General features: G+C 73.0%; 59 protein-coding genes (2 of these 59 running past the window's edge). 38 read left to right on the top strand and 21 right to left on the bottom strand.

Going from position 1 to position 56236, the window contains the following annotated elements; all coding sequences use genetic code 11:
• Positions 1-476, bottom strand: partial view of an FAD-dependent oxidoreductase gene (locus H5965_RS34450; protein WP_310974952.1) — the 5' portion only. The gene continues 403 nt to the left of window position 1, outside the view; 476 of the gene's 879 nt are visible here — the first part of the coding sequence; the start codon lies at positions 474-476; its stop codon lies beyond the left edge, outside the window.
• Positions 477-538: 62 nt separating this feature from the next.
• On the opposite strand from H5965_RS34450, the gene H5965_RS34445 reads away from it, so the two are divergent.
• Positions 539-1096, top strand: coding sequence for a phosphatase PAP2 family protein (locus tag H5965_RS34445; RefSeq protein ID WP_310974951.1), 558 nt, complete (start codon positions 539-541; stop codon positions 1094-1096).
• Here H5965_RS34445 and zapE read toward each other — a convergent pair.
• A complete protein-coding gene (gene zapE, locus H5965_RS34440) occupies positions 1050-2078 on the bottom strand; it encodes a cell division protein ZapE (protein WP_310974950.1) in 1029 nt (342 codons plus the stop codon). The genes H5965_RS34445 and zapE overlap by 47 nt on opposite strands.
• Positions 2079-2167: 89 nt before the next feature.
• On the opposite strand from zapE, the gene H5965_RS34435 reads away from it, so the two are divergent.
• The 11 genes from H5965_RS34435 to H5965_RS34385 all read left to right on the top strand — a co-directional run bounded on the left by H5965_RS34435 (position 2168) and on the right by H5965_RS34385 (position 9271).
• Positions 2168-2908 carry a pyrimidine reductase family protein gene (locus tag H5965_RS34435; RefSeq protein WP_310974949.1) on the top strand — a complete coding sequence of 247 codons (741 nt, stop codon included), beginning with the start codon at positions 2168-2170 and terminating at the stop codon, positions 2906-2908.
• Entirely contained in the window at positions 2905-3459 is a 555-nt protein-coding gene (locus H5965_RS34430) for a sigma-70 family RNA polymerase sigma factor (RefSeq protein ID WP_310974948.1), read from the top strand. The genes H5965_RS34435 and H5965_RS34430 overlap by 4 nt, the downstream gene beginning before the upstream one ends.
• Positions 3459-3872 carry a hypothetical protein gene (locus tag H5965_RS34425; protein ID WP_310974947.1) on the top strand — a complete coding sequence of 138 codons (414 nt, stop codon included), beginning with the start codon at positions 3459-3461 and terminating at the stop codon, positions 3870-3872. Before H5965_RS34430 ends, H5965_RS34425 begins: the two co-directional genes overlap by 1 nt.
• Before the next feature lie 114 nt (positions 3873-3986).
• Entirely contained in the window at positions 3987-4424 is a 438-nt protein-coding gene (locus H5965_RS34420) for an Asp23/Gls24 family envelope stress response protein (RefSeq protein ID WP_310974946.1), read from the top strand.
• Entirely contained in the window at positions 4421-4684 is a 264-nt protein-coding gene (locus H5965_RS34415) for a hypothetical protein (RefSeq protein ID WP_310974945.1), read from the top strand. The genes H5965_RS34420 and H5965_RS34415 overlap by 4 nt, the downstream gene beginning before the upstream one ends.
• Before the next feature lie 26 nt (positions 4685-4710).
• On the top strand, positions 4711-4887 hold the full coding sequence (locus tag H5965_RS34410) for a hypothetical protein (RefSeq protein ID WP_013224542.1): 177 nt from the start codon (positions 4711-4713) through the stop codon (positions 4885-4887).
• On the top strand, positions 4884-5234 hold the full coding sequence (locus tag H5965_RS34405; protein ID WP_310974944.1) for an Asp23/Gls24 family envelope stress response protein: 351 nt from the start codon (positions 4884-4886) through the stop codon (positions 5232-5234). Before H5965_RS34410 ends, H5965_RS34405 begins: the two co-directional genes overlap by 4 nt.
• Positions 5235-5236: 2 nt before the next feature.
• A complete protein-coding gene (locus tag H5965_RS34400; protein ID WP_310974943.1) occupies positions 5237-5773 on the top strand; it encodes a DUF6286 domain-containing protein in 537 nt (178 codons plus the stop codon).
• A complete protein-coding gene (locus H5965_RS34395) occupies positions 5770-6369 on the top strand; it encodes an alkaline shock response membrane anchor protein AmaP (protein ID WP_310974942.1) in 600 nt (199 codons plus the stop codon). The genes H5965_RS34400 and H5965_RS34395 overlap by 4 nt, the downstream gene beginning before the upstream one ends.
• 203 nt (positions 6370-6572) lie before the next feature.
• A complete protein-coding gene (locus H5965_RS34390; RefSeq protein WP_310974941.1) occupies positions 6573-7652 on the top strand; it encodes an ATP-dependent DNA ligase in 1080 nt (359 codons plus the stop codon).
• Positions 7653-7723: 71 nt separating this feature from the next.
• Complete coding sequence (locus tag H5965_RS34385; protein WP_310974940.1) at positions 7724-9271, top strand: alpha/beta hydrolase; 1548 nt, start codon at positions 7724-7726, stop codon at positions 9269-9271.
• Positions 9272-9397: 126 nt separating this feature from the next.
• Here the strand turns inward: H5965_RS34385 and H5965_RS34380 are convergent, their stop codons facing one another.
• The 4 genes from H5965_RS34380 to H5965_RS34365 all read right to left on the bottom strand — a co-directional run bounded on the left by H5965_RS34380 (position 9398) and on the right by H5965_RS34365 (position 11734).
• A complete protein-coding gene (locus H5965_RS34380; protein ID WP_310974939.1) occupies positions 9398-10537 on the bottom strand; it encodes a DUF6596 domain-containing protein in 1140 nt (379 codons plus the stop codon).
• A gap of 4 nt (positions 10538-10541) precedes the next feature.
• On the bottom strand, positions 10542-10934 hold the full coding sequence (locus tag H5965_RS34375) for a VOC family protein (protein WP_310975231.1): 393 nt from the start codon (positions 10932-10934) through the stop codon (positions 10542-10544).
• An 11-nt stretch (positions 10935-10945) separates the two neighbouring features.
• On the bottom strand, positions 10946-11356 hold the full coding sequence (locus H5965_RS34370; RefSeq protein ID WP_310974938.1) for a YciI family protein: 411 nt from the start codon (positions 11354-11356) through the stop codon (positions 10946-10948).
• A gap of 135 nt (positions 11357-11491) precedes the next feature.
• A complete protein-coding gene (locus H5965_RS34365) occupies positions 11492-11734 on the bottom strand; it encodes a DUF2630 family protein (RefSeq protein WP_310974937.1) in 243 nt (80 codons plus the stop codon).
• Between the two features lie 85 nt (positions 11735-11819).
• On the opposite strand from H5965_RS34365, the gene trxA reads away from it, so the two are divergent.
• A complete protein-coding gene (gene trxA, locus H5965_RS34360; protein WP_072480358.1) occupies positions 11820-12191 on the top strand; it encodes a thioredoxin in 372 nt (123 codons plus the stop codon).
• Positions 12192-12241: 50 nt separating this feature from the next.
• On the opposite strand, the gene H5965_RS34355 is transcribed toward trxA, so the two are convergent.
• Together H5965_RS34355 and pruA are read right to left on the bottom strand one after the other, a co-directional pair.
• Positions 12242-13171, bottom strand: coding sequence for a proline dehydrogenase family protein (locus tag H5965_RS34355; protein WP_310974936.1), 930 nt, complete (start codon positions 13169-13171; stop codon positions 12242-12244).
• A 13-nt stretch (positions 13172-13184) separates the two neighbouring features.
• Positions 13185-14813 carry an L-glutamate gamma-semialdehyde dehydrogenase gene (gene pruA, locus H5965_RS34350; RefSeq protein ID WP_310974935.1) on the bottom strand — a complete coding sequence of 543 codons (1629 nt, stop codon included), beginning with the start codon at positions 14811-14813 and terminating at the stop codon, positions 13185-13187.
• 118 nt (positions 14814-14931) lie between these two features.
• Between pruA and H5965_RS34345 the strand changes: the two genes are divergently transcribed.
• Complete coding sequence (locus H5965_RS34345) at positions 14932-16485, top strand: helix-turn-helix domain-containing protein (protein WP_310974934.1); 1554 nt, start codon at positions 14932-14934, stop codon at positions 16483-16485.
• A gap of 19 nt (positions 16486-16504) precedes the next feature.
• Entirely contained in the window at positions 16505-17161 is a 657-nt protein-coding gene (locus H5965_RS34340) for a maleylpyruvate isomerase N-terminal domain-containing protein (protein WP_310974933.1), read from the top strand.
• Positions 17162-17191: 30 nt separating this feature from the next.
• Here the strand turns inward: H5965_RS34340 and H5965_RS34335 are convergent, their stop codons facing one another.
• The 3 genes from H5965_RS34335 to H5965_RS34325 all read right to left on the bottom strand — a co-directional run bounded on the left by H5965_RS34335 (position 17192) and on the right by H5965_RS34325 (position 19022).
• Complete coding sequence (locus tag H5965_RS34335) at positions 17192-17410, bottom strand: S1 RNA-binding domain-containing protein (protein WP_310974932.1); 219 nt, start codon at positions 17408-17410, stop codon at positions 17192-17194.
• A 193-nt stretch (positions 17411-17603) separates the two neighbouring features.
• Entirely contained in the window at positions 17604-18581 is a 978-nt protein-coding gene (locus H5965_RS34330) for an LLM class flavin-dependent oxidoreductase (RefSeq protein WP_310974931.1), read from the bottom strand.
• A 48-nt stretch (positions 18582-18629) separates the two neighbouring features.
• Positions 18630-19022 carry a DUF6221 family protein gene (locus H5965_RS34325; protein ID WP_003068867.1) on the bottom strand — a complete coding sequence of 131 codons (393 nt, stop codon included), beginning with the start codon at positions 19020-19022 and terminating at the stop codon, positions 18630-18632.
• 420 nt (positions 19023-19442) lie between these two features.
• Between H5965_RS34325 and H5965_RS34320 the strand changes: the two genes are divergently transcribed.
• Positions 19443-19778, top strand: a complete 336-nt coding sequence (locus H5965_RS34320) for a hypothetical protein (RefSeq protein WP_310974930.1) — start codon at positions 19443-19445, stop codon at positions 19776-19778.
• 70 nt (positions 19779-19848) lie between these two features.
• Here the strand turns inward: H5965_RS34320 and H5965_RS34315 are convergent, their stop codons facing one another.
• Positions 19849-20865: a DNA polymerase domain-containing protein gene (locus H5965_RS34315; protein ID WP_310974929.1), complete on the bottom strand. Its 1017-nt coding sequence runs from the start codon at positions 20863-20865 to the stop codon at positions 19849-19851.
• 44 nt (positions 20866-20909) lie between these two features.
• On the opposite strand from H5965_RS34315, the gene H5965_RS34310 reads away from it, so the two are divergent.
• The 8 genes from H5965_RS34310 to H5965_RS34275 all read left to right on the top strand — a co-directional run bounded on the left by H5965_RS34310 (position 20910) and on the right by H5965_RS34275 (position 27245).
• The gene (locus H5965_RS34310) at positions 20910-21572 is read left to right on the top strand and encodes a TVP38/TMEM64 family protein (RefSeq protein ID WP_310974928.1); all 663 of its coding nucleotides are present in this window, start codon (positions 20910-20912) and stop codon (positions 21570-21572) included.
• A 118-nt stretch (positions 21573-21690) separates the two neighbouring features.
• On the top strand, positions 21691-23358 hold the full coding sequence (locus H5965_RS34305; protein ID WP_310975229.1) for a protein kinase domain-containing protein: 1668 nt from the start codon (positions 21691-21693) through the stop codon (positions 23356-23358).
• A gap of 53 nt (positions 23359-23411) precedes the next feature.
• Positions 23412-23717 (top strand): hypothetical protein, encoded by a 306-nt coding sequence (locus H5965_RS34300; RefSeq protein ID WP_205661049.1) that lies wholly within the window; start codon positions 23412-23414, stop codon positions 23715-23717.
• A gap of 19 nt (positions 23718-23736) precedes the next feature.
• Positions 23737-24159: a peptide-methionine (R)-S-oxide reductase MsrB gene (gene msrB, locus H5965_RS34295; protein ID WP_191317304.1), complete on the top strand. Its 423-nt coding sequence runs from the start codon at positions 23737-23739 to the stop codon at positions 24157-24159.
• Positions 24160-24233: 74 nt separating this feature from the next.
• The gene (locus tag H5965_RS34290; RefSeq protein WP_310974927.1) at positions 24234-25136 is read left to right on the top strand and encodes a TIGR04222 domain-containing membrane protein; all 903 of its coding nucleotides are present in this window, start codon (positions 24234-24236) and stop codon (positions 25134-25136) included.
• Between the two features lie 66 nt (positions 25137-25202).
• A complete protein-coding gene (locus H5965_RS34285; protein ID WP_310974926.1) occupies positions 25203-26117 on the top strand; it encodes a TIGR04222 domain-containing membrane protein in 915 nt (304 codons plus the stop codon).
• Complete coding sequence (locus tag H5965_RS34280) at positions 26110-26910, top strand: DUF692 domain-containing protein (RefSeq protein ID WP_310974925.1); 801 nt, start codon at positions 26110-26112, stop codon at positions 26908-26910. Before H5965_RS34285 ends, H5965_RS34280 begins: the two co-directional genes overlap by 8 nt.
• On the top strand, positions 26907-27245 hold the full coding sequence (locus H5965_RS34275; protein WP_310974924.1) for a hypothetical protein: 339 nt from the start codon (positions 26907-26909) through the stop codon (positions 27243-27245). Before H5965_RS34280 ends, H5965_RS34275 begins: the two co-directional genes overlap by 4 nt.
• Before the next feature lie 217 nt (positions 27246-27462).
• On the opposite strand, the gene H5965_RS34270 is transcribed toward H5965_RS34275, so the two are convergent.
• Genes H5965_RS34270 through hemE form a run of 4 tightly spaced genes read right to left on the bottom strand, consistent with a single transcriptional unit; the run spans position 27463 to position 32016 of the window.
• Positions 27463-28800: a CoA transferase gene (locus tag H5965_RS34270; protein WP_310974923.1), complete on the bottom strand. Its 1338-nt coding sequence runs from the start codon at positions 28798-28800 to the stop codon at positions 27463-27465.
• A complete protein-coding gene (gene hemQ / locus H5965_RS34265; protein ID WP_191315743.1) occupies positions 28800-29492 on the bottom strand; it encodes a hydrogen peroxide-dependent heme synthase in 693 nt (230 codons plus the stop codon). The genes H5965_RS34270 and hemQ overlap by 1 nt, the downstream gene beginning before the upstream one ends.
• Before the next feature lie 56 nt (positions 29493-29548).
• Complete coding sequence (gene hemG, locus H5965_RS34260; protein ID WP_310974922.1) at positions 29549-30949, bottom strand: protoporphyrinogen oxidase; 1401 nt, start codon at positions 30947-30949, stop codon at positions 29549-29551.
• Complete coding sequence (gene hemE / locus H5965_RS34255; RefSeq protein ID WP_310974921.1) at positions 30946-32016, bottom strand: uroporphyrinogen decarboxylase; 1071 nt, start codon at positions 32014-32016, stop codon at positions 30946-30948. Before hemE ends, hemG begins: the two co-directional genes overlap by 4 nt.
• Before the next feature lie 88 nt (positions 32017-32104).
• Between hemE and H5965_RS34250 the strand changes: the two genes are divergently transcribed.
• The 3 genes from H5965_RS34250 to H5965_RS34240 all read left to right on the top strand — a co-directional run bounded on the left by H5965_RS34250 (position 32105) and on the right by H5965_RS34240 (position 35450).
• The gene (locus H5965_RS34250) at positions 32105-32668 is read left to right on the top strand and encodes a DUF3000 domain-containing protein (protein WP_310974920.1); all 564 of its coding nucleotides are present in this window, start codon (positions 32105-32107) and stop codon (positions 32666-32668) included.
• A 743-nt stretch (positions 32669-33411) separates the two neighbouring features.
• Complete coding sequence (locus tag H5965_RS34245) at positions 33412-34128, top strand: response regulator transcription factor (protein WP_033261886.1); 717 nt, start codon at positions 33412-33414, stop codon at positions 34126-34128.
• Positions 34129-34226: 98 nt separating this feature from the next.
• A complete protein-coding gene (locus tag H5965_RS34240) occupies positions 34227-35450 on the top strand; it encodes a ribonuclease D (RefSeq protein ID WP_310975227.1) in 1224 nt (407 codons plus the stop codon).
• 386 nt (positions 35451-35836) lie between these two features.
• Here the strand turns inward: H5965_RS34240 and H5965_RS34235 are convergent, their stop codons facing one another.
• Positions 35837-36877 (bottom strand): tetratricopeptide repeat protein, encoded by a 1041-nt coding sequence (locus H5965_RS34235; RefSeq protein WP_310974919.1) that lies wholly within the window; start codon positions 36875-36877, stop codon positions 35837-35839.
• Complete coding sequence (locus tag H5965_RS34230; protein ID WP_310974918.1) at positions 36874-37539, bottom strand: helix-turn-helix domain-containing protein; 666 nt, start codon at positions 37537-37539, stop codon at positions 36874-36876. The genes H5965_RS34235 and H5965_RS34230 overlap by 4 nt, the downstream gene beginning before the upstream one ends.
• 175 nt (positions 37540-37714) lie before the next feature.
• Here H5965_RS34230 and H5965_RS34225 point away from each other — a divergent pair, with 175 nt between their 5' ends.
• The 9 genes from H5965_RS34225 (at position 37715) to H5965_RS34185 (ending at position 51189) form a co-directional block, all read left to right on the top strand.
• Positions 37715-39184, top strand: coding sequence for an amino acid permease (locus tag H5965_RS34225; protein ID WP_310974917.1), 1470 nt, complete (start codon positions 37715-37717; stop codon positions 39182-39184).
• A 12-nt stretch (positions 39185-39196) separates the two neighbouring features.
• Positions 39197-40030 (top strand): urea amidolyase associated protein UAAP1, encoded by an 834-nt coding sequence (locus H5965_RS34220; protein WP_310974916.1) that lies wholly within the window; start codon positions 39197-39199, stop codon positions 40028-40030.
• On the top strand, positions 40027-40662 hold the full coding sequence (locus tag H5965_RS34215) for an urea amidolyase associated protein UAAP2 (RefSeq protein WP_310974915.1): 636 nt from the start codon (positions 40027-40029) through the stop codon (positions 40660-40662). The genes H5965_RS34220 and H5965_RS34215 overlap by 4 nt, the downstream gene beginning before the upstream one ends.
• Entirely contained in the window at positions 40659-44192 is a 3534-nt protein-coding gene (gene uca, locus H5965_RS34210; RefSeq protein WP_310974914.1) for an urea carboxylase, read from the top strand. The genes H5965_RS34215 and uca overlap by 4 nt, the downstream gene beginning before the upstream one ends.
• On the top strand, positions 44189-45787 hold the full coding sequence (locus H5965_RS34205) for an allophanate hydrolase (RefSeq protein WP_310974913.1): 1599 nt from the start codon (positions 44189-44191) through the stop codon (positions 45785-45787). The genes uca and H5965_RS34205 overlap by 4 nt, the downstream gene beginning before the upstream one ends.
• Positions 45788-45818: 31 nt before the next feature.
• Positions 45819-47069 carry a hypothetical protein gene (locus tag H5965_RS34200; RefSeq protein WP_310974912.1) on the top strand — a complete coding sequence of 417 codons (1251 nt, stop codon included), beginning with the start codon at positions 45819-45821 and terminating at the stop codon, positions 47067-47069.
• A 60-nt stretch (positions 47070-47129) separates the two neighbouring features.
• Positions 47130-47759: a DUF998 domain-containing protein gene (locus tag H5965_RS34195; protein ID WP_310974911.1), complete on the top strand. Its 630-nt coding sequence runs from the start codon at positions 47130-47132 to the stop codon at positions 47757-47759.
• Positions 47760-47887: 128 nt separating this feature from the next.
• On the top strand, positions 47888-49078 hold the full coding sequence (locus H5965_RS34190) for a thiolase family protein (protein WP_310975226.1): 1191 nt from the start codon (positions 47888-47890) through the stop codon (positions 49076-49078).
• Complete coding sequence (locus H5965_RS34185; RefSeq protein ID WP_310974910.1) at positions 49078-51189, top strand: 3-hydroxyacyl-CoA dehydrogenase NAD-binding domain-containing protein; 2112 nt, start codon at positions 49078-49080, stop codon at positions 51187-51189. Before H5965_RS34190 ends, H5965_RS34185 begins: the two co-directional genes overlap by 1 nt.
• On the opposite strand, the gene H5965_RS34180 is transcribed toward H5965_RS34185, so the two are convergent.
• On the bottom strand, positions 51186-51614 hold the full coding sequence (locus H5965_RS34180; protein WP_310974909.1) for a hypothetical protein: 429 nt from the start codon (positions 51612-51614) through the stop codon (positions 51186-51188). The two genes, H5965_RS34185 and H5965_RS34180, sit on opposite strands and share 4 nt — an antisense overlap.
• A 69-nt stretch (positions 51615-51683) precedes the next feature.
• On the opposite strand from H5965_RS34180, the gene H5965_RS34175 reads away from it, so the two are divergent.
• Together H5965_RS34175 and H5965_RS34170 are read left to right on the top strand one after the other, a co-directional pair.
• Positions 51684-53237, top strand: coding sequence for a PHP domain-containing protein (locus tag H5965_RS34175; protein WP_310974908.1), 1554 nt, complete (start codon positions 51684-51686; stop codon positions 53235-53237).
• Positions 53231-54331: an alpha/beta hydrolase gene (locus H5965_RS34170; RefSeq protein WP_310974907.1), complete on the top strand. Its 1101-nt coding sequence runs from the start codon at positions 53231-53233 to the stop codon at positions 54329-54331. The genes H5965_RS34175 and H5965_RS34170 overlap by 7 nt, the downstream gene beginning before the upstream one ends.
• Before the next feature lie 119 nt (positions 54332-54450).
• Here H5965_RS34170 and H5965_RS34165 read toward each other — a convergent pair whose 3' ends face one another.
• Together H5965_RS34165 and H5965_RS34160 are read right to left on the bottom strand one after the other, a co-directional pair.
• A complete protein-coding gene (locus H5965_RS34165; protein WP_310974906.1) occupies positions 54451-55575 on the bottom strand; it encodes a HAMP domain-containing sensor histidine kinase in 1125 nt (374 codons plus the stop codon).
• Positions 55572-56236, bottom strand: partial view of a response regulator transcription factor gene (locus H5965_RS34160; protein WP_043781112.1) — the 3' portion only. It continues 16 nt past the right edge of the window; the window shows 665 of its 681 coding nt (coding positions 17-681); the start codon falls outside the window, past its right edge; it ends in the stop codon at positions 55572-55574. Before H5965_RS34160 ends, H5965_RS34165 begins: the two co-directional genes overlap by 4 nt.

Raw genomic sequence — 56236 nt, 5'->3', positions numbered from 1 at the left:
CCCGCGCCGAGGCCCGCCGCGTTCACCACGACGTCCGCGCCCAGGCCCGCCAACGACGTCAGGGGCCGGTACTCCACCCGGACGCCCAGCGCACCCAGCCGGGCGAGCAGCCACTCGAGGTACACCGGCGTGTCGACCACCGCCGTCGTGAACGACACGTCGTCGCCGTCGCGGACGCCGCCCACCGCGGGGAGCCACTGCGGGTCCGGCCGGCCCGCCGCCAGCAGGACCCGGCCGCGGCGGAGGCGCACGCCCGGCGCGTCCTGGCCGCGGAACACCGCGAGGCTCGTCTCGGTCCACCGCACGATCCGATCGTCCTGACGATGACCCGGCGGGTACACCACCCCGCCGGCGACCGCGGACGTCGACTCCTCCGGCCGGACCGCCGCCACGACCGTCACGTCGTGGCCGGCTTCCGCCAGCCGGTGTGCGCTGCTCAGGCCGATGATCCCGGCCCCGGCGACTGTCACTCGCATCCCCGCATCGTGACGCACCTGCGGCCTCCGCGTCGCCCGGGGGCCCGGCTACCCTCGCCCGGGTGAGGACGACCGCCGCCGTCTGCGGCCTGCTCGCGCTGCTGCTGGGCCTGCCGTTCGCCGGCGGCACCACGCCCGGCGCGGTCGACGCCGCCGCCGCGGCGGCCGTCGGGCACCTGAGCCCCGGCGTGCTGCGCGCGCTCGTCTTGCCGACCGAGCCGTACGTGGTGCTCGCGCTCGGCCTGCTCGCGGTCTTCCTGTGCCTGCGCGCCGGACGGCGGCTGGAGGCCGGGCTCGCCCTGGCCGTGCCGGTGCTGGCCATCCTGCTGACCAGCTGGCTGCTCAAACCGCTCTACGACCGGTGGAAGAACGACACCCTGGTCTACCCGAGCGGCCACACGGTGAGCCTGGTGGCGGTGCTGACGGTGCTCGTCCTGGTGACGCGCCGGGTCGTCGTGGCCGTGCTGTCCGCGGTGGCGCTGCTCGCCGCGGCGGCCGGGCTGGTCGGCATGGGGTACCACTACCTGACCGACGTCGTCGGCGGAACGCTCTTCGCCGTGGCGGTCGTGCTGGTCAGCTGGCCGGCACGGCGTCACGAGCCAGCGCCGTCAACCGGCTGACCGCGCGCAGGTACTTCTTGCGGTAGCCGCCGTCGACCATCTCCTCGGTGAACAGCGACGGCAGCGGCTCGCCCGACACGACCAGCGGGATGGCCCGGTCGTAGAGCCGGTCGGCGAAGGCGACCAGGCGCAGCGCCACGTTCTGGTCCGGCGCCGGGTGGATGCCGCGCAGGTGCACGCGGGTGACGTCGTCGAGCAGCCGCCCGTAGCGCGACGGGTGCAGCTCCGCGAGGTGGGTGCACAACGCGTCGAAGTCGTCCACAGTGGACCCTTCGTGCGCCGCGGCCGACGCCTCCAGCTCCTCCGGCGAGACCGGCGGCGGCGCGTCCGGCAGGCCGCGGTGGCGGTAGTCCGGGCCGTCGACGCGGACCACGCCGAAGCGCGCCGACAGCGTCTGGATCTCGCGCAGGAAGTCTTCGGCGGCGAACCGGCCCTCGCCCAGCTTCTCCGGCAGGGTGTTCGACGTCGCCGCGATGAACACCCCGGCGTCCATCAGCTCCTGCAGCAGCCGGGTGACCAGGGTGGTGTCGCCCGGGTCGTCCAGCTCGAACTCGTCGATGGCCAGGATCCGGTGCGCCGACAGCCGCCGGACGGCCTCGGGGAAGCCCAGCGCCCCCACCAGGTGGGTCAGCTCGACGAAGGTGCCGTACGCCTTCGGGGACGGCGCCGCGTGCCAGGTCGAGGCGAGCAGGTGGGTCTTGCCGACGCCGAACCCGCCGTCGAGGTAGAGCCCCATCGGCCCGGACGGCTCCGAAGAACCGCGAGCCCCGCCGAACAGCTTGAACCGCTTCTTCTCCTTGCGCGCCCCGACCTTGGCGGCGAACGCCGAGCACGCCTCGACCGCGGCGGCCTGGCTGGGCTCGTCGGGATTCGGGAGGTAGGTGTCGAACCGGACGGCGTCGAAGCGCGGCGGCGGCACCAGCGCGCCGATCAGCTCGTCGGCGGACAGCTCGGGACGGCGGCCGGTCAGGTGCGCGGGCATGGTCGCAGAGCCTATCCGCGCCCGCGGTACCGATCAGCGGGTATATCCCCCGGTAGAGACGTGATTCACGCTCATGCTGGGATGATCGGGTGCAGCGTGTGTGGCCCGATCGGACGGGCGAACTGAGCGGTTCGGACCTCGAACAGGTCTACGGCTACCCCGAGGACCTGGACCGGCCTTGGGTGCAGGTGAACTTCGTCGCGTCCGCCGACGGTGCCGTCGAGATCGACACGACGTCCGCGGGGCTCTCGCACGCCGCCGACCGGAAGGTCTTCCTGCTGGGCCGTGACCTCGCCGACGTCATCCTGGTCGGTGCCGGGACGGCCCGCGCCGAGAACTACCGCGGGGTCGTCGCGGGCCCGAAACGCCTCGAACGCCGGCGCCGGCTCGGGTTCGGAGGAGTGCCGCCGATCGCCGTCGTGACGCGCACGGCGAACCTCGACCCCGCGTCCCGGCTGTTCACCGAAACGGCCGTCCCGCCGATCGTGATCACGACGGACACCGCCGACACCCGCGCCCTCGAAGCCGCCGGGGCCGAGGTCCTGCGGGCCGGCACCGACGACGTCGACGTGCGCCGCGCTCTCGACCTGCTCGCCGCCCGCGGGTTGCGCCGCGTCGACTGCGAAGGCGGGCCCGGCCTGTTCGCCCGGCTCGTCGCCGCCGACCTCGTCGACCAGCTGTGCCTGACCGTCGCGCCGCTGCTGGTGGCCGGGACCGCGGGCCGGATCGCCGCGGGCGCCGCACCCGCCGTGCCGCGCCGGCTCGCCCTCGCCTCGATCCTCGTCGAGGACGGCTTCACGCTCCTGCGCTACCGCCGGGACGCCGGGTGAGCGACGACGCCGAGCTGCTCGCCCGGGCCGCGGGCGGCGACCACACCGCGTTCGGCGCGCTGGTGCGGGAGCACACGCCCCGGATGTACCGGGTCGCGCTGCGGATCACCGGCAGCGCGGCCGAGGCCGAGGACGTCGTGCAGGAGGCGTGGCTGGCCGCGTGGCGGTCCCTCGCCGGGTTCCGGCGGGAATCGGCGGTGTCGACGTGGCTCTACCGCGTCGTCACCAACAGCGCGCTCGCCGTCCTGCGCCGCCGCCGTCCGACGGTGTCGCTCGACGACCCGGACCCGCAGTCCACTGTGGACAGCGCGCTGCTCGCCGCCGCGGTGCCCGGCCCCGAGGGCCGGGTCGTGCGGGCCGAAGAGGTCGACGCGGTGCTGCGCGCGGTCGGCCGGCTGGAGGTGTCCCAGCGCGTGCCGCTCGTGCTGCGGGAACTGGAAGGGCTGAGCTACGAAGAGGTCGCCGAAGTGCTCGACGTGAACGTCGGCGCCTTGCGCTCCCGGCTGCACCGGGCCAGGGTGGCGCTGCTCGCCGAGTTGAGGGAGCGGTGATGGCCCAGAGCGAGGACCCCGAGTCCGACCCCCGGTGGGACGCGGTGCGCGCCGCGGCCCGGCGCCGGGTGCCGACCCCGCCGGGCCTGGTCGAACGTGTCCTGCGGGCGGTCGCCCGCGGCCGCCGGACGGCGGTGGAGGTCCCCGGCGGCGCGGGCCGGCTGCGCGTCACCGAAGGCGTCGTCGACCGGCTGGCCCGGACGATCGCTGCGGACCGGGCCCCGTTCGGCGTGCGGATTTCGGCCGTCGCCGTCGAAGAGGACGCCGTGCAGGTGCTGGTGTCGGTGCGGTTCGGCATCATCGCCGACGCGGCCGCCGAAGCGCTCCGGCGGGAGATCACCGCCGAACTGTCCCGGCAGCTGGGCGTCGCTTCGGTGGTGAACGTGCACGTCATCGACGTCCACCCGGGCTGAGATCAACCCGATCGGGGAACCGACTGACCACTAACCCGATCGGGGGACCTTGCGTGAGGGTTTCGCGCCGCCGCGCATCGTATGGGCGAGAACAGCCGAGAGGAGCCCGAACGCATGCACCCGGAACGGACCGAAAGCCCCGGCACGGTGACCCCGCTCAACGAGGAGGGCGCCGCCGGCCGCACCACCATCTCGTCGCTGGTCGTGCAGAAGATCGCCGGCCTGGCCACCCGCGAAGTCGCCGGCGTCCACACGCTCGGCGGCGGCGGGGTGTCCCGCGCGCTCGGCGCGCTGCGCGAGCGGATCCCCGGCTCCGGCACGGTGACGACGACCGGCGTGTCGGTCGAGGTGGGCGAGAAGCAGACGGCGATCGACCTCGACGTCGTGGTGGAGTACGGCGCCCGCATCACCGACGTCGCCCGCGCGGTGCGGCGCAACGTGATCACCGCGGTCGAGCAGATCACCGGCCTCGAGGTGATCGAGGTGAACATCGCCGTCAACGACATCTTCCTGCCGGGCGAGGAAGAACCCGAATCCACCCGCGTGGAATGAGCGACCGCGCGGCGTTCCGGGCGTTCGTCCGGGCGAACCACCCGGACGTGGGTGGCGACCCGGCGGAGTTCGCCGCGGGGCTCGCGCGGTTCCGCCGGCCGGATGCCCGCCACGACGCGCCGGTCACGTTCGTGGCCCACCGCCGCTCGAGCCGCGCCCGCCGGCGCGGTGCGGTGGTTTCCCGGGTGGCGCTCTTCGCCCGCCGTGGGGTGGCGGCCGTCCTGCCCCGCTTCCGCCGCCGCCCCTCGCGCGTGCGGTGACCTTCCGTCCAGTCCAAGGAGGACATGTGAACGCAACGCAGACCGGGCTCCTGGCCGGGCTGATCCTCGGCCTCGCCGCGACCCAGGGGTTCACCGCGTTCCTGGTGACCCTGGCCGTCGGCATCATCGGCCTGGTCGCCGGCCGGGTCCTCGACGGCGAACTCGACCTCGGTGAGCTGTTCGGCAAGGGCCGCGACAAGTGAGCCCCGTCCTGGACGTGCCCCGCGAGCTCGCCGAACCGGCCGAGCGCGGCACCCTCACCATCGGGCACGCGGTGGTCCGCAAGGTCGCCCAGCACGCGGCCGGCCAGGTCCCCGGCACCGCGCGCGACGGCAAGAAGGGCCCGAAGGCCAAGGTCGGCGGCCACGACAACGACGTCGACCTCGCCCTCGACCTGGCCCTGCGCTATCCGGCGGCGGTCCGCGCGGTCGTCGGCGACGTGCGCGCGAAGGTGGCCGAAGAGGTCGAGCTGCTCACCGGCTACCGCGTGCGGAGCCTGGCCGTGACGGTGTCCGCACTGCTGCCGGACGTCGCGCCGAGGGTGCGGTAGCCGTGCGCCCGTTCGTCCGCATCCTCGCCACCCTGCTGGGCCTGGCCTTCGCCGCGGCCGGCGCGCTGCTGGCCCTGGAGGTCGGCTGGCACTGGTGGCGCCCGGAGCCGGCGCCGCTGCTGGTCCCGTGGCCGCGGTGGCAGGCCGGTCTGGCGTCGCTGGGCTGGGACGCCTACGCGGTGCGCGTCGGCGCCGGGGTGGTCGCCGCCGCCGGCTTGGTGCTCATCGGCTGTGCCCTCGCCGCGGGCAACCGCGCGGTCCGGCTGACCGACCCGGCCGGCGACGTCAGCGTTTCGACGTCCCCGCGGTCGCTGGCCCGGCTGGTCGGGCTGACCGTGCGCGCGCAGGACAACGTCGCGGGCGCGTCGGTCACCGCGAGCGCCCGCCGCGTCCGCGTCCGCGCGAAGAGCACCCTCGAAACGGAAGCCGAGCTGCGGCCGCGCCTGCTGGCCACGGTGTCGGCCCTGCTGGACGAGCTCCCCCTGATGCGGCGGCCGAAGGTGACGGTCGTCGTCGACTCGCCGAAGGACCGCCGATGAGCCGCTCGATCGCCACGAAGGCCCTTTCCCGGTCGTACACCGGCGAACGCACGCTGACGTTCCTCGTCGGACTGCTCGCGTTCCTGGGCGGCGCGCTGGCCCTGGTGGTCGGCTTCGGCGCGCTGGGCGAGTTCCGCGGCCGCCGCCCGCTGCTCGACCCGCTCGCGCTCGAGTGGCTCGGTGCGCACGCGACCCCGGCCCGCATCGCCGCGATCGTGCTCGGCGTGCTGCTGCTGGTGCTCGGGCTCGGCTGGGCCCTGCGCTCGCTGCGCCCGGAACCGCGTCCGGACCTGGACCTCGACCGCACGGAGGGAGCGGAACTGGTGGTCACGGCGGCCGCGATCGCCGGCGCGGTCCAGACGGACGCCGAGCACCTCGACGGCGTCAGCCGCGCCCGGGTCCGCGCGGTCGGCTCGCGGACGGCCCCGGCGTTGCGCATCACGCTGTGGCTGCACGAAGGCACCGACCTCAAAGCGGTCTGGTCGGGCCTGGACACCCGGGTGCTGACCCGGGCCCGCGAATCCCTGGGCCTGGAGTCACTGCCGGCCGCGGTCCGCCTGGAACTCGACACGAGCCCCGCCAAACGCGTGCACTGAGCCACCCCACAGCCGTGTCGACCCTCCAATCACGCGTGTCGACTCCCCAATCACGCGAGTCGACTCCCCAATCACGCGTATCGACCCTCCAATCACGCGTGTCGACGCTTCCAGCACACGCCCGCGCCGCAACCGCCCCGCCACTCGACACCAACCCCGCCGAACGCGTGCGCTGAGCCGGGATTTTCCGCAGAATGCGGGGCATGCCCCTACCGCTGCAGCCGCCGCTGAAGCCGATGCTCGCCAAGCCCGCCAAGGCCATCCCGGACTCCGGGGGCCTGCTCTTCGAACCGAAGTGGGACGGCTTCCGCTGCATCGTCTTCCGCGACGGCGACGAACTGTACCTGCAGTCGCGCGCCGAGAAACCGCTCAACCGGTACTTCCCCGAGGCCGTCGCGAAGCTGCTGGACACCCTGCCGCCGCGGGTGGTCCTCGACGGCGAACTCGTCGTCGCGCGGGACGGGCGGCTCAACTTCGATGCGCTCACCGAACGGATCCACCCCGCCGAGAGCCGGATCACGCTGCTGGCCGGCGAGCAGCCCGCCGAGTTCGTCGCCTTCGACGTCCTCGCCCTCGGCGACGAGCTGCTGCTCGACGAACCGACGTCCGTGCGCCGGGAGCGCCTGACCGACCTGGCCGGCGACCGGTTCCCGCTCACCCCGGCCACCACCGACTCCGACACCGCGCGGCACTGGTTCGAGCTGTTCGAAGGCGCCGGCCTCGACGGCGTCATCGGCAAGCCCCTCGACGAGCCGTACACCCCCGGCAAGCGCGTCATGCTCAAGTACAAGCACGTCCGCACCGCCGACTGCGTGCTCGCCGGGCTGCGGTGGCACGTCGACGGCGGCCCCGGCGAACTCGTCGGCTCCTTCCTGCTCGGCCTGCACGACGAGAAGGGCGTGCTGCACCACGTCGGCACCGTCGGGTCGTTCCCCAAGGAGCGCCGCCGCGAGCTCGCCGAAGAGCTCGCGCCGCTGATCACCGACGGCGAGGACCACCCCTGGGGCGGCCGGGCCACCGGCGAGGCCCAGCGCATCCCCGGCGGCGTCACCCGCTGGCGCGCCACCGAGCACGAATGGGTGCCGCTGCGGCCCGAACGGGTCGTCGAGGTCGCCTACGAGAACACCGAGGGCGGGATGCCGTCGCGGTTCCGGCACAACGCGCGGTTCAAGCGCTGGCGGCCCGACCGCGAACCCGCTTCGTGCGATTACAGCCAGCTGGAGGAGCCGGCCCGCTACGACCTCGACGCCGTCTTCCGGGGCCAGGTGGTGCGGACCCGCTAACCCGCGTCCCACACCGGCCGTGCGAAGCTCGGCCTGCCCGCTGATCGACGTCCGACGTGAGGATCCCGCCCGTGCGCCGCCGCCGTACCCGTCTCCTGGCCGCGATGCTCGCCCTGACCGCGGCCGCGGGCTGCGCCGCGGGTCCGTCGGTCCGCCCGGCGCTGGTCGAGAACGACGGGAAGACGACCGGCAGCACCCCCACCCGCACGCCCGGGGTCCCGCTGCCGCCGCTGGGCGAGCCACAGTCGCCGACGCTGAAGTGGGCCGACTGCGACGACGACACCCGCCAGCGCATCGGCACTCCCGGCGTCCCGGACAGCCTGCACTTCACCTGCGCGCGCGTCACCGCGCCGCTCGACTCCCCCGGCGAGCCGCGGCGGTCGGTCGTGCGGCTGCTGGCGCTGAAGGTCGGCAGCGGGCCGGTGCCGCTGGTCGTGGTCAACGACGTCGACGGCGATCCGGGCACCGTGTACGCCGCGCGGCTGGCCGCGACGCTGCCGCCCGCGTTCCTGGAGAAGTTCTCGCTGATCGGCCTGGACCGGCGGGGCACCGGGCTCTCCGGCGCGGCGCAGTGCATCCCCGCCGACATCCGGCCCGACCTCATCGCCGCCGACCCGGCGCAGGGCGGCCTGGGCGACGTCCTGGACGCCGCCCGCAAGGCCGGCCAGCAGTGCGCCATCGAGCTGGACGACTCCCAGACCGCGCTGGACAGCTGGCGCGGCGCGGGCGACCTCGACGAACTGCGCAAGCAGCTGGGCATGGAGCGGCTGAACGCGCTCGGCCACGGCGACGGCTCGAAGGTGCTGGCCCAGTACGCGGTGCGCTTCCCCGGCCAGGTCGGGCGCGTGGTCCTCGACGGCGTGCCGGACCCGGGCGCCGACACGGCCGCGGTCCTCGACGCCGTCGCCGCCGGCGCTCAGTCCACATTGGACGCCTTCGCGGCGGACTGCGCGGCGCGGCACTGCGCCCTCGGCGACCCGAAAGCGGCGCTTTCGGCGGTCACCGACCAGCTGCGGCGCACGCCGGGGTCGACCGGCGAGGGGGTCACGTTCGGCCCGGGCATCGCGCTGTTCGCCGTCTACTCGGGACTGTCGCAGCGGTCGCGGTGGCCGGAGCTGGCCGACGCGATCGCCGCGGCACGCTCGGGCGACGTCGGCCCGCTCTCGGCGTTCGCGGCGCCGGTGCTGCGCGACACGCGTGCCCAGCCGTCCCGGATCGACGCGACGATCGCCACCCGCTGCAACGACAGCCAGACGCGGCTCTCGGCCGACCAGCTCGACCAGGTCGTGGCCGGGATGCGCGGCAAGTACCCGCAGTTCGGCGCGGTCGTCGCCCAGCAGCTGGCCTGGTGCGGCCCGTGGCCGGTGCGCACCGAGCCGCTGCCGGCGCCGGGCGCGCCGGGCGCCCCGCCGATCCTCGTCGCGGCGACGGCGACCGACCCGGTCACGCCCCAGGTCGGCAGCACCCGCGCGGCCGACCAGATGCCGTCCGCGGTGACGATCACCTGGCAGGGCGCGGGCCACGGCGCCCTCGGCGTCTCCCCCTGCGTCACGGACGCGGCCCGCGCGTTCCTCGTCGACGGCAAGATCCCCGCCGACGGCACCCTCTGCCCCGCGTGATTGAAGGGTCAGCACGCGTGATTGAAGGGTCATCTCCCGTGATTGACGGGTCGACACGGCGCAGACCTCGTGTCGACCCTCCAATCACGCGTGTCGGCTCCGGAATCACGCGTGTCGGCCCTTTCGTCACCGGCGGGTGTTGAGGCGGGCGGCCTGGCGGGTCAGGTGGTCGACTTCGGCGAGGCTGGCCGCCTTGGCGGCGGCCTCGGCGTACAGCTTGGCCGCGGTTTCCAGGTCGCCGTCGCGCTCGTGGAGGTAGGCCGACACCGCGGTGTGGCGCGGGACCGTGGCGTCCACCTCCGCGAGTGCCGCGAGCCCGGCGCGCGGCCCGTCCGCTTCGCCGACGGCGACCGCGCGGTTGAGCCGCACGACCGGGCTGCCGGTGAGGCGCACCAGCTCGTCGTACCACTCGACGATCTGCACCCAGTCCGTCTCCGCCGCGTCCTGCGCGTCGGCGTGCAGGGCCGCGATGGCCGCCTGGGCCTGGAACTCGCCCAGCCGGTCGCGGGACAGCGCCCGCTGCAGGATCGCCACGCCCTCGGCGATCAACGCCGTGTCCCACCGGGACCGGTCCTGCTCGGCCAGCGGGACCAGGGCGCCGTCGCCGGTCGTGCGGGAGGCCCGCCGGGCATGGTGCAGCAGCATCAGCGCGAGCAGCCCCGCCACCTCCGGGTGGTCGATCGACGCCGCGAGCTGCCGGATGAGCCGGATGGCCTCGGCGGCGAGGTCGACGTCCCCGGAGTAGCCCTCGTTGAACACCAGGTACAGAACGCGCAGCACGGTCGCGACGTCGCCGGGCTGGTCGAACCGCACCCCCGACACGGTCCGCTTGGCGCGGCTGATGCGCTGCGCCATGGTCGCCTCGGGCACCAGGTACGCCTGCGCGATCTGCCGCGTGGTCAGCCCGCCGACGGCCCGCAGCGTCAGCGCGACCGCGGACGACGACGTCAGCGACGGGTGCGCGCACAGGAAGTACAGCTGAAGCGTGTCGTCCACGGCCGCCGCGGGCCCGGGCGCCACCTCGGCGTCGACGACGTCCTCGCGCTTGCGGCGGGCGGCCTCCGCCCTGGTCGCGTCGAGGAACTTCCGCCACGCCACGGTGACCAGCCAGCCCTTGGCGTCCCGGGGCGGGTCGGCCGGCCAGACCCGCAGCGCCTCGACCAGCGCTTCCTGGACGGCGTCCTCGGCCGCCGCGAACTCGGCGCCGCGGCGGACGAGGACGGCCAGGACACCCGGGGTGAGGCTGCGGAGCAGGGCTTCGTCCACGAGCTCAGCCGATCCGCTCGGCCAGCTCGACGATGATCCCCTCGGGCCCGCGGACGTAGCAGAGCTTGAAGCTGTCTTCGTACCGCACCAGCTCGCCGACGAGCTCGGCGCCGTGCGGCTTCAGCCGCGCCAGGACGTCCTCGATGTCCGCCACCTCGAACAGGATGTGCCGCAGGCCGGGCACGTTCGCCGGCGCCTGCGGATCCCCCGCCGCCCCCTCGGGCGTCCGGTACCGGATCAGCTCCAGCTTCCCGTGGCCGTCCGGCGTCCGCAGCATCGCCATGTCCGACCGGACGCCGTCCAGCCCGACGATCCGGTCGACCGCCCGGCCCTCGGTCGTCATCTCCGCCTCCACCTCGACCACGATGCCGACGTGCTCCAGCCGCGGCAGAACCATCGTGCTCCCCGTCATTCCGTGATGGTGGGCGGCGCGGTCATGAACGGCCGCAGCTCGAGCCACTCGTGGATCGGCTCCCCGTTCGGGCCGGGCGCGGCCGACAGCTCCGCGGCCAGTTCGAGGGCCCGCTCGTAGCTGTCGACGTCGATCACCGTCCAGCCGGCGATGAGGTCCTTGGTCTCGGGGAACGGGCCGTCGGTGACCGGCGGCTTTCCCTCGCCGTCGTAGCGGACGAACGTCCCCTCCGGGGAGAGGGCCTGGTGCTCGACGAACTCGCCGGTGGCCACCAGCTTGTCCCCGAAGTCCTGCATGTACTTGATGTGCGCGGAAACCTCTTCCGGCGTCCACTGGTCGATCGTCGTGTCGCAGTTGGCCGGGGCCGGCGCGCCGCGGTAGTGCTTCAGCAGCAGGTACTTGGCCATCGTGGTGCTCCCTCGGTGTCGGACGGCCCATTCTGGCCGCTTCCACCCCCGGGACGGAGCCGGTTCCGGGTTCTCGACATCACGGCGAGAAAGTTTTTGCGGCCGCTCACCCAGAGGGCGAGCGGCCGCGCGGGCCTACTGGCGGTAGGACTCCACCTCGGAGACCGGCCGGGCCGTGGCGTCGTCCGGGTTCTCGTGGAACTCCGTCTTCGCGCGCCGCTGGCGCAGCAGGTCCCAGCACTGGTCGAGCTGCTGCTCGACCGCGGTGAGGCGGTCCTTGTCGCCGCCGCTCAGCCCCACGCCGACCGAGCGCGACCGGAGCTCGTGCTCCTCCGCGATCAGCTCGTCGATCCGGCCCAGGATTTCGCCGTCGGCCATCTGTTCCTCCTCTTCGCGGGTGCGCTCGTGCAGACGCTACCCCGGCCCCGGGAATTCCCGCCGGGTGCGGATCGTTGACCAGGGCATGAGCACCGTTGAGCTGACCGCCGAGAACTTCGACCAGACGGTAACCGACAACGAGTTCGTCCTGATCGACTTCTGGGCGAGCTGGTGCGGGCCGTGCCGCCAGTTCGCGCCGGTCTACGAGAAGGCCTCCGAGAAGCACGACGACATCGTGTTCGCGAGCGTCGACACCGAAGCGCAGCAGCAGCTCGCGGCCGCCTTCGACGTCCGCTCCATCCCGACGCTGGCCATCATCCGGGACAAGACGCTGATCTACGCCCAGCCCGGCGCGCTGCCCGAAGCCGCCCTCGAAGACCTGATCAAGCAGGCCCGCGAGGTCGACATGGACGAGGTCAAGCGCAAGGCCGCCGAAGCCGAGGCCGAACAGGCCTGACCACCACCACACGGCGAAGGCCGCCCCCGCGGGGGCGGCCTTCGCCGTGTTCAGGAGCGGGTGGCGAGCCCGCGCAGGAAGAACGCCAGGTTCGCCGGGCGCTCGGCCAGCCGTCGCATGAAGTAGCCGTACCACTCGTCGCCGTAGGGCACGTAGACGCGCATGCGCGCCCCCGAGGCCGCGATCCGCTGCTGCTCCTCCGGCCGGATGCCGTAGAGCATCTGGAACTCGTGGTCGTCGTCCTCGCGACCGTTCTCCTCGGCCAGCGCGGCGGCGATCTCGATCATCCGCGGGTCGTGCGAGGCCACCATCGGATAGCCCTGGCCGGCCATCAGGACGCGCAGGCAGCGGACGTAGGACTTGTCCACCTCGGACTTCTCCTGGAACGCCACCGACTCCGGCTCGGCGTAGGCGCCCTTGCAGAGCCGCACGCGCGAGCCCGGGCCGGACAGCTCGCGGCAGTCCTGCTCGGTGCGCCGCAGGTAGGCCTGCAGCACCGCGCCCACCCACGGGTACTCGCCGCGCAGCTCGCGCAGGATGCCGAGCGTCGAGTCCGTGGTGGTGTGGTCCTCCATGTCGAGCGTCACGGTGGCCCCGACCGCCTCGGCCGCCGCGCAGATCTTCCGCGCGTTCTCGAGCGCGACGTCCTCGCCGTTCGACGGCAGGAACTGCCCGACCGCCGACAGCTTCACCGAGACGTCCGCGCCCTCGGCCAGGCCTTCCGCGGCCAGCGCGGTCAGCACCGCCTCGTAGGCGGCCACGGTCGCCGCCGCCTGCGCGGCGTCGGTGGTGTCCTCGCCCAGGTGGTCGAGGGTGATCCGGCGGCCGTCCGCAGCCAGTTCCCTGGCCACGCGGACGGCGTCGGCGGTCTCGGACCCGGCGACGAACCGGCGCACCACGGAGCGCGTGGCGGGCACGGCCTCGACGAGCCGCCGGATGCCCTTCGAGCGGGCGGCGGCGAGCAGCGGGGCACGCAGCATGACGGTCTCCCTCTCAGCCCTGGTGCGGGTAACGCACGCTGGTCGGCGGCACGAACGTCTCCTTGACCGAGCGGGGGCTCGTCCAGCGGAGCAGGTTGAAGATCGAGCCCGCCTTGTCGTTGGTGCCCGAGGCCCGCGCGCCGCCGAACGGCTGCTGGCCGACGACGGCGCCGGTCGGTTTGTCGTTGACGTAGAAGTTGCCCGCGGAGAACTTCAGCGCCTCGGACGCCTTCGCGACGGCGGTGCGGTCGTTGGCGATCACCGCGCCGGTCAGCGCGTACGCGGCGGAGGAGTCGATCAGCTTCAGGACGTCGTCGAAGCCGCCGTCCTCGTAGACGTGCACCGACAGGATCGGGCCGAAGTACTCGGTCGAGAAGATCTCGTGCTTCGGGTTGTCCGAGACGAGGATCGTCGGCTTGACGAAATAGCCGACGCTGTCGTCGGCCGTGCCGCCGGTGAGGACCTCGACCGAGGGGTCGTTCTTCACGCGGCCGAAGAGGTCGGTGTGCTTGGTGAACGCACGCCGGTCGATGACCGCGCCGCCGAAGTGCGACAGGTCGGTGACGTCGCCGTAGGACAGCGCCTCGGTCTCGGCGACCAGGCCGTCCTTCAGCTCGTTCCAGACGCTGCGCGGGATGTACGCGCGCGAAGCGGCAGAGCACTTCTGGCCCTGGTACTCGAAGGCGCCGCGGACCAGGGCGGTGCGCAGGACGTCGACGTCGGCGGAGGCGTGTGCCAGCACGAAGTCCTTGCCGCCGGTCTCGCCGACCAGCCGCGGGTAGCCGCGGTAGCCCGCGATGTTCGCGCCGACCGTGCCCCACAGGTGCTGGAAGGTCGCGGTCGAGCCGGTGAAGTGGATGCCGGCCAGGTCGCGGTGGGTCAGGGCGACCTCGGAGACGGCCTTGCCGTCGCCCGGCAGCAGGTTGATCACGCCCGGCGGCATCCCGGCCTCTTCGAGCAGCCGCATGGTCAGGTGCGCCGCGAACGACTGCGTCGGCGACGGCTTCCACAGCACGGTGTTGCCCATCAGCGCGGGCGCGGTCGGCAGGTTGCCGGCGATCGCGGTGAAGTTGAACGGCGTGATCGCGTAGACGAACCCTTCCAGGGGCCGGTGCTCCATCCGGTTCCACACGCCCGGCGAGCTGATCGGCTGCTCGGCGAGGATGCGGCGGCCGAACTCGACGTTGAAGCGCCAGAAGTCGGCGAGCTCGCAGGCGGAATCGATCTCGGCCTGGGTCGCGGTCTTGGACTGGCCGAGCATGGTGGCGGCGTTGAGCGTGGCGCGCCACTTGCCGGTGAGCAGGTCGGCGGCGCGCAGCAGGATCGCGGCGCGGTCGTCGTAGGACAGCGCGCGCCACTCCGGCGCGGCCTTCGCGGCGGCCGCGATGGCGTCGGTCGCGTCCTGCTGGGTGGCGCTGTGGATGGTGCCGAGGACGTGCTTGTGGTTGTGCGGCTGGACGACGTCGATCTTCTCGCCGCCACCGGGGCGCTGCTCGCCGCCGATGGTGACGGTCAGGTCGACCGGTTCCGCCTGGCCCAGCCGCTTGAGCGCACCCTCGAGTTCCGCGCGCTCAGCGCTGCCCGGCGCGTAGGTCAGCACCGGCTCGTTCGTCGGGGCGGGGGTCTGGGTCACGGCGTCCACGGCGGCTCCTCTGCTCTGTAGTCCAGATGCCCCGAACGGTAACTCCGGACACGCTCCGGCGGCTTGTCCGCTCGGCTAAAATCGATCGTATGATCTTGGCTGATCGGATAACACCGCCGTGACGTCGTTGCGCCACGTCCTGGCGACGCTCGGCGAACCGCTCGTCGAGGTCGTCGTGGCACCGCACGGCCTCGGCGTCGCCGTCACCGACGTCGTGATCCTCGACCCGGAGGACCCCTTGGAGGCCTCCCCGGGCGACCTGGTGCTGGTGATCGGCGCGCGCGGCCGGGCGGCGGCGCCGGCCATCCGCGCGGCCGGGCGCGGCGGCGCGGCCGCGGTGGCGGTCAAGGGCGCGACGGGTGCCGACGTCGCCGCCGACGCGGGCGTCGCGCTGCTGACGGTGGGGTCGGAAGCACGCTGGGAGCAGGTGGAATCGCTGGCCCGCGGCGTCGTCGAGGCGGCGCGCGCGGGCGGCGAGGCGGCCAGCGGCGAGGTCCTCGGCGACCTGTTCGCCCTCGCCCAGACGATCGCGACGCTCACCGGCGGCCTGGTCAGCATCGAGGACACGGCCAACCGCGTGCTCGCGTATTCGCGCGCCGGCGACGAGGTCGACGAACTGCGGCGGCTGTCGATCCTCGGCCGCGAGGGGCCGGAGCGCTACCTCGCGATGTTGCGCGAATGGGGCGTCTACCAGCGGTTGCGCGCCGGGGAAGGGATCGTCCGGATCGACGAGCGGCCCGAGCTGGGCATCCGCCGCCGCATCGCGGCCGGCATCCACGCGGGCAAGCAGCCGCTGGGCACGATCTGGGTCCAGGAGGGCGCGCAGCCGCTCACCGAACGGGCCGAGACGGCGCTGCTCGGCGCGAGCCGCACCCTGGCGCCGCAGCTGATCCGGGCGCGCACGCTGCCGAGCCCGGAGCTGCGGCTGCGCGAGGATCTTCTGGCGAGCCTCCTGGAAGGCCGGCTCGACGCGGAGTCCGTCGCCGACGACATCGGCGCCGATCCGGCCCGGCCGGCCCAGGTGCTGGCGTTTTCCCTGGAACGGTCGGACAACCGGCAGCTGCGGCGGGCCGAACTGGTCCACCTGATCGCCGTGCACACGGCCGCCTACCGGCGCAGCGCGCTGGTGAGCGTGATCAGCGGCCGCGTCTACGCGCTGCTGCCGGACCTGCCCGAGCACTCGGACGCGGCAGTGCTCGCGCTGGCCCGCGAAATCACCGCGACGGCCCGCCGTCACCTGGACGTCCCGGTCCGGGCGGCCGTCGGCGGCGTGGTCCCCCGGCTGTCGGAGGCGGCGGCATCCCGCGGCGACGCCGACCGCGTCCTGGCGGCGATGACCCGCGGGCACTGGGCGGCGGACGTGGCGTCGCTGGCCGACGTCCGCGCCGAGGTGCTGCTGTCGGAGGTGCTGGCCTACCTGGGGTCGCAGCCGCGGATCCGCGACCCGCGGCTGACCGCGCTGGTGGAGCACGACACCGAGCACGGCGGCATCCTGGTCCCGGCGGTCCTGGCCTGGCTGAACGCCTTCGGCGACGTCCGCGCCGCAGCCCGGGTGCTGAACATCCACCCCAACACGGTCCGCTACCGGGTCCGGCGCGCGGCGGAGGTGTCCGGAGTGGACTTCGACGACCCGGCGCAGCGCCTGTTAACTCAGCTGCAGCTGCGGCTGTGAAGCTGCTAGCTTCGCGCGCGTGGATCTCTTTTCGCGCACGTGGGCGGCGTTGCGCGCCGCGGTCGCTTCCCTCCCCGACCCGGAGTTTTCGAAGCCCTCGGGCTGCCGCGGGTGGCTGGTCCGGGACCTGGTCTGCCACCTGGTGATCGACGCGCAGGACGTGCTGATCACCCTCGCCACCCCGGCCTCCTCGGCGTTGACGCACGACGCGATCACGTACTGGGCGGTGTCGTCGTCGCTGCCTTCGGGCGAGGACCCGCTGTCGGCGCTGATCGTCCGCCTGGCGGCGGCGTACGAGGACCCGGCGCTGCTGAAGTTCCACCTGGACGACGTGGGCGCGGCGGCGGGCCGGGCGGCGGACCTGGTGGACCCGGGAGAGCGGGTGTCGACCCAGGAGATGGTCCTGACGGCGGGCGACTACCTGTCGGCGTACGTGCTGGAGTGGACGCTGCACCACCTGGACCTGGTGGCACACGTGCCGTCGGTGCCGGGCCCGCCGGCGGAGGGGCTGGCGCGGACCCGGGCGATGCTGGAGAAGATCGCGGGGGCGGAGTTCCCGGCGTCGTTCTCGGACGAGGACGTCCTGCTGGTCGGGACCGGCCGGCGCGCGGCTTCGGACGAGGAGACGGCCTTGCTGGGCGATCTGGCCGCACGGCTGCCGCTGGTGCTCGGGTGAGGCAGGGCGCCCTGCCTCACCCGGCTCACCTCACGCCCGCACCAGGCTGAACCGGCGCCGCTCGACGTCGATCTGCTGGATGCGGACCGACAGCCGCGTCCCGGCCTGCGGGGCCTCGTTCGTCACCAGCAAGCCGTGGATGCCGTCCGCGACTTCGACGAACGCGCCGAACGGCACCACCCGGGTCACGACGCCGTCGAGGACGCCGCCCTCGGCGTGGGCCGCCACGAACTCCTGCCATGGGGTCATGCGATTTCACCTCCTTCCCGCGCACGTCCCGATCACGAGGACAGTCGCGCGGAGACGGCGGGCCACGGGCCCGCCCGGAGGTCACGGCTCAGCCGGGTACCCCGTCTGCTCACGGCTCGAGGCCGACCCGGCAGTCACCCGGAAACCATACCGGAAATTCGCCGTCGAAATTCGTTGACCGGATATCCGCAGATCAGGAAATAGGCTGACGCAGCCCTGCCAGTTCGGCGAGCGCGGCGAAAGAATCGAGCCGGGCGGATTGGTCGTGGGCGGCCGTCGTGGCGAGGATTTCGCCGGCGCCGGTGAGCGCGACCAGCCTGCCCAGCCGCTCCTCGACCTCGGCCGGCGTCCCCCAGATCTGACCGTCCACAGTCTCCTCGAGCCGCTTGCGCTCGCGGTCGGTCATCGGCGCCGCGAGGATCTCGTCCGGCGGGTCCAGCGGCGGGAAAACGCCGTGGGAGCGCGAATACACCGTCGCCCAGGCTTCCGAGACGAGCAGGCGGCGCGCGGCCGCCGCCGAGTCCGCCACCGCGATCGCCGTCGACACCACCACGTACGGCTCGCGCGCCCACTCGGACGGCCGAAACCCGTCCCGGTACCGCGTCACGGCTTCGGCCAGGGCCTGTTCGCCGCGCACCGGGGCGATCACCAGCGGCAGCCCGAGCTCCGCGGCGAGGTCCGCGCCCGGCCCGGTGGCCAGCAGGAACGGCGGCACGCGCAGCCCCTCGGCCGGGTAGGCGTGCACCCCGCGGTGCTCGCCCGCGAAGAACCCGAGCAGCGCACGGACCTGCGCCCCGAAGCCGTCGGCCGCTTCCTTGCCGTGGCCCAGCGCTTCGCGGACGCCGGCGGTGAACCCGACGGACCGGCCGAGTCCCATGTCGATCCGGCCCGGGTGAAGCGCTTCCAGGACGCCGAACTGCTCGGCCACGACCAGCGGCCGGTGGTTCGGCAGCATCACACCCCCGGTCCCGACGCGGATGCGGCTCGTCGCCCCCGCGACGGCGGCGGCCAGCACGGTCGGCGCGGACCCGGCGACGCCCGGCACGCCGTGGTGCTCGGACACCCAGAACCGGTGGTAACCCAGTCGTTCGACGTCGGCGGCGAAGGCGACGGTGTCCCGCAGCGCCTGCGCGGGCCCGCGGTGCCGCCGCACCGGCGAACGGTCGAGCACGGAGATCCTCACGCCGGGTGCAACGCCCACCGCCCGGCGGGATTCCCGTCAGGGCCGCCAGCGCTCGCTGTACTCCGGGTGGTCGGCGTAGGGCAGGGCCAGCAGGCGCAGCGTCAGGCACCAGTTGGAGCCGGCCTCGTCGGCGGGCACGTGGCAGGTCTCACACCAGTATTCGCTGCCGTAGAGCGGAAAACCGGGCACCTTCTCCGACACCGTGGTGCGGTGGGCGAGCAGGATCCGCCGGGTCGCCTCGATCTCGTTGATCATCTGGTTGACCACGTCGAGCTCGAGATCGGTCAGCCCGCGGATCTTCTGCTCCACGGCGACCTTCGTCTCGCCGCGGTTCATCGCCTCGCCGGCCTTGGCCTTGTTGACGGCCTGCATGATCAACGCCTGCCGCGCGCCCACCCGCGCCGCGAGGAAAGCGATCAGGTCGTCCACGAACGGCCTCCTTCCTCGAACCCGCTCCCCGATGGCCCCGGGGAGTCGTCGATTCGGGACCGCACGTTACGCCGTCGGAGACCAAGATCGTGACATCGAGATCGGCCGTGCAACATTTGTGACCCGAAAGGCGACAGCGGGCGCTTGGGTGATCACTGCGCGTTCGGATTCGTTCTTTCGGCGGAACGCAATTGCCCCGCACGATCTCCGTTTCCGTGAGGACCGCCACGGCTGTGGTCGTGGTTACAGCTCGTGCCGGAAAACGGTCTCGTCCGTGTCACTCCGTAACGCCGGGCTCCGCCGCCGCGTCTGTCCCCGCAGCACAGTCACGGAGGTGGTCATGTCCGTTCCGGCTTCACCTGGCCCGCAGGCGCCGTACTTCCCGCCGGTCGCCCCGCGGCCCCAGCGCCGGAAGTGGCCGTGGGTGCGCTGACCGTGCTGCCCGCCCTGGCCGCCGGCATCGTGCTGGCGCTCGCCTACAGCAAGGGTTCCGTCAGCCCGTGCCTGGACAGATCGCAGCACGCGCCGTGCGCCGGCCCCGGCGGTACGTGGATCTCCGCCGATGGTGCCGCCCGGCCGCGTGCTGCCGCCGCACCCGCGACCACCAGCCCGTCGATTCCCGCGTTCGCCGTTCCGACGACGACGGAACCGGCTCTGCCCGAGCCGACGGCGAAGGACTACTCGGTCGACCTCGCCGTCCAGTCCAAGCAGTGTTTCGGCTCGGCGGGCTGCACCGCGCCGCCCGCACCAGCCTGACCACCAAGAACGGCAAGGTCGTCCCGCAAGCGACCGTGACGCCGGACTCAGCTGCCGCAAGCCGTGAGGGTCAGTCGGGGCGGGCCTTGCTCGGCTGGACCCGCTTCGGCTCGCCCGGCATCTTCGGGTAGTCCGGCGGGTACGGCAGGTCCCCCAGCCCGTGGTCACGCCGGTCCCGCTCGTACCACTCCAGCGCCGTCTCCAGCCCGAACGGCGTCTCGTCCATCGCCGCGTGCAGGTCGCCGTACTCGTCCAGGAACGCCGGGATCGTCAGCACGTCGAAGTCGTCCGCGTCCACCTCGCCCAGCAGGTCCCACGTCACCGGCGTCGACACCGTGGCCCTCGGTGTCCCCCGGACCGACCACGCCGAAGCCACCGTCCGGTCCCTCGCCGCCTGGTTGTAGTCCAGGAACACGCGGCCGCCGCGTTCCTCCTTCCACCAGGAGATCGTCGCCTTGGCCGGGATCCGGCGCTCCACCTCGCGGCCCAGCGCGATCACCGCGTGGCGGACCGCCACGAAGTCCCACTCCGGCCGGATCCGGACCAGCACGTGCACCCCACGGCCGCCCGACGTCTTCGGCCAGCCCGTCAGGCCCGCGTCCGCCAGGACCTCGCGGACCACCATGGCCACCTCGACCGCGTCCGCGAAGCCGGCCCGGTCCGGCGGGTCGACGTCGATGCGGAGCTCGTCCGGGTGGTCGGCGTCGGACCGGCGGACCGGCCACGGGTGGAAGTCGAACGTGCCGAGGTTGGCCGCCCACGCGAACACCGCCGGCTCGGTCGGGCACACTTCCGCGGCCCTGCGGCCCGACGGGAACGTGATCCCGGCCGTCTCGACCCACGACGGCGCGCCCTTGGGCACGCGCTTGGCGTAGAACCAGTCGCCCTCGACGCCGTCGACGTAGCGCTTCAGCGTCGTCGGGCGCTCGCCGATCGCGCGCAGCAGCGGGGCGCCGACCGTGATGTAGTGCTCGACGACCTGCCGCTTCGTGATGCCGCGCTGGGGGAAGTACACCTTGCCGGGGCTCGAGACGCGGACCGTGCGCCCGCCCACCTCGTACTCGACCGGGTCACCGTTCTTGGGCATGCGGCCACGCTAGCGCCCGGCACCCGCCCGGTAGGCTCGAACGGGTGTCCGGCCGCACCAAGCTGATCGTCGCGCTCGCCGTGCTCGCCGGGTTCGCGGCGGCCGCGGTGCTGCTGCCGATCCCCGGTCCGGCCGAGCTGCGGGCCTGGGCCGCCACCACCGGCCCCGCCACCCCGCTCGTGCTGCTCGTCGCCTACTCGCTGCTCACCGTGGCACCCATCCCGCGGACGGTGTTCAACCTCGCCGCCGGCCTGCTTGTCGGCACCGCGGCCGGGATCGCGATCGGCCTGGTCGCCACCACCATCGCGGCCGGCCTCTCCTTCGGGCTGGCCCGGCTGCTCGGCCGCGACCTGGTCACCCGCCACCTGCACCGGTCCGCCGTCCGCACGGTCAACGACCGCCTCTCCGGCGGCGGCGTCCTCGCCGTCACGTCGCTGCGGCTGATCCCGGTGGTGCCGTTCGCCCCCTTCAGCTACCTCTGCGGGGTGTCCTCGGTGCGGCTGGTCCCGTACCTGACCGGTACGCTGCTCGGGAGCGTGCCCGGCACGGTCGCCGTGGTGGTCCTCGGCGACGCGCTGACCGGCGACACGCCGCCCGCGCTGCTCGCCTGTTACGGCGTGTTCGCGCTGGCCGGAGCGATCGGCCTGGTCAAGGTGTTCAAGAAGCGGGCACCGGCCGAACCGCAGCCCGCCGGACCGGCTGGCTGACGCGAAGAGCACGCGGCCGACCGCTACACTCGATCGGGTGCGCGAAGCGGTAACGCGCTGAGCAGGGCCACCACCACCGGGAATTTCGTCAGGAGCAGTCGCCATCGACACCGGTCAGCTGATCGCGGGGCACTACCGCCTCGTCGAGCACATTGGTAGCGGTGCCATGGGTGTCGTGTGGCGCGCGACCGACGTGCGCCTCGAACGCACCGTCGCGATCAAGCAGATCCTCCCGCAGCCGGGTGTCTCCGAGACCGAACGCGACAACATGCGCCAGCGCGCGATGCGCGAGGCCAAGAACGCGGCCCGGTTCCAGCACCCGAACGCCATCGTGGTGTTCGACATCGCCGAGCACAACGGCGACCCCTGCCTGGTGATGGAGTACCTCGACGGGCCCAGCCTCTCCACGATCCTCGCCGAGGAGGGCACGCTGCCGCTCGGCCGGGTGGCCCGGATCGGCGAGCAGGTCGCGTCCGCGCTGGTGGCCGCCCACCGCGCCGGGATCGTGCACCGCGACGTCAAGCCGGGCAACATCCTCATCGACCAGACCGGCACCGCGAAGATCACCGACTTCGGCATCTCCCGCGCGGCCGGCGACATGACGCTGACGGCGACCGGCCTGATCGGCGGCACCCCGGCGTACCTGGCGCCCGAACTGGCCCGCGGCGCCGACCCGGTGCCCAGCTCCGACGTCTTCGCCCTCGGCGCCACCCTCTACCAGGCGATCGAGGGCACCACGCCGTACGGCAACACGACCAACCAGCTCGCGCTGCTCTACGCGGCGGCGAACGGCCAGATCAACCCGCCGGTGCAGGCGGGCGGGGCCACCGCGCTGCTGATGAGCCTGCTGCGCAGCGAGCCGGGCGAGCGGCCGAGCATGGCCGAGGCCCGCGAGCGGCTGGCCGCGCTGGCCCGGACCGAGCCCGGCGGCATGACGGCCTCCCCGCCGCTGCTCTCCGGCGGCGGGGGCCGCAAGCCCGCCGCCCCCGCGTCCACCGACGACGGCGAGCGGCCGCCGTGGCAGCGAACGGCGAACAAGGCGCCGTCGTCCCCGCCGGTCGGCACGCCCGTGCCCGCGAACAAGGCAGCCTCGAACCCACCCCGCCCGACGGCGGCGTTCATGCCGATGCGGTCCCCGGCCGCCCCGCCGAACACCCCGCCCAGACCGGTGCCCGCGGCCGCGCCGACGGCCAGGGCACCCCAGTACTCGTCGAACACCCCGAAGCCGGACAACAAGCGCAAGTACGCGCTGTTCGCCGGCGCCGGCGCAGCGGTCGTCGTGGTCGCGGTGATCGTGTTCCTGGTCCTGAACTCGGGCAACGGCGGGGGCGCGGGCAACAACCAGGCCGGCCAGACGCCGGGCAACCAGCCGACGACGGGCCACAGTTCGTCCAAGACCAACAGCAGCCCGACCAACTCGGCGCAGCCAGCCGACCTGGGCAAGACCAAGTCCGAAGGCAGGATCACCGCCATCGGGGCCACCGGCCAGCAGCTGGTCAACTTCTTCAACGCCCCGGCCGACAACTGGAACATGCTGACCCCGGCCGCCCAGGCGGTCTACGGCGACCAGCAGCAGTTCCAGCAGTACTGGGCGGACAACAAGAAGAACATCGGCTCGTTCAACACCGCTCGCACGGACGAGGGTGTGGCCGACGACGGCTCGGTGCAGATGTACCTCAACATCTTGAACGGCCGGCACAAGTTCCGGATGGTGATCGTCGGCGGGCAGACGCTGATCGATGCGAACACCAAGCTCGACGCGATCTCGGCCAGTTCGAGCAACTGAGACGTAACGCGCGTCCGGTGGGCTGAGGCGCCCCGATGGCCTACCGTGGTGGCATGGCCGACGACGGAGCTTCGCTGCCGGGCCAGAATCCTCGCTTCCACGAGGACCTGGTCGGCCTGGACCCGTACGACCCGGAGGCGCGCGCGTTCGCCGAGCACCTCGACCGCATCGAGCGGTGCGGCCCGAACTACACCATCGAGGCCGCCCTCGACGGGGTGGCCGACTTCGCCGACTCCAGCAACCGGCTCGGCGGGCTGCGCTACTGGGTGTCCGCCCTGATCGTGGTGCTCATCGTCCTGGGCGTGATCGTGGCCGCATGGGACATCGTGGTGCACGCCCTCGCCTGGCTCGCGGCGTAACGTGGATCGGGTGAAAGGTATGAAACCCGTTGTCGGCGCGACCCCGCGCGTCGTGAAGTCCGAGCAGGAATGGCGGGCGCAGCTCAGCCCCGACGAGTACGCCGTGCTCCGCCAGGCGGGGACCGAACGGCCGTTCACCGGTGAGTACACCGACACCAAGACCACCGGCGTCTACGAGTGCCGCGCGTGCGGTGCCGAGCTGTTCCGCAGCGACACCAAGTTCGAGAGCCACTGCGGATGGCCGTCGTTCTACGACCCGGCGGATTCCGACGCCGTGCTGCTGCGCGAAGACCGCACCATGGGCATGAAGCGGATCGAGGTGCTCTGCGGCTCCTGCCACAGCCACCTCGGGCACGTCTTCGAGGGCGAGGGCTACCCGACCCCCACCGACCAGCGCTACTGCATCAACTCGATTTCGCTGAAGCTGGTCCCCGAGTCCTAAATCTCCCTTAAGCGAGCAACCCGCCGCCCTTCCTCGAACGTAGTCTCCGCACACGGACGAGGGAGGGCGGACTCATGACCGACACCTGGGGTATTCCCGGACCGGTGTTCGCGGGGCTCTACCTGGGCCTGCTGCTGGCGGTGGCGCTCTACGGCGCGGTTCGCGGCAGGCGGATTTCGCGCGGGGACGCCGGCAACGCGCCGGAGCGTCCCGAAGAGTTCGCCCTGCTGGCCGGCGGGCGGGACCGGCTCGGCGAGTTCGTCGTCGCGACGCTGCTGGAGGGGCAGTTCGTCCGCCTCGACGGCACCGGCAAGCTGCACCGCGTCCGCGGCACGGCCTCCGACGACCTCGGCCGCGCCGCGCTGGCGCGGATCGGCAAGACCGGGAACTGGTTCGGCCGGGTCCGCGACGAGGTGGCGCGGCACGCCTCGGTGGTCAAGCTGGAGGGGAAGCTGGCCGCCCGTGGCCTGCTCACCGACGTCCGCGCGGTGCGGGCGGGCTGGGTGACCGTGGCGGTGGCCTACGGCGCGCTGGCCGTCCTCGGCGTGCTCCGGCTGATCGACGGGTCGGCGAGCGGGCACCCCGTCGGCTACCTGGTCCTGCTGCTGGTGCTGAACACCGTCGCGCTCATCGTCACCGCGATCTGCGCCGTCAACCGGCCGCGCGTCAAGATCACCGCCGCCGGCCGCGCCGCCCTGGAGAAGGCGCGCCGCGACGGCACGTTCACTGCCGGGGCTGCGGGCACCGTCGCGTCGCAGGGCCTGAGCGCGCACCCCGACAAGGACGTCCGGCTGGCCGTCGGGCGGGCCGTGTCGCAGGCCGCCACGCAGGTGTACCGCCGTCCGCGCCGGGCCGGCTGGGCGGCGGCCGGCGGGGCGGGCGCCGGCTACTACGGCGGCGGCTCCTGCAGCAGCGGCAGCTCGTGCGGCGGCGGGGGCGGCTGTGGCGGAGGCGGCGGTGGAGGGTGCGGCGGTTGAAACGCCGACGCGAGCGCGTGCGTCTCACAGCTACGGTAACCGCGACGAACTGAGGGGAGACGGGCGATGACCGACCCGTGGGGCATCTCCGGACCGGATTTCGTGGTCCTCTACATCGCACTGCTCGGCGTGGTCCTGCTGATCAGGGTCATCGTGTCCGGCGTCGTGAGCAGCCGGGCGCTGCGGGCGGACGCCGTCGCGCCCGGCCCGCCGCCGACCGTCTACCAGCTCGCCTTCCTCGCCGGCGGCCCCGACCGGGCCGTCGACGCGGCGATCGCGGCCCTGGTCGAGCGCGGCCAGCTGCGCGTCAACAGCTACAAGCAGGTCAGCCAGGCCGGGACGCGCCCGGCCGAGCCGCTGGAGCGGGCGGTCTTCGACGCCGCGCAGCTGAAGACGACGGCGACGCTGCGGGCGCACGGCCGCCAGTCCGCGGCGATGCGGGCCCTGGAAGAGGGCCTCGACCAGCGCGGGCTGCTGGCGTCGGCGGCCGCCAAGCGGCAGGCGCGCACGTTCGGGCTGCTGCTGCAGCTGGCCGTGCTGGCGTTCGGGGTGGCCCGGCTGGTCAACGGCATCGCGCTGGGCCGCCCGGTCGGGATCCTGGTGTTCCTGGTGATCGTCGCGGCGGTGCTGGCCGTCGTGGCGGCGGTGCGCCGGTCGAAGACGGGCCCCCGGCAGCCGTCGGCGGCGGGCCACCGCCTGCTGGGCCAGGCCCGGGCCGCGGCGAGCGGGCCGGTCCCGGCCGGCATGCTGGCCGGCGGCGTCCTGCTCGGCGGGGCGGCGGCCGCGGTCGCCCTCGGCGGCTGGGCGATGTACCCGGACGAGGAGCTCAGCGCGGCGCTGGTCCCGCCGGTGACGTCCTACGGGGGCGGGGGCTCGTCGGGTTCGTCGTGCAGCAGCGGGTCGTCCTGCTCGAGCTCGTCGTGCAGCAGCGGCTCTTCGTGTGGTTCGTCGTGCGGCGGCGGAGGGGGTTGCGGTGGGTGAGCTGGGCATCGGGATCGGCTGGCGGCACGAGCTCGACCTGTCCATCGCGCGGCTGCCGGGCGTGGACTGGGTCGAGGTCGTCGCCGAGAACCTGCACGCCGACCACCTGCCGGAGACGCTGGTGGCGCTGCGCAAGCGAGGCTTGCCGGTGCTGCCGCACGCGGTCTCGCTGTCCCTCGGCGGGGCCGAGCCCCTGGACACCGGGCGCGTCCAGCACCTCGCGGAGATCGCGCGGGCCCTGGACGCGCCGCTGGTCAGCGACCACGTGTGCTTCGTGCGCGCGGGCGGGCTCGACTCGGGGCACCTGATGCCGCTCCCCCGCACCCGCGAGGCCCTGGAGGTGCTGGTGGCGAACGTGCGGCTGGCCCAGTCCATCGTGGACGTCCCGCTGGCGCTGGAGAACATCGCCGCGGTGCTCGACTGGCCGGACGCCGAGCTGACCGAGGAGCAGTTCCTCACCGAGCTGACCGAGCGCACGGACTGCCGGCTGATCATCGACGTCGCGAACCTGTACGCGAACGCCCGCAACATCGGCACGGACCCGGTGGCGTTCCTGGACGGCATCCCCTGGGAGAGGCTGGCGTACGTCCACATGGCGGGCGGCATCGAGCGCGACGGCGTCTACCACGACACACACGCGCACCCGGTGCTGCCGGAGGTGCTGGCGCTGCTGGCAGAGCTCCGCCGCCGGACCGACCCGCCGGGCGTGCTCCTGGAGCGCGACGACGACTACCCGACCGACGACGAACTTGCGGCGGAGCTGCTGGCGTTGCGCACGGCGGTGGCGGGATGAGCCGCGCGGAGCTGGCCCGGCGCCAGGCGGAGCTGCTGCAGGCGCTGCTGGCCGACGGCCCGGCACCAACCGGTTTCGACCCGGCCCGGCTGCGGGTGGAGGCCGGGGTGCTGCGGAGGAAGCACGGTCGGGTGCTGGCGTACCAGCGGCCCGAGCTGGCAGAGGCCCTCGGCGAGCGGTTCGGGCCGCTGTTCGCGCAGTTCAACGCGGCCCGGCCGAAGAAGGCAACCGAGCGCTCGGGGGCGTACGCGGACGAGTTCGTGACATGGCTGACCGAGGGCGGCCACCTGCCAAAGCCGAAGCGGCGACTGGTGGACCGCCTCCGGCGCCGCTGATCCACAATTCCGTCAGGGTGTGGACAACACGGCCCGCAAAACCCGCACCCCACCCAGACCCGCCCCGCCACGCCGATCCGAAGCCCGAACACGCCGGTGGTGCCGGGTCAAGGCACGCTTTCCCGCCTTGACGCGGTACCACCGGCCGTAGTCACAATCCGGCTTCGGGGTGGTGGGCACGCAAGCCGCTCACTAAGGCGACCTGACACCACCCAGGTCAGGGCGTCCAGGTCGGTTTGTCGACTCCCGGCTGCCGCGTCCCGAACTCCCAGTACGGCTGCGCGCCCGGCAGCCCGCCGGCCATCCGCACCCGCGTCATCCGCCCGTACCCGCTGTCCGTTTCCTCCAGCAGATCGCCGTAGTCGACGTCGGCCGGGGCCGGGTCCTTGCGGCCCAGGGAATCCAGCCACCGGCCCGTTCCCGCCAACGAGAGCCGGGCGCGCCAGGTCCCGCCCTCGTCGACCTGGCGCCGCAGGGCCGTCATCACCGCCGCTGCCGCGAGCCAGCCCGTCGCGTGGTCCAAGGCCTGGACCGGCAGCGGCGACGGAGGATCGCCGAAAGCCATCCCGCTCGACATCTGGACCAGGCTGTCGAAGCCGCGCCGCCGGGCCCACGGGCCTTCCCAGCCGTACGCGCTCAGGTCCGCGATCACCAAGCCCGGCCGCAGCTCGGCCAGCTCCGCAGGCCCGAACCCGATGCGCTCCAGTGCACCCGGGCGGAACGACTGCACCAGCACGTCCGCCCGGCTGATCAGCTTCTTCAGCCGTGCGCGGCCGCCCTCGGTGTCCAAGGCGACGAACGCCGAGCGCTTGCCCTGGTTCGTGTCCCGCACCAGCGCCTCGACCCGTGGCAGGTGCGCCGCCCCGACGTGCAGGACGTCGGCGCCGTGCGCGGCCAGTACCCGGCCGGCCACCGGACCCGCGAGGACGTGGGTCAGCTCCAGCACCCGGATGCCGCCCAGCGGCCGGTCCGAATAGAACAACGTCCGCTTCGGCGCGTCGGCGACCGGGGACAGCGAAACCAGCGGCAGCGAAGCCACCGCCTCCCCTTGGGGATGCACAGCCCAGTCCGCCGGCGACCGCAGCTCGGCGGCCGCTCCCCCGGCGGTGACGACGGCGTGCTCCACCTCGCGCGCCGGACGTCCGGCGACCGCCTTCTCGACGGCTTCGCGGGCCCCGGGCACGCCCAGGCCCCAGCACACCGCCGCTTCGTGACGCGGGTAGTTGCAGTGCAGGCGCACCCAGCCGTCGGCCGCGCGGTAGTCGCCCGACAGCGGTGCCCAGACCGGCTCGGCTCCGACGCCGTCCACCCGCAGCAGCTGCTCGCTCCGGAACGCCGCCGCCGCATGACGCGTGTCCGCCGTGACCACGCCGGGTTCGATGGCACGCACCCGGAGCATCTCGCCGGCCGCCAGGGTCGCCGCGGCCACCGAAGCCGTGGCGGCCGCCGCGACCCGGTACGGCCCGGGCAGCACGTCCTCGGTTCCGGTCAGCTCGAACGGACCCGGCGAAGATCCGGTCAGGGTGTCCCAGACACCCTCGACTACCTCGCGCACTACGGGAGAGCCGCGACGAGCTCGGCGGGCGGCACGCGGGTGCCGGTGTAGAACGGGATCTCCTCGCGCACGTGCAGCCGCGCCTCGGTGCCGCGCAGGTGGCGCATCAGGTCGACGATCCGGTGCAGCTCGTCGGCCTCGAAGGCGAGGATCCACTCGTAGTCGCCCAGCGCGAACGACGCGACGGTGTTCGCGCGGACGTCCGGGTAGTCGCGGGCTTCCTTGCCGTGGTCGGCGAGCATCTTGCGGCGGTCGGCGTCCGGCAGCAGGTACCACTCGTAGGACCGCACGAACGGGTAGACGCAGATGTACTTGCGGGCCTCTTCACCGGCCAGGAACGCCGGGATGTGGCTCTTGTTGAACTCGGCGGGCCGGTGCAGCGCGGTCTGGCTCCAGACCGGCGTCGACGCGCGGCCCAGCGGCGTCCGGCGGAACCCGGCGTACGCGGCCTGGACCTGCTCGATCTCCTCGGCGTGCCACCAGATCATGAAGTCGGCGTCGGCGCGCAGCGCGGAGAGGTCGTAGACACCCCGCACGGTGACGCCCTTGGCCTCCAGGCCGTCGAGGTACTCGGCGGTCTCCCGGCCGGCGGTCCCGCGGTCCTCGCCCAGCCGGCCCGGTTCGATCCGGAAGACCGACCAGGTGGTGTAGCGGATGGTGTCGTTGAGCTCGTTGTAGTTGACCCGCGCCATGGCTCCATCCTGTCACCGCGGCGACGCGCCCGCCGCCACGGGTCAGGTGAGCGCACTCACGCGGAAAGGTGGGCCGCTATCCGCTGCGCCGCCGCCTCCGCCGTGGCCACGCAGGCCGGCAGGCCGACGCCGTGCAGGGTCGCCCCGGCGATCGCCAGGCCCGGCACCTCGGCGACGGCCTTCTCGATCCGCTCGACGCGGTCGAGGTGGCCGGTGCCGTACTGCGGCAGCCCGCCGCCCCACCGCGTCACCAGCGTCTCGATCGGGGCCGCCGTGATGCCGGTCAGCCGGGCAAGGTCGTCGCGGACCACGCGGACCAGCTCGACGTCGTCGAACTGCAGCGCGCCCGGCTCGCCGAACCGGCCGACCGAGCCGCGGACCAGGACCGGGCCGCTGCCGAAGTGCGCCCACTTCCGCGAGGAGAAGGTGAAGGCCTTCGACGCGTACGGCTTGCCCGAAGCGTCGCTTTCGCCGGCGCCGATCAGGATCCCCGACGCCTCCGGCAGCGCGGTGCCGGGCGGCAGGGCCAGCGCCACGACCGCCATCGACGCCAGTTCGACCTCGCCGAACGCCGCCGAGGCGGCCGGGACGAGGTCGGCCAGCAGCCGGCGGGCCGAGGGTGCCGGGACCGCGAGGACGACCGCGTCGGCTTCGAAGGTGTTGTCCGCCGGCGCGTGCGCGGTCGGTGCCGCGCCGATGCGCAGCCGCCAGCCGTCGCCGTGCCGCTCGATCTCGCACACCGGCAGGCCGGTGCGCAGCTCGGCGCCGGACTCCGCGGTGAGCCGGTCGATCACCGCGCCCAGGCCGCCCGGGACGGTGCCGAACACCGGCGCCGTCGACGGGTTCGCGGGCAGCTGGGCGGCGGCCGCCGCGGTCAGCGAGCCCGCGCCCGCCGCCAGCGCGGAAGCCAGGCCGGGCATGGTCGCGCGCAGGCCGAGACCGTCGGCGCCGCCCGCGTAGACCCCGCCGAGCAGCGGGTCGACCAGCCGGTCCACCAGTTCGTCGCCGAAGCGCTCGCGCAGCAGCGGCCCGAGCGGCACGTCCCCGCCCGGTAGCCGCAGTTCGGGCAGCGACGCCTCGGCCTCGACCGCCTGCCGTCCGGCCTCGGACAGCACGCCGGCCACCGACTCGGCGGACGCCGGCACGCCCATGACCGTGCCCGGGGGCAGCCCGGTGACCGCGCCGCCCGCGTGGATCTTCGCGCGGGCCTTCGTCGGGTTCACGACGTCGAGCCCGAGCTCGCGGACCAGGCCGAGCATCTCGGGGCGGCGGACGAGGAAGGCCTCGGCGCCGACGTCGTAGGGCACGCCGGCGAGTTCGGCGGTGCGCAGCTTGCCGCCGGGCGCCGTCGTCTTCTCGAAGACGGTGATCCCGGCGTCCGCGCCGAGCAGGCGCCGCAGCCGGTACGCCGCGGTCAGCCCGGAGACGCCGCCGCCGACGACCGCGACGCGCTTCACAGCTCGTGCACCAGCCCGACCACGCGGGTCAGCACGTCCGGGTCGACGCCCGGCAGCACGCCGTGGCCGAGGTTGAAGATGTGGCCGTCGGCCGCCTTGCCCTCGGCGACGATCCGCCGGACCTCGGCTTCCAGGACCGGCCAGGAGGCGTGCAGCAGCGCCGGGTCGAGGTTGCCTTGCACGACCGCGCGGCCGCCCAGGCGCCGCACGGCTTCGTCCAGGGGGATCCGCCAGTCGACGCCCACGACGTCCGCGCCCGCGTCCCGCATCGCGGAAAGGAGCTCGCCGGTGCCGACGCCGAAGTGGATCCGCGGCACGCCGTACTCCGCGACACCCGCGAGGACCTTCGCCGAGTGCGGCAGGACGAACTCGCGGTAGTCCCGCTCGGACAGCGCCCCGGCCCAGGAGTCGAACAGCTGGACCGCGTCGACGCCGGCGTCGAGCTGCGCGCGCAGGAAGGTCAGGGCGACGTCGGCCAGCCGGCCGGCCAGCTCGTGCCAGAGCGCCGGGTCGGAGTGCATCAGCGCCTTGGTGTGCTCGTGGTTGCGGCTCGGGCCACCCTCGATGAGGTAGCTGGCCAGCGTGAACGGCGCACCGGCGAAGCCGATCAGCGGGGTGTCGCCGAGCCGCTCGACCAGCAGCCGGACGCCGTCGGCGACCTGCGAAACCTGCTCGGGCCGAAGCTCGGGCAGCGCCTTCACGGCGTCGAGGTCGCGCACCGGCGCGGCGGCCACCGGGCCGGTGCCGGGCACGATGTCGATGTCGACCCCGGCCGCCTTGAGCGGGACCACGATGTCGCTGAAGAGGATCGCCGCGTCGACGCCGTGGCGGCGGACCGGCTGCAGCGTGATCTCGGCGAGCATTTCCGGGTCGAAGCACGCGTCGAGCATCGGCACGCCCTCGCGCAGCGCGCGGTACTCGGGCAGCGAGCGACCGGCCTGGCGCATGAACCAGACGGGCGTGCGCGCCGGGCGTTCGCCGCGCGCGGCGGCCAGGAACGGGGCTTCGGGCAGCTCGCGGCGGGCGGCCGGGGCGGCCGGGCGCGGCAGGGGCGTGGTCTGAGACATCGCCGTCAATCGTGCCACGAGCCGAGGCGGGCCCGTTCCTCGGCGCGCCTGCGCCCGCAACGGCCCGTGCCCGCCCTAAAGTCGAAGCGTGACCGCGATGACGCCAGTGCCCGAACTCTTCCGCGAAGCAGTCGCGGCGCTGCAGTCCGTCCGGCCCCGCCGGGAGGTGCTGCTGGAGCCGATGCGCGCCCCGCAGCGGCTCGCCCCGTGGTCGTACGCGGTCAGCTGCGAAGTGGCCGGGCCCGCCGACGTGCTGGCCTCGGGCCGGCTGGTCCTGCTGCACGACCCGGACGGCCAGGACGGCTGGGACGGCGTGCTGCGCCTCGTCATGTACGTGCGCGCGGAGCTGGACCGGGAGCTGGCGACCGACCCGTTCCTGCCGGCGGTCGGCTGGTCGTGGCTCACCGACGCCCTCGAAGTGTCCGGCGCGAGCTGGAAGGCGCTGGGCGGCACCGTGACGGAGACGTCGTCGGCCCGCTTCGGCGACATCTCCGGCCCGGCGCGCACCGACGACCTGGAGCTGCGGGCGTCGTGGACGCCGACGGACTCCGGACTGCTGCCCCACGGGCAGGCCTTCTGCCAGGTGATGGCGAGCGTCGTCGGCCTGCCGCCGGTCGGGGTGGCCCTCTTCGAGCAGCGTCAGGGCTCCTGAACCCGCGGCACGCGGCTGTCCGGGCGATCTTCGGCAACGAATCGGCAACGGCCGGTCGCCGCGCGTGCTCCCGGGGACACGACTTGTACGGATGTGAGCAAAATTCACGTCCACTGAACGCTGTTCACTTCGTTATCGGGCCCTCAGACGCCGCCTGACGCCCGGAACGGCCCGGACGACCTCGGAGTACCCCGGACGACCCGCCGCGGTCTGCGAGGCCGTTTCACGTCTCCTCGTTCGTGACTCCCCGCGGTCACGCACCGCTACAAGATCAAAACGAGGGTCCGGGGCCGTCCTCGCCCCGCGACAGACACGGACAGTCACAGATCCCGGCCCCGGCAAGCGGCCGCGAAGGCCTGCGGACACCTCGGAGCCGAGATGATCAAGCCCCGGCCGGAGCCACTTTCCGAGGGTTGGGGGAGCCCATCCGGCCCCTCGTCACTAGGCGCACCGGAAGCTGCACGCCTCATCTGCACGGCCATTTGGGCGCCGGTAACTCCTTTGCATCGCGTTCACTGGGCTATCCGTTAGCAACCGGCCGTGTACTAGCCCGATCGTGTTACTACGAACCCACTGAGTGACTGTTCGTTTGAGATAGATACCCATTCGATCCCCCCGCAACGGCCTCAGGACGGCTACAGTGCCTTCGACGACACCACTTTCGGTCTAAAGCTGGCGCGGCTGAACGGCCGAAGGTCCCGGTGCCGGTCGGGGGGCACGACCGACTCCAGGGAGGTAGTGACGTGGCTACCGTCGGCATTTCTCAGGCCGTCCGATCCACGCCAGCCGGCGCGTTGCCGGCGAGCATGGTTCCGCACCCGCGGGAAGAGCTCTTTTCGGTACTGGTGGTCGATGACCACCCGCTGTTGAGGGAGGCAATCGCAGCAAGACTCGCACAGATGGGTGCGGGGACCGTCCACGAAGCCGCCACGGTGGCCGAGGCGAGGGCGCGAGCACAGGCCACCGGGCCTTGTGACCTGGCGATCCTCGATCTCGGACTGCCGGACGGCAGCGGCATCGAGCTGGTTACGGAACTCCGTAGCCACGGCTGGCCGCGCGTGGTCGTTCTCGCATCCTCGGACGACCCGTACGCGGTCCGCTCGGCCTTCCAGGCCGGGGCCCAGGCGTACCTGCTGAAGTCCGCGTCGCCGGTCGTGGTGACCGACGGCGTGCGGCGCGTGCTCGAGGGCGGCGTCTACGCCGACCCGAGCGTGGCTCCGGTGCTGGCCACCGGGACCCGCGTCGCGGGCACCGACAACACCCCGCGCGAGCTGTCCGCTCGTGAGGTGGAGGTGCTCCAGCTGGTCGCCGACGGGCAGTCCAACAAGGAGATCGGCGAGGAGCTTTCGCTCTCCGCCCTCACCGTCAAGTCCCACCTGTCCCGGATCGGGCGCAAGCTCGGCACGGGCGACCGGGCCCAGATGGTGGCGCTGGCCATGCGAGCCGGCGTGATCCGCTGACGCAAGCGAACAGCCCTGCGGGGCGGGCAGACCAGGCGCGGTATGCCCGTCCCGTAGGGTCGTCAACCATGGGAAGCACAGAGGCCGAGGACACCGGGATGGAGATCGAGTCCACGGGCGGCCCCGTGCTGCTACGCGAACCCGCCGAGGGCACGCCCCCGGTGATCACCGACGCTGCCGCGCTGGCCGAGGCCTGCGCGAAGCTCGCCGCGGGCACCGGCGCGGTCGCCGTCGACACCGAACGCGCGTCCGGCTACCGGTACTGGCCCAAGGCCTACCTCGTGCAGCTGCGCCGCGAGGGTTCCGGCACGGTGCTGATCGACCCGATCGCCCTGGCCGACGATCTCCAGCCGCTGCGCGACGTCCTCAACGACCTGGAGTGGGTGCTGCACGCCGCCTCCCAGGACCTCCCCTGCCTCGCCGAACTGGGCCTGCACCCGGCGGCGCTGTTCGACACCGAGCTGGCCGGCCGGCTGGCGGGCTACGAACGCGTCGCGCTGGGCACGCTGGTCGAGCTGCTGCTGGGGTACACCCTCGAAAAGGGCCACAGCGCGGCCGACTGGTCGAAGCGGCCGCTGCCGGTCGACTGGCTGAACTACGCCGCCCTCGACGTCGAGCTGCTCGTCCAGCTGCGGGAGAAGCTGGAAGCGGAGCTGGGCGCCCAGGGCAAGCTGGAGTGGGCGCGCCAGGAGTTCGAGAACGTGCGGACGGCCCCACCGCCGCCCCCGCGGGCCGAGCCGTGGCGCCGGACGTCGGGGGTCCACAAGATCCGCAGCCCGCGCGGTCTCGCGGCGGTCCGCGAGCTGTGGCAGGCCCGCGACGAGCTCGCCCGCAAGCGCGACCGCGCCCCGAGCCGCATCCTGCCGGACAGCGCGATCATCAACGCGGTCACGGCGGATCCGAAGACGGTCGAAGAGCTGCAGGCGCTGCCGGTGTTCAGCGGGCGCGTCCAGCGCAAGTACACGGCCAGCTGGCTGCGGCACCTCCAGGCGGCCCGGGCGCTGCCGGCGTCGGAGCTGCCCTCGCCTTCGCAGCCGACCGACGGACCACCGCCGGTGAACCGCTGGGCGGACAAGGACCCGGACGCCGCGGCCCGGTTGTCCGCCGCGCGCGCGGCGTTGACGGCGATCGCGGAGGACCGGCGGTTGCCGGTGGAGAACCTGCTGCTGCCGGACCTGGTGCGCCGGACGTGCTGGCGTCCGCCGGCGGAGACGGACGAGGACTCGGTGGCGGAAGTCCTGCGGGCCGGTGGCGCGCGGCCGTGGCAGGTCGAACTGACCGTGGCGGCGTTGAGCAAAGCGTTGCAGACCACCGCTGCCTGAACGGACAGATCCGGGAATCGTGCTGTGCCGGACACCGGCTGCCCTGGGCTGCCGCGCACGGGCGCAAGATCGAAGTGTTCGTGGACCGCGAGAGCATCGGATCATCGAAAAGCTGCAGTACGTCGACATCGAGGAGGCGGTGCTGGCCGGCGCGTGGACCGCGGAATGGCGGCACGCCATGGACCTGGTGGCCGACCACTCGCTCGACGACCTGGCCGGATCACGGAGTTCCTGACGCAGATCCGGCCGCTCGAGGCGATCAACGCGCCGTTGCGCGCGGCGATCCGGCCGTTGCGGGTGGGGGCTCAGTCCATGCAGCTCGGGATGCGGACGATGCGGGAGCTTTCCCGGATCATCAGCAATCTGCTGGGTAGTGGTGGGTCTCGTTAGGTCGCTTGGCTTCTGGCTTTCGCCAGTGCCTCGGCCGTCTTTGCCGTCTGCGGGTGCTCGGGGCCCAGCACGGTCTCGAAGCCCTCCACCGCGAATTCGTACGACTCCACCGCTTCCGGCCACTCCCCTCTTCGGGCATGCACCCGGGCCACCGTGGCCAAGGCGTGCAGCAGGTCCGGGTGTCCCGGGGGCAACGGGGCCGAGGCCAAGGCCGCTCGTGCGTAGTGTTCCGCGTCCTCCAGGCGGTCCGTCTCCGCCAGCGCCCGGCTCAGGAGCACTCTCGCCTCCCACGTCTGGCGGTCCTCCGGGCCTGGGTGCGCCACCCTCGCCGCCACCACCGACGCTGCCAGCTCCGCCGCTTCCTCCGGTTCGCCCGCCAGCAGCAATCCGTACGACAGCCACATGCGGGCCGCCTCTCCGTCGCCCGTTCCCTCGGCCAGCTGGGCTCGCATTCCTTCGACCAGCGGGCCCGGAGCGCCCAGCTCCGCCTGGATCGTCGTGCGCAGGAACCCGGCCACCGACGCCCACTCGGGCGGGGCCGCGCGCAACGTCTGCTCGGCCTCGTCGAACCTCGCCAGCTCGATCTGGGCCCGGGCGATGTCGGACGTGCAATCCGTGCCGCCCAGGGACCGGAAGACTTCGATCGCCGGCGCGTACCGGCCCGCGTCGGCCAGTGCGGTACCGATCGCGTACGTGCAGCGCACCACCGCATCGTGGTCCGGTCCGCGGACATACGCATACGCCGAACGGACCGACGCGAACAGCTCCAGTGCCTCGTCCACCCGGCCGGTCTGCGAGCAGCGCGCGGCGATCAGGAACCAGGACGCCAGCGTCGCGTGGTGGCGTGCGCCGAACACGCGGGTCTGGTCCGCCACCAGCGCGCGCAGCCACGGCTCCGTCTCCGGGTCGCGCAGCTCCGCGAGCCGGTCCGCGATCTCGCCGCGCAGCTCGAGGGCCGTCTGGTCGTCCTGGCGACGGCGGCGCTGCAGCTTCGCGTGCAGCCAGGCGATCTCGCCCCGGAGCCGGTCGACGCTCATTCCGCCAGGGCCGCCAGCAGCGCGTGCGCCTCCGCCCGCAGCTCGTCCGTCGGCTCGCCCACGCCCACCAGGCGGACCACCCCATCCGCTCCCTCGCGCACATGGGCCTCGACGTCCAGCGCCGGGTCGTCCCGCCGGATCACCGCGATGCTCTCCACCAACCCGAACACCAGGTCCGTCCGGATCCCGACCGCCGCCGGCGCGACACCGGACGCCGCCACGAGCCGGCCGTACGCCGCCTTCAGTTCCGCGCGCTCGGTGCGGAAGCGGGCCAGGTTCGGCGATCCGACCTCCGGCAGCAGGTACAACGCGCCCAGGTTGTGCCGCGCGCCGCCCAGCAGGCCGATGTCCGCGTACGCCAGCGCCCACAACCGGACCGCCGCCGGGGCCGCTCCGGCCACCAGCCGAGCCGCCAGCGCGAGGGACGGGCGGACCGTCTCCGCCAGCAACGCCGCGAGGATGTCTTCCTTCGCCGGGAAGTGGTAGTAGAGCGACGCCTGGCGCAAGCCCGCGCGTTCGGCGATCGCCCTGGTCGTCGTGGCCGCGTATCCGGCTCCGGTGAACAACTCGCCCGCCGCGTCGAGCACGGCCTGGCGCGCGTCGGGACGGTTCGCCGCCGCTCCGCTCGCCCTCGGCCTGCCGACTCCCGACCCTTTGACCACGGACGTGATCTTGCCAGGTCTTCGGCCGCGACACGCGCACGGCGGTGCGGTTACGCCCGGATGTCGTCATTGACGCCGGGTCGACCCCGCCGTTAACCGCGCCCTAACACGGCGGAGATCATCGCGTCGCGGCGAAGACCTAATTTCTGTCGAGCGATCGAAACAAGGAGCCCGCATGACGCCACCCGACGAACTCGCCGCCTTCGGTTACCGCCAGGAGCTCCGCCGGTCGCTGGGCGGGTTCTCCGCCTTCGCCGCCGGGTTCTCCTTCGTCTCCATCCTCACCACCGTCTTCCAGCTCTTCGGCTTCGGCTACACCTTCGGCGGCCCGCTCTTCTTCTGGACGTGGCCGGTGGTCCTGGCCGGCCAGCTGCTGGTGGCCCTCAACTTCGCCGAGCTCGCCGCGCGCTACCCGCTCGCCGGATCCGTGTACCAGTGGGCGAAACAGCTCAGCAAAGGCTTCCTCGGCTGGCTCGCCGGCTGGATGATGCTGATCGGCTGCGTCGTCGCCCTCGCCGCGGCGGCGATCGCGTTGCAGGTCGTGCTGCCGTCGGTGTGGGACGGCTTCCAGTTCGTCGGCGGCGACAGTTCGGTGACGTCGCCGACCGGCGCGGCCAACGCCGTGCTGCTCGGCACCGTGCTGCTCGTCTTCACCACCGCCGTCAACGCCGGCGGGGTCCGCCTGATGGCGCGGATCAACGACGTCGGCGTCGCGGCCGAGCTGCTCGGCGTCGTCGTCCTCATCACCGGGCTGCTCCTGTTCGCCGTCCGCGGCCCGCAGGTGGTGCTGCACGACGCACCCGGCACGAGCGCCGGGATCGGCGGCGTCCTCGCTTCGGCGCTTATGGCGGCGTACGTCCTCTACGGCTTCGACACCGCCGCGTCGGTCGCGGAGGAGACGAAGGACGCGCGCCGGACGGCGCCGCGGGCGGTGCTGCGGGCCGTGCTCGTCTCCGGGATCGGTGGCCTCGCCGTGGTCGTCACCGCGCTGATGGCCGCGCCGAGCCTCACCGACGGGCAGCTCGCCGGCAAGGGCCTGCCGTACGTGATCACCGCCGTCTTCGGCGACACCCTCGGCCGGGTCTTCCTCGCCGACGTCGCGATCGCCGTCATCGTCTGCACACTGACCATCCAGACCGGCACCGTCCGGCTGATCTACGCGATGGCCCGCGACGGCGCGCTCCCCGCCTCCACCCGCCTCGCCGGGGTCAGCCCGCGCACCGGGACGCCGGTCGCGCCCGCGCTGCTGTCCGGCGCGCTGGCCATCGGGCTGCTGCTGCTCAACGTCGGCAACCCGACGCTGTTCAGCACGATCACCGGGACGTCGGTGGTCGTGGTCTACCTGGCCTACCTGCTGGTGACCGGGCCGCTGCTGGTGCAGCGGCTGCGCGGGCGGGTCCCGGCCGAGCCGGGCCGGTTCTCGCTCGGGCGCTGGGGCGTACCGCTGAACGGAGCAGCCGTTCTGTACGGAATCGGCATGATCGTCAACATCGCCTGGCCACGTGCGGAGATCTACGATCTCGCCGGTTCGGGCTCCCCCTGGATGCTCCTGTTCCCGATAGAGTTCGTCGGCGGCGCACTGGTGATCGGCTGGCTCTGCTGGCTGCGGCTGCGTCCCGCTCCCGCCCTCGAACCCGCGACCTGAGAGAGGACGACCATGAGCACCACCGCAACGACCCACGGAGCGCGCGACCACGCCCGCGCCCAGGCCGGCACCGTGGTCGACACGATGCCGTCGATCCCGGCGAGCACCTGGCCCGCGCCGCCGGCCGAGGTCGCCCCCGAGGCGCTGACCTGGGCCGAAACCGTGGCCGGCGGCGGGTACACGCACAAGGTGCTGGCCCGCGGCACGCGGCTGCGGCTGACCGACGTCGACGGCGACGCCTGCGCGCACCTGCTGCTGTTCAACGCCGACGGGCCGTGGGAGCGGCTGAACGTCGCGGACACGGTCAAGGTGCAGTGGAACGCCTACCTCGGCGAGTCGGTGGCGCTGCTGTCGGACCAGGCGCGGGTGCTCGCCACCATCGTCGCGGATTCGAGCGGGCAGCACGACGCGCTCTGCGGAACGTCCACTGTGGACGGCAACATCACGCGCTACGGCGACGGCGCCCCGGAGAGCCCTTCCCCCGCCGGGCTGCCGCTGCTCACCCTGGCGGCGGCCAAGAACGGCCTCGGACCGCGTGATCTGCCGCCGAGCCTGTCCTTCTTCCAGGGGGTGCGGGTCCAGCCGGAGGGCGACCTGGAGTTCACCGGCTCCGCGGGCGCCGGCCGGTCGGTCGACCTGCGGATCGAGATCCCGTCGATCGTGCTGATCGCGAACGTCGCCCACCCGGTCGACCCGCGGCCGGACTACACCGTGACCAAGCTCGAAGTCCTCGCCTGGCGCGACCGGCCGACCACCCCGGACAGTCCGGAATGGACCCACACGCCGGAAGCGCAGCGCGCGTTCGAGAACACCGCCGACTACCTGACCGCACGGGGGATCGCATGAGCACGGCCTACGAGTCCCAGCTGGAAGTCAGCGTCGACGTTCCCGCGCGGGCGCCGTATTCGACGGTGCTGCAGCAGGGCCAGGAGCTGGCGATCATCGACCTCGGCGGCAACCAGGCCGTCGACTTCCTCTGCTACGACGCGAACGACACCGCCAAGCGCTACAGCGCGGCCGCGACGATCGCCGCGCAGGGCAACATCTTCCTGACCACCGGCAGCGTGCTGCGCACCCAGGAGGGCGCGCCGCTGCTCACCGTCGTCGCCGACACCTGCGGCCGCCACGACACGCTCGGCGGCGCGTGCAGCAAGGAGTCCAACAGCCTCCGCTACGGCCAGCACACCCGGTACCAGCACGCCTGCGTGGAGAACTTCCTCATCGAGGGCGCCAAGTGGGGCCTCGGCAAGCGCGACCTGGTCAGCAACGTCAACTGGTACATGAACGTGCCGGTCGAGGAAGACGGCACGCTCGGCATCGTCGACGGCATCTCCGCGCCGGGCCTGGAAGTCCGGCTGCGCGCCGAGACCGACGTGCTGGTGCTCGTCTCGAACTGCCCGCAGATCAACAACCCGTGCAACGGGTTCGACCCGACGCCGGTGCGGATGGTCGTCATCTCCCCGGGAGTCGGCGCGTGAGGCTGCTCGTCGCCAACCGCGGCGAGATCGCGGTCCGGATCCTGCGCAGCGCGAAGGACCTGGGTCTCGAAACCGTCGCGGTGCACTCCGACGCCGACCGCCTCGCCCCGCACGTCCGGCTGGCCGGCCGGGCCGTCCGGCTCGGTCCGGCACCCGCGGCGGAAAGCTACCTGCGGGCCGACGCCATCATCCGGGCCGCGCTCGACACCAGCTGCGACGCGATCCATCCCGGCTACGGGTTCCTTTCGGAGGACGCGGCGTTCGCGCGGGCCTGCGAAGACGCCGGGATCGCGTTCGCCGGGCCGTCGCCGGAACACCTGGAGGTGTTCGGCAGCAAGCACACCGCGCGCGAAGCGGCGATCGCGGCCGGCGTCCCCCTGCTCGCCGGCACCGGCCTGTTGTCCGATGTGGACGAAGCGCTGGCCCGCGCGGAGGACATCGGCTACCCGGTGATGCTCAAGGCGACCGGCGGCGGGGGCGGGATCGGGATGCGCGCCTGCGCGGCGCCGGACGAGCTGCGCGCCGCCTGGGACACCGTGCGCAGCGTCGCCGCCAAGAGCTTCGCCAGCTCCGGCGTCTTCCTCGAACGCCTGGTGACCCGCGCGCGGCACGTCGAGGTCCAGGTGTTCGGCGACGGCTTCGGCGAGGTCCTGGCCCTGGGCACGCGCGACTGCTCGCTGCAGCGGCGCAACCAGAAGGTCGTCGAGGAGTGCCCGGCGCCGGACCTGCCCGAGGACGTCCGGAAGCACCTGGTGGAGTCCGCCGTCGCGCTGTGCTCGTCGGTGCGGTACCGCTCGGCGGGCACGGTCGAGTACGTCTACGACGCCGAGCGCGGCGAGGCGGCGTTCCTCGAGGTCAACACCCGGCTGCAGGTCGAGCACCCGGTCACCGAGGCGGTCTACGGCGTCGACCTGGTCGCCTGGATGCTCCGGCTGGCCCAGGGCGACCGCGCGATGTTCCGCGCGACGCCGGTCCCGCGCGGGCACGCCGTCGAAGCGCGCGTGTACGCCGAAGACCCGGGCGCCGGGCACCGGCCGAGCGCGGGTATCGTCACCCGGGTCACCCTGCCCGAGGACACCCGCGTGGACACCTGGGTCGAGCCGGGCACGACCGTCACCACGCACTACGACCCGTTGCTGGCCAAGGTGATCTGCACCGGCGCCGACCGCACCGAAGCACTGGCGAACCTCCGTGAAGCGCTCGCCGCGACCCGGTTCGACGGCGTCCAGACCAACCTCGGGCAGCTGCGGGCAGCGGCCGCCGAACCGGCGTTCGGCGCCGCCGCGCACGACACGTCCACTTTGGACGACATCGGGGACGCGGAGCCGCGGATCGACGTCCTGCGCGGCGGGACGATGACGACCGTGCAGGACTGGCCGGGCCGCACCGGGTACTGGGCCGTCGGGGTGCCGCCGAGCGGGCCGATGGACGACCTTTCGCTGCGGCTGGGCAACCTCGCGCTCGGCAACCCCGAGGGCGCGCCCGGTCTGGAGTGCACCGTGGACGGCGTCGCGCTGCGGTTTTCGGACGCCACCGAGGTGTGCGTCACCGGCGCTCCGACGACCGTGCTCGTCGACGGCGCCGAGGTTCCGCTGTGGACCGCCGTCGAGGTCCCGGCGGGCGCGGTCCTCGACGTCCGGGCGTGCACGGCCGGCCTGCGCAGCTACGTCCTGGTACGTGGTGGTGTCGACGTGCCGGAGTTCCTCGGCAGCGCGGCGACGTTCACCCTGGGAAAATTCGGCGGGCACGGCGGCCGCGCGCTGGCCGCCGGGGACGTCCTGCGGCCCGGGCCGGCGCCCGCAGACCCGGTCGTGGGACCGGTACCGGCCGCCGAACGCCCGGGCTTCGCTCCCCAGTGGACGATCGGCGCCCTCGAAGGCCCGCACGCGGCCCCGGAGTTCTTCACCCCGGACGACGTCGACACGTTCTACGCCACGGACTGGCAGGTGCACTTCAACTCGGCGCGCACCGGTGTCCGGCTCGTCGGGCCGCGGCCGCGGTGGGCGCGGCCGGACGGCGGCGAAGCGGGCCTGCACCCGTCGAACATCCACGACACGCCGTACGCGATCGGCGCCGTCGACTACACCGGCGACCTGCCGATCCTGCTCGGCCCGGACGGGCCCAGCCTCGGCGGGTTCGTCTGCCCGGCGACCGTCGCCACCGGCGAGCGGTGGAAGCTCGGCCAGCTGCGGCCGGGCGACACCGTGCGGTTCGTGCCGATCGGCACCGACCACGCGGCGGCGCTGCGGACGCGGCCGGCGTCCGCGGTCGAGCCGAGCCGGGCCGCGCGCGACGACGGCGGCGTCCTCGCGCGGCTGTCCTCGTCGGAGGACGAGCCGTCGGTCACCTACCGCCGCAGCGGCGACGACAACCTGCTCGTCGAGTACGGCGAGATGAAGCTCGACCTCGCGCTGCGGATGCGGGTGCACGCGCTGGCCGAGCGGCTCACCGCGGAGGGCGTGCCCGGGATCGTCGACCTGACGCCGGGCATCCGGTCGCTGCAGGTCCACGTCGACCCGGACGCGCTGCCGGTCGGCAAGGCCCTCGGGCTGGTCCGCGAGCTGGAGCGGGACCTGCCGCCGACGCACGACCTCGTGGTGCCGAGCCGCAGTGTCCGGCTGCCGCTGTCGTGGGACGACCCGGCCACCCGGGAGGCGATCGAGCGGTACATGACCGGCGTCCGCGACGACGCACCCTGGTGCCCGTGGAACATCGAGTTCATCCGGCGGGTCAACGGTCTGTCCAGTGTGGACGACGTGTACCGGACGGTGTTCGACGCGGAGTACCTCGTGCTCGGCCTCGGCGACGTCTACCTCGGCGCGCCGGTGGCGACGCCGCTGGACCCGCGCCACCGCCTGGTGACGACGAAGTACAACCCGGCGCGGACGTGGACGGCGGAGAACTCCGTCGGCATCGGCGGTGCCTACCTGTGCATCTACGGCATGGAGGGCCCGGGCGGCTACCAGTTCGTCGGGCGGACGGTCCAGGTGTGGAACAGCTGGCACGGCGGCGACCAGCCGTGGAACCTGCGGTTCTTCGACCGGATCTCCTGGTACCCGGTGTCGGCCGAAGAACTCCTGGACCTGCGGGCGCAGAGCGCGTCCGGGCAGCTGGAGCTCGACACCACCGAGGGCACCTTCGCCCTGGCGGACTACCAGAAGTTCCTCGCGGACAACGCCGGGAGCATCGCCGAGTTCCGGGCGACGCAGGCGGCGGCGTTCGAGGCGGAGCGGCAGGCATGGGCCGCGGCCGGCGAGTTCGACCCGAAGCCGGAGCCGGTCACCCGGCCGCCGGCGCGGGTCGAGGCGCCGCCGGGCGGGCACGTCGTCGAGGCGCCGTTCGCGGCGACGGTGTGGCGGGTCGACGTCACCGCGGGCGAACGCGTCGAGAACGCGCAGTCGCTGGTGACGCTGGAAGCGATGAAGACGGAGGCGCGGATCCCCGCGCCGGCCGGCGGAGAGGTGGTCGAGGTGCTCGTATCCCCCGGTGACCAGGTGGCGCCCGGCACACCGTTGGTGGTGCTCGGATGAGTCTTGTGGAACGAGTGCGGGCCGCGTACCGGCGGATCGAGCAGGTGGACCGGCCGGAGATCTGGATCGACCTCCGGCCGGAAGCCGACGTCCTGGCCGAGGCGGCGGCGCTGCCGGAGCACGGGTTGCCCCTGTACGGGAAACTCGTGGCGGTCAAGGGCAACATCGACGTCGCCGGGCTGCCGACGACGGCGGCCTGCCCGGAGTACGCCTACAAACCGGAGGCCGACGCGCCGGTCGTGGCGCGGCTGCGGGCGGCGGGCGCTTTGGTGCTCGGCACCACCAACCTGGACCAGTTCGCGACCGGTTTGGTCGGGACGCGCAGCCCGTACGGCGCAGTCCGCAACGCCGTGGACCCGGCGTACGTCTCGGGCGGGTCGAGTTCGGGGTCCGCGGTGGCGGTCGCTCTCGGCATCGTGGACTTGGCGTTGGGGACCGACACCGCGGGCTCGGGCCGGGTGCCCGCGGCGTTCAACGGGATCGTCGGGCTCAAGCCGACGCCGGGCCTGCTGCCGACGCTCGGTGTGGTTCCTGCGTGCGCGAGCATCGACTGCGTCTCGCTGTTCGCGAGGACGGTCGAGGAGGCGTCGTTCGCGCTGACCTGCCTGGCCGAGCCCGCGCAGGTCCACACGGGACGGTTCCGGCTCGGTGTCCCGTCCCCGGACCAGCTGGGTCCCCTGGCTCCTGGCTGGGCCGAAGCGTTCGAGGCGGCCGTCGCGGAGTACGCGGCAGCGGGTGCCGAAGTGACCACTGTGGACATTTCGGCGTTCCTGGAAGCAGCACAGATGTTGTACGGCGGCGCGTTCGTCGCCGAGCGGTACACGGCGGTCGGTGAGTTCATCGACGCGCACCCGGACGTCGTCGACCCGGTCGTGCGCTCGATCATCGCCCCGGCCCGGGACATTCCCGCGCACCGGCTGTTCGCCGACCAGGCCACGCTGGCCGGCCTGCGGGCGGAGGCGCTGGTCGCGCTGGCCGGCGTCGACGCGCTCCTGCTGCCGACAACGACCGAGCACCCGACGATCGCCGAAGTCGCCGCCGACCCGGTGGCGGTCAACGCCCGCCTGGGCCGGTTCACCAACGCCACCAACCTGTTCGGCCTGTCGGCCCTCGCCGTCCCGGCCGGGTCGGTGGCCGGCCGCCCGTTCGGCGTGATGTTCCTCGGCGCCCCGCACGACGACCTGAAGCTGGCGGCCCTGGCGGGATTGCGGCGGGAGCGCATCCCGATCGTGGTGGTCGGCGCGCACCTGCGGGGTCAACCGCTCAACCACGAGCTCACGTCCCGCGGCGGCCGGTTCGTGTCCGCGGTCTCGACGGCGGCTGCGTACCGGCTGTACGCCCTGGACACCGTGCCGCCGAAGCCCGGGCTGGTGCGGGTTGCCTCCGGCGGTGTTTCGGTGGCCGCGGAGGTGTGGGAGCTGCCCCCGCAGGGGTTCGGCGAGTTCGTGGCCGGAATCCCGGCGCCGCTGGCCATCGGCAAGCTCGAACTGGCCGACGGCACACGAGTGCCGGGCTTCCTGTGCGAGCCATCGGCAACGGAAGGAGCGGAGGACATCTCGGCCAAGGGTGGCTGGCTGGCCCACCTCGCCGGATAAACCGGTTGCGCGGCGGGGTGACACTGAGGTCATGAACACCCTGCCTTGCGGCCATCCGGGCCGCATCGGCACCCCGCGCACCTGTTTGCATCTGGCTGTCGAAGAACCTCCCCCGTCCACCCGCCACCTGACCGGCGTGGGCACCCGCTACGACCTCGTCTGCGCCGAGTGCACCCCGGCCGCGCTGGTCGACGTCTGCGAAAGCTGCGCCGACCGGGCCGACCAGAAGAGCTTTCCCTCACGCTGGCACGGCGAGCCCGAAGTCCTCCTGCGGGACAGGGAACTCGGTGGCACCTGGTCCACCCGCCCTTGCCCGGTCCGGCCGCTGAACGACGGCTGCCTGGCACCCATGCCCGGCCACTGGCTCGCCCTGACCGCGGAAGGATTCGTCCGGATCACCGGCGACGACCAATGGCTTGTCGGCCCGGTCGAGCTGCCCGAGGAGAACCCCGTCGACGAGTACGGCTTCCCCGACCGCCCCCGCCGCGGCCTGCACACCTCACGCGACGGGCGGTTCGCGGCGGTCGTCTCCGACTACGGTCAGTTCGCCACGGTCGTCGACCTCGACGAGTGGGCCACCGTGCTCGACCTCGACCGGGAGCGGAACGACAACGAGTTCACCCGGTACCCGCTGGCCTTCCTCGGCCAAGGCGAGACGGCCAAGGTCGTCGCGGCCACCGACTGGAACCGGCTGGACGTGTTCACCCTGCCCGGCGCAGAACTGCTGACCGACCGGCAGACCGCGGCACCGCAGAAGGGCGAGCCGGAACCCGAGCACTACCTCGACTACTTCCAGGGCGCGCTCCACGTGAGCCCGTCCGAGCGGTGGCTCGTCACCGACGGCTGGGTCTGGCATCCCATCGGCGCCCCGGAGGCCGTCGACCTCGCCGCCTGGCTGGGCGGGGACCGGCACGCGGCCGAACACGCGCGCAGCCTCACCCCCGGCCGCGAGCACGCCTGGGACCAGCCGATGGCCTGGGTGGACGACCGGACCGTCGCGATCCAGCGGATGGGGGTCGCCGACGACCGGATGCTCGACGGCGTCGAACTCTACGACGCCACCACCGGCCGCCGCACCGGGATGTTCGCCGGTCCGAAGGGCCCGATGTGGGCCCACGGCGGCCTCCTGTACGTCGCCGCCGAAGCCGGGCTCGAGGTCTGGGACCCGGCCGGCGGCGCCCGCGTCGGCTTCCTCGAAGGCTTCACGCCGATCGCCCACCACGACGGCACCTTCGCCGAACTCCGTAACGATCAGCTGAGAACTTGGACAACTGCGCGGTAACAAGCCTCACTGCTGGGCACTTCGCCGCCGATCCACTTGAGTGAACCCCCGGAGGCGGCCATGACCACGGCGACCAGATCCCCGCAGACCACCCTCGTCCACTCGTACCTGTTCCTCCGGCGCGCCATCGGGCTCATCGGCCTGGCCCTGCCGTTCGTGCTCATCCTCGGCAAGCAGCTCGTCCAGGGCGGCGACCTCCTCGGCTCGCTGAGCAGCTACTACTACACCGATCTCCGGGACGTCCTCGTCGGCGCCATGTGCGCGGTCGGCGTGTTCCTGCTGGCCTACTACGGCCACGACTACGTCGACAACATCGCGAGCACGGTCGCCGGACTGGGCGCGATCGGCCTCGCGCTGTTCCCCACCACCCCAGACCACGACGTCACGGGCTGGGACCGCACGGTCGGTGTGCTGCACCTCGCGTTCGCCGCGGTGTTCTTCCTCTCCCTCGCCTACTTCTGCCTGAGGCTGTTCCCGCACGACGGCGAACAGCCGGAGAAGTTCGGCGCCCTCTACCGCGTCTGCGGCGGCGTGATCCTCGTCTGCCTGGTGCTCATCGCCCTGGCCAAGTACCTCGGGCTCACCCCGGACCTGCACCCGGCGCTGTGGCTCGAGGCCGTCGCCGTGGAGGCGTTCGGCGTCGCCTGGGCCGTCAAAGGCGGCACCCTGAAGCCCAGGAGTGTGCCGTAGCCCACTCGACCGGGCCACACCACTGGTTACCGGTGGGTAACAAGGGCTATCGTGCGGTCAACAACGTCTACATCTCTGGAGCATTCGTGGCCGCACCAGCAACGCCGCTCGCGCCGACCGCGCGAGGCGTGCGCAATGTCGCCTTCGTCGAGGGGGTCCGCACCCCCTTCGGCAAGGCCGGCGACAAGGGCATGTACGCCGGGACCCGGGCCGACGACCTCGTCGTCAACGCCATCCGCGAGCTGCTGCGGCGGCACCCCGAACTGCCGCCCGAACGCGTCGACGAGGTGGCCATCGCCGCCACCACCCAGACCGGTGACCAGGGCCTGACCATCGGCCGCACCGCCGCACTGCTGGCCGGGCTGCCCAAGTCCGTGCCCGGCTTCGCCATCGACCGCATGTGCGCCGGCGCCATGACGGCCGTCACCACCGCCGCGTCCGGCATCGGCTTCGGCGCCTACGACATCGCCATCGCCGGCGGCGTCGAGCACATGGGCCGCCACCCGATGGGCGAAGGCGTCGACCCGAACCCGCGGATCATCGCCGACAAGCTCGTCGACCCGACCGCCCTGGTCATGGGCCAGACCGCCGAGAACCTGCACGACCGGTTCCCCGCGATCACCAAGCAGCGCACCGACGCCTACGCCGCGCGCAGCCAGGAGCGCTACGCCGAAGCCGTCAAGACCGGCAAGATCGGCCCCGAGCTGGTCCCGGTCGCCACCCGTTCGAAGGAACTGGGCTGGGGCCTGGCCACCGAGGACGAGCCGCCGCGGCCGGGCACCACGGTCGAGCAGCTGGCGAACCTCAAGACGCCGTTCCGCCCGTTCGGCCGGGTCACCGCGGGCAACGCCGCGGGCCTCAACGACGGCGCCACCGCATCGCTCCTCGCCGACGAGGACACCGCCCGCGAGCTGGGCCTGCCGGTCGCCATGCGGCTGGTCGGCTACTCCTTCGCCGGCGTCGAGCCGGAGGTCATGGGCATCGGCCCGGTGCCGGCCACGGAGAAGCTGTTCAAGCGCACCGGCCTGTCCATCGACGACATCGGCCTGTTCGAGATCAACGAGGCCTTCGCCGTGCAGGTGCTGGCCTTCCTCGACCACTTCGGCATCGACGACGAAGACCCGCGCGTCAACCAGTGGGGCGGCGCCATCGCCTGCGGCCACCCGCTGGCCTCGTCCGGCGTCCGCCTGATGACGCAGCTGGCCCGCCAGTTCGCCGAGCGGCCCGACGTGCGGTACGGCATGACCACGATGTGCATCGGCATCGGCATGGGCGGCACCGTGATCTGGGAGAACCCGGCGTTCGAGGGGACCAAGTAATGACTTTCACCGCAGAAGAGGCGAAGGCCGCGTTCCCCGACGAGGTCGTCACCCACGCGAAGACCCGCCTGATCAAGGTGCCCGGCCTGACCAAGCAGGTCGCGCTGATCACGCTCGACAACGGCCACGACCACACCCGGCCGAACACCTTCGGCCCGCAGGGGCTCGTGTCGTTGAACGCCGCCCTCGACGAAGCCTTCGCCGCCGAGCCGGCCGCGATCGCCGTCACCGGCAAGCCGTTCATCTTCGCCGTCGGCGCCGACCTGTCCGGCGTCGAAGCCGTCAGCGACCCGAAGCTGGCGCGCGAGATCGCCCAGACCGGGCACGACGTGTTCCGCCGCCTCACCGAGTCTTCGATTCCCACCTTCGGGTTCGTCAACGGCGCGGTCATGGGCGGCGGCCTGGAGCTGGCCCTGTCCTGCCACTACCGGACGCTGTCGGAGAACACCGCCGCCATCGCGTTCCCCGAGGTCTTCCTCGGCCTGTTCCCGGGCTGGGGCGGCACGCAGCTGCTGCCGAACCTGATCGGCGCGGACGCCGCCGTCACGGTGATCATCGAAAACGCCCTGGCGCAGAACAAGATGCTCAACGTCAAGCAGACGGCCGAGCTCGGCATCGTCGACGCGGTCTTCGGCTCGGCCGACTACCTCGAGCAGTCGCTGCTGTGGCTGGCGAAGGTCGTCAACGGCGAGATCGAGCCGGAGCGCCGCGAGATCGACCGCGGCTCGGCCTGGGACGCCGCCATCGCCCGCGCCAAGTCCATTGTGGACGGCCGCACGCACGGCGCGTCGCCGGGCGCCACCAAGGCCGTCGAGCTGCTCGAACTGGCCCGTGAGAACGACCTCGACCGCGGCTACGCGGCCGAGACCGACGGGCTCGCCGAGCTGCTCATGTCCGACGTCCTGCGCGCCGGGCTGTACTCGTTCAACCTGGTCAACAAGCGCGCCAAGCGCCCGGCCGGCGCGCCGGACAAGTCCCTGGCGCGCAAGGTGAACAAGGTCGGCATCGTCGGCGCCGGCCTGATGGCCACCCAGCTCGCGCTGCTGTTCGTCCGCCGCCTGAAGGTGCCGGTCGTGCTCACCGACGTCGACCAGGAGCGCGTCGACAAGGGCGTCGGGTACGTCCACGCCGAGATCGACAAGCTCCTGGCCAAGAAGCGCGTCTCCCCGGACGGCGCGAACCGGCTCAAGGCGCTCGTCACCGGCTCGCTCGACAAGGCCGCGTTCGCCGGCGCCGACTTCGTCATCGAGGCCGTCTTCGAGGAACTGGGCGTCAAGCAGCAGGTGTTCGCCGAGCTGGAGCAGCACGTCAAGCCCGAGGCGATCCTGGCGACGAACACCTCGTCGCTGTCGATCACCGCGATGGCGTCGAAGCTGCAGCACCCCGAGCGCGTGGTCGGCTTCCACTTCTTCAACCCGGTCGCCGTGCTGCCGCTGCTGGAGATCGTCCGCGGTGAGAAGACCGACGACGCGGCCCTGGCGACGGCGTTCTCGGTCGGCAAGCAGCTGAAGAAGTCCAGCGTGCTGGTGAAGGACGCGAGCGCGTTCGTCGTCAACCGGCTGCTGCTGCGCTTCCTCGGCGAGGTGCTGGTCACCGTCGACGAGGGCACGCCGTTCGACGTGGCCGACAAGGCCCTCGAGCCGCTGGGCCTGCCGATGACGCCGCTGACGCTGATGCAGCTCGTCGGCCCGGCCATCGCGCTGCACGTCGGCGAGACGCTGCACGAGGCCTTCCCGGACCGGTTCACCGTGTCCGAGAACCTCGCGAAGTTCGTCAAGGCCGGCAAGAAGGGCGTCTGGATCTGGGACGCCCAGGGCAACCAGTCGGCCGACCCGGAGGTCGTCGAACTCTGGACCCAGAGTGACCGGCCGTCCACTTCGGAGCAGGTGCGGGAGCGCGCGCTCGCGGCCATCGCCGAGGAGATCCGGATCATGCTCGACGAGGGCGTGGTCGCCGAGGCGCAGGACATCGACCTGTGCCTGATCCTCGGTGCGGGCTGGCCGTTCTGGAACGGCGGCATCACGCCGTACCTGGACCGCTCCGGCGTCTCCGAGCGGGTGAACGGCAAGCCGTTCCTCGCCCCGGGCGTGGCCTCGGTCCCGACGGCCTAGTACTCGCCCTCGCGAGGGCACTTCGGCGGCGGCGCAGTGAGTTTCAGCTGCGCCGCCGTCGTGTCGGAGTCGATCACCGTGACCCGCTCGGCGGTCCGGTAGCGGGCGTGCAGCTCCTGCGCCCAGGCCTTCAGGTCGGTGCCCGGGACGGCGAGCAGCGAGACCGACGGCGGGTCCAGGAACACCCGCCGCGCCTTCGGGTCGTCGCGCAGCACCGGCACCGCGGCCCGCATGTCCTCTTCGGACGAATACGTCACGACGACCGCCGCGCACAGCGTGTGCCCGGCCAGGGGCGCCGGGTTCGTGTCCACCGGCAGGTCCGGTGGCCGGACGAGCGCGGCGATGAAGAAGGCCAGCCCGACGCCGGCCGCCAGGGCCAGCGCGCCGACCGGCACCAGCACCCGGGCCAGGGGTTTGTCCGCCACACCGAAGATCACAGCACACGTTGGCCGCCGGGACACCGCCCGTTCACCCCGGCGGCTTAGCGTCCCGCCGTGACCACCGACAGACGCCGCTTCCTCAAGGGTGCCGGACTCGCGGCCGCCGCCGCGGGCGTGCCCCTCGCGGCTCCCGCCGCCGCTTCCGCTTCCGCTCCCGCCGAGTTCGACCTGGGCCGGGTGTGCGGCCGCTACCAGTGGCTGGTCGGCGACCACCACACGCACAGCCAGTACTCCTACGACGCGATGTACCGGATCGACGACATCGCGCGCGGCGGGCGGGCGCACGGCGCGGACTGGATCGTCTTCACCGACCACGGCCACGCCGAGCACGAGAAGGTGTCGGTCGAGCCCACCGAGGCGGACTTCATCGCCGCCCGGCGGAAGTACCCGGACCTGCTGCTGTGGCACGGCATGGAGTGGAACGTCCCGGGCGCCGAGCACGCGACCGTCTTCTTCCAGGCCGGTTCGGCGCAGGCGGCCAAGCTGCGCGAGTTCGAGCGGGCGTTCGACTGGCGGCTGACGAACTCGGAGGCGTCGAGCCCGGCGAACGAAGCCCTCGCGCTGCGGGCGTTGCGCTGGCTCGCCGACGAGGAACGGGCGCGGCGGATCCACGCGCCGGTCGTGCTGATCAACCACCCGCTGCGCAACGGCCGCGTCGCCCCGCACGAGCTGCGGGCCTACCGCGACGCCGCGCCGGACATCGTCATCGGTATGGAGGGCGCACCCGGCGCCCAGGCGGACGGCTTCCCGAAGCCGCTCGGCAACGGCGGTGCGCGCGGCGGGTACGTCAACTACCCCGGTGCGAACTCGTGGCCCGGCTTCCCGGCCGAGGCGTACCGGACGCACGGCGGCTGGGACTGGGCGACGGCGAAGGTCGGCGGGCTGTGGGACTCGCTGCTCGCCGAGGGCAAGCCGTGGTGGGTCACCACGAATTCGGACTCGCACTACAACCGCGGCGACACGCTGGTCCGCCCGGACGTGCCGGGCGACTGGTACGACACGCACGGCAAGTTCCCGGACCCGGTCGACTCCGGCAAGCCGCAGCTGCTCGCGCCGTACGCGGACTTCTACCCCGGCGAGTTCAGCCGCACGTACGTCGGCGTCACGCGGCGGAGTCTCGAAGGCGTCCTCGAAGGCCTGCGGGCCGGGCGGATCTGGGGCTCGCACGGCGGTCTGGTCGCCGGGCTCGAGGTCGAGGCGCACGGCGGTGGCTCCGCGGCGACGCTGGGCGGGCGCCTGCGGGTGCGGCGGGGCTCGGACGTCACGGTCGTCGTGCGGGCGCGGCTGGCGTCCCGGCCGAACGGCGGCGGCTCGGTGCCGCGGCTGGCGCGCCTGGACGTCATCGCGGGGCCCGTCACCGGCCCGGCCGCCGACCGCGACACGATGACCGCGCCGGGCACGCGGGTCGTGGAGTCGTTCGAGCCGCGCTGGGCGCCGGGACGGCAGGTGGTCTTCCGGCACACCTTCCGGAACGTCCGGGAGCCGTTCTACCTGCGGGTGCGGGGCTCGAACGGCGATGCCGAGCCGACGCCGGACGTCATCGGACAGGCGAATCCGTTCGAGGACTTGTGGTTGTACGCGAATCCGGTTTTTGTGGACCTGTGCTGAGTGGACTGTCCCGTCGGCTGCTCGTGTGGTCGATCATGACCGGGTTGCGGTTCCTGTTGCGGCTGCCTTCACCCGTGCTGCGGGTGATCGCGGGCCGTCCGGTGGTGGTGGACGGCCGGCGGCCGGTCCTCACCGCCCAGGTGCTCATGCGCGTGTCGCGGCTGGCGCCGTTCGACTCGCCGCACCAGAACGGCAGCCTGGCGCGGGCCCGGACCGAGCTGAACCTGGCGGGGGCGCTGGCCGGTGCCGGGATCTGCCCCGGCGTCCGGACCCGCGACGCGTCGTGGCCCGGGCCGGGCGGGCCGCTGCCCTTGCGGTGGTACGAACCGGAGGGCGTCCCGGCGCCCGCCCCGGCGATCGTGTACTTCCACGGCGGCGGGTTCGTGCTCGGCAGCATCGACACGCACGAAGGCGCGTGCCGGCTGCTCGCCGAGGAAGCCGGGGTGCGGGTGGTGTCGATCGGCTACCGGCTCGCGCCGGAACACCCGTTCCCGGCGGCGGCTTCGGACGCGGTGGCGGCGTTCGCTTTCGTCCACGAGCACGCGGCGGAGTTCGGCATCGACCCGGCGCGGCTGGCGGTGGGCGGCGACAGCAGCGGCGGCAACTTGGCGGCGGTGGTGGCCCACGCGGCGGCCCGCGGCGAGCTGCCCCGCCCGGCGTTCAGCCTCCTGCTCACCCCGGCGACGGACGCCCTCGGCGGGTCGGAGTCGCACCGGCAGTTCGGCTCGGGCTTCCGCCTCGACCGCGACGAGTGGGCCTGGTACCGCGACCAGTACGTCCGCGACCCGGAGTCCTACACCGACCCGCGAGCCTCGGTCCTGTACGACGAAAGTCTCGACGGCCTCCCCCCGACGTACGTGGCCACGTGCGGCTTCGACCTCCTCCGCGACGAAGGCGAGGCCTACGCAACCCGCCTCGCCACAGCGGGGGTCGCGTTGGTGCACCGACGTCACGAAGGCCAGCTCCACGGCTTCGCCAACCGGGTCGGCGTCGACCCGGACGCCCGCGCAGCCATGCTCCACGCCGCCGGAGTCCTCCGAGCCGGCCTCGCCCTCACCCCACCCCGTGATCAGGAAGTCGACACGCGTGATTGAAGGGTCGACACGCGTGATTGAGGGGACGACACGACGGATCGACCGAGCCGCGGCGTGTCGTCCCTCCAATCACGTGAGTTGACCCTCCAATCACGTGAGGTGACCCTTCGATCACGGGGTCAGTGGACGGGGAGGTGGACCGTCACGCCCAAGCCGCCGCCCACGATGGGCTCGGCCGTGACCGTTCCGCCGTGGGCCGCCACCGCCGCGCGGACGATGGACAGGCCCAGACCCGCGCCGTGGCGGGCGGTGCGGGCCACGCCCGCGCGGCGGAACGGCTCGAACAGCTCCGGTACCGCCGCCGGGTCGACCAGGCCGCCCGAGGAACGGACCCGCAGTGTCGACCACCGCGGCCCCGGCTGCGTCGCCACCTCCAGCCAGCCTCCCTCGACGTTGTGGCGGACCGCGTTCTCCAGCAGGTTGCCCGCGATCCGCTCCAGCAGCGCCGGGTCGCCGAACGCGGACGCCGACAGCACGGAGAACGTCGCCCGGATGCCGCGCTGCGAGGCTTCACGCTGCACCGCGCGCCACGCCCGGTCGACGACCACCGCGAGGTCCACCGGCTCGCGCACGCCGAGCCCGGCGCCGTCGGTGCGGGCCAGCAGCAGCAGGGAGTTGACCAGCTGCCCGGCGCGCTCGGTCGCGTCGCGGACGACGCCGGCCATCCGGCGCAGCTCGGCTTCGTCGGCCGCGTCGTCGGCCAGGGTGACGTCGAGTTCCGTGCGGATCACCGACAACGGCGTCCGCAGCTCGTGACTCGCGTTGGCGACGAAGTGGCGTTGCGCGTCGAACGCCGCCTGGAGCCGGTCGAGCATGTCGTCGAACGTGCTCGCCAGCTCGGCCAGCTCGTCGCGGGAGCGGATCTCGCCGATCCGCTCCCCCAGCGACTCGACCGACAGCCGCCGCGCGGTGCCGGTGATCTCGCGCAGCGGCAGCAGCACGCGCGAGGTGAACGTCCAGGCGAGGATCGCCGCGGCCGCCACCACGAGCAGGAACGCGATCGAGCCGAACAGCAGCATCCGGTCGCGGGCATGCACGCGCAGGTGCTCGGCGAGCGTGGAGGCGTCGACCGTGACGCCGTCGACGACCACCGTGCTGCCCGGCGGCATCTGCGGGACGGTGTCGAGCGAGTCCCGCACCAGCGTCCAGGCCAGCCAGAGCAGCAGCAGGCTGACGGCGGCGACCAGCACGGTCGCCAGCAGCGTGATCCGGGCGCGGAGGGTGCGGGTGCCCGGCAGGTTCACGCGCGCTGCGGGGTGCCGGGTTCCGGCACGCGGTACCCGGAGCCGACGACGGTCTCGATGATCCCCGGCTCGCCGAGCTTCTTGCGCAGCGTCATGACGGTGACCCGGACGGTCGTGGTGAACGGGTCGGCGTTCTCGTCCCACACCCGCTCGAGCAGTTCCTCGCTGCTGACGACGGACCCGGCCGCCTGCAGCAGGACCTCGAGGACGCCGAACTCCTTGCGCGTCAGCTCCACCGGCCCGCTCGCGCGCCGCACGGTCCGCTTGGCCGGGTCGAGTTCGACGTCCCCGGCGGTGAGCAGCGGCGGCGCGGCCGGCGTGGCCCGGCGGCCCAGCGCCCGCACCCGGGCAACCAGCTCGGGGAAGGCGAACGGCTTGGCGAGGTAGTCGTCGGCGCCCAGCGACAGCCCGTCGACCCGGTCGGACACCGAGCTGCTCGCGGTGAGCATCAGCACCCGGGTCAGTTCCCCGGACGCGACGATCTCCCGGCACAGCTCGTCCCCGGACATCCCGGGCAGGTCCCGGTCCAGCAGCACGACGTCGTACCGCGTGACGGCGGCCTTCTCGTGCCCGTCGTCCCCGGTGAGCGCGACGTCCACCGCCATCCCCTCGCGGCGCAGCCCGCGGGCGATCGCGTCGGCCAGGGGTTCTTCGTCCTCGA

Origin of the sequence: Amycolatopsis sp. 505 (assembly GCF_031625235.1) — a bacterium.
Lineage (GTDB): Bacteria > Actinomycetota > Actinomycetes > Mycobacteriales > Pseudonocardiaceae > Amycolatopsis.
This window is presented reverse-complemented; position numbering and strand designations above follow the sequence as displayed.

Excerpts from the sequence above, each read along its gene's own strand:
- zapE (WP_310974950.1), bottom strand. The coding sequence starts at position 2,078 with ATGCCCGCGCACCTGACCGGCCGCCGTCCCGAGCTGTCCGCCGACGAG.
- H5965_RS34425 (WP_310974947.1), top strand. The coding sequence starts at position 3,459 with ATGGCCCAGAGCGAGGACCCCGAGTCCGACCCCCGGTGGGACGCGGTG.
- H5965_RS34420 (WP_310974946.1), top strand. The coding sequence starts at position 3,987 with ATGCACCCGGAACGGACCGAAAGCCCCGGCACGGTGACCCCGCTCAAC.
- H5965_RS34415 (WP_310974945.1), top strand. The coding sequence starts at position 4,421 with ATGAGCGACCGCGCGGCGTTCCGGGCGTTCGTCCGGGCGAACCACCCG.
- H5965_RS34395 (WP_310974942.1), top strand. The coding sequence starts at position 5,770 with ATGAGCCGCTCGATCGCCACGAAGGCCCTTTCCCGGTCGTACACCGGC.
- H5965_RS34390 (WP_310974941.1), top strand. The coding sequence starts at position 6,573 with ATGCCCCTACCGCTGCAGCCGCCGCTGAAGCCGATGCTCGCCAAGCCC.
- H5965_RS34375 (WP_310975231.1), bottom strand. The coding sequence starts at position 10,934 with ATGGTTCTGCCGCGGCTGGAGCACGTCGGCATCGTGGTCGAGGTGGAG.
- H5965_RS34370 (WP_310974938.1), bottom strand. The coding sequence starts at position 11,356 with ATGGCCAAGTACCTGCTGCTGAAGCACTACCGCGGCGCGCCGGCCCCG.
- H5965_RS34365 (WP_310974937.1), bottom strand. The coding sequence starts at position 11,734 with ATGGCCGACGGCGAAATCCTGGGCCGGATCGACGAGCTGATCGCGGAG.
- trxA (WP_072480358.1), top strand. The coding sequence starts at position 11,820 with ATGAGCACCGTTGAGCTGACCGCCGAGAACTTCGACCAGACGGTAACC.
- H5965_RS34355 (WP_310974936.1), bottom strand. The coding sequence starts at position 13,171 with ATGCTGCGTGCCCCGCTGCTCGCCGCCGCCCGCTCGAAGGGCATCCGG.
- H5965_RS34335 (WP_310974932.1), bottom strand. The coding sequence starts at position 17,410 with ATGACCCCATGGCAGGAGTTCGTGGCGGCCCACGCCGAGGGCGGCGTC.
- H5965_RS34315 (WP_310974929.1), bottom strand. The coding sequence starts at position 20,865 with ATGCCCAAGAACGGTGACCCGGTCGAGTACGAGGTGGGCGGGCGCACG.
- H5965_RS34300 (WP_205661049.1), top strand. The coding sequence starts at position 23,412 with ATGGCCGACGACGGAGCTTCGCTGCCGGGCCAGAATCCTCGCTTCCAC.
- msrB (WP_191317304.1), top strand. The coding sequence starts at position 23,737 with ATGAAACCCGTTGTCGGCGCGACCCCGCGCGTCGTGAAGTCCGAGCAG.
- H5965_RS34290 (WP_310974927.1), top strand. The coding sequence starts at position 24,234 with ATGACCGACACCTGGGGTATTCCCGGACCGGTGTTCGCGGGGCTCTAC.
- H5965_RS34285 (WP_310974926.1), top strand. The coding sequence starts at position 25,203 with ATGACCGACCCGTGGGGCATCTCCGGACCGGATTTCGTGGTCCTCTAC.
- H5965_RS34275 (WP_310974924.1), top strand. The coding sequence starts at position 26,907 with ATGAGCCGCGCGGAGCTGGCCCGGCGCCAGGCGGAGCTGCTGCAGGCG.
- hemQ (WP_191315743.1), bottom strand. The coding sequence starts at position 29,492 with ATGGCGCGGGTCAACTACAACGAGCTCAACGACACCATCCGCTACACC.
- hemE (WP_310974921.1), bottom strand. The coding sequence starts at position 32,016 with ATGTCTCAGACCACGCCCCTGCCGCGCCCGGCCGCCCCGGCCGCCCGC.
- H5965_RS34240 (WP_310975227.1), top strand. The coding sequence starts at position 34,227 with ATGGAGATCGAGTCCACGGGCGGCCCCGTGCTGCTACGCGAACCCGCC.
- H5965_RS34235 (WP_310974919.1), bottom strand. The coding sequence starts at position 36,877 with ATGAGCGTCGACCGGCTCCGGGGCGAGATCGCCTGGCTGCACGCGAAG.
- H5965_RS34225 (WP_310974917.1), top strand. The coding sequence starts at position 37,715 with ATGACGCCACCCGACGAACTCGCCGCCTTCGGTTACCGCCAGGAGCTC.
- H5965_RS34220 (WP_310974916.1), top strand. The coding sequence starts at position 39,197 with ATGAGCACCACCGCAACGACCCACGGAGCGCGCGACCACGCCCGCGCC.
- H5965_RS34215 (WP_310974915.1), top strand. The coding sequence starts at position 40,027 with ATGAGCACGGCCTACGAGTCCCAGCTGGAAGTCAGCGTCGACGTTCCC.
- H5965_RS34205 (WP_310974913.1), top strand. The coding sequence starts at position 44,189 with ATGAGTCTTGTGGAACGAGTGCGGGCCGCGTACCGGCGGATCGAGCAG.
- H5965_RS34200 (WP_310974912.1), top strand. The coding sequence starts at position 45,819 with ATGAACACCCTGCCTTGCGGCCATCCGGGCCGCATCGGCACCCCGCGC.
- H5965_RS34195 (WP_310974911.1), top strand. The coding sequence starts at position 47,130 with ATGACCACGGCGACCAGATCCCCGCAGACCACCCTCGTCCACTCGTAC.
- H5965_RS34185 (WP_310974910.1), top strand. The coding sequence starts at position 49,078 with ATGACTTTCACCGCAGAAGAGGCGAAGGCCGCGTTCCCCGACGAGGTC.